36 protein-coding genes and 1 tRNA gene (2 of these 37 only partly in view) are annotated in these 57,671 nt (G+C 28.5%); 23 read left to right on the top strand and 14 right to left on the bottom strand.

From position 1 onward, the window contains the following. The 6 genes from QJQ40_RS03485 to QJQ40_RS03460 all read right to left on the bottom strand — a co-directional run. On the bottom strand, positions 1-699 hold the start of the coding sequence (locus QJQ40_RS03485; RefSeq protein WP_282861236.1) for a type I restriction endonuclease subunit R. It extends 2,214 nt beyond the left edge of the window; 699 of the gene's 2,913 nt are visible here — the first part of the coding sequence; its start codon is at positions 697-699; its stop codon lies off the left edge, out of view. Continuing rightward, the gene (locus QJQ40_RS03480) at positions 689-1,975 is read right to left on the bottom strand and encodes a restriction endonuclease subunit S (protein ID WP_282861235.1); all 1,287 of its coding nucleotides are present in this window, start codon (positions 1,973-1,975) and stop codon (positions 689-691) included. The genes QJQ40_RS03485 and QJQ40_RS03480 overlap by 11 nt, the downstream gene beginning before the upstream one ends. Continuing rightward, positions 1,968-4,142 (bottom strand): type I restriction-modification system subunit M, encoded by a 2,175-nt coding sequence (locus QJQ40_RS03475; protein WP_282861234.1) that lies wholly within the window; start codon positions 4,140-4,142, stop codon positions 1,968-1,970. The genes QJQ40_RS03480 and QJQ40_RS03475 overlap by 8 nt, the downstream gene beginning before the upstream one ends. 21 nt (positions 4,143-4,163) lie before the next feature. Further along, positions 4,164-4,361 carry a helix-turn-helix domain-containing protein gene (locus QJQ40_RS03470; protein WP_282861233.1) on the bottom strand — a complete coding sequence of 66 codons (198 nt, stop codon included), beginning with the start codon at positions 4,359-4,361 and terminating at the stop codon, positions 4,164-4,166. A 1,230-nt stretch (positions 4,362-5,591) separates the two neighbouring features. Beyond that, the gene (locus QJQ40_RS03465; RefSeq protein WP_282861232.1) at positions 5,592-10,118 is read right to left on the bottom strand and encodes an MGA_1079 family surface serine endopeptidase; all 4,527 of its coding nucleotides are present in this window, start codon (positions 10,116-10,118) and stop codon (positions 5,592-5,594) included. Positions 10,119-11,352: 1,234 nt separating this feature from the next. After that, positions 11,353-12,648, bottom strand: a complete 1,296-nt coding sequence (locus tag QJQ40_RS03460) for an ATP-binding protein (protein WP_282861231.1) — start codon at positions 12,646-12,648, stop codon at positions 11,353-11,355. A 75-nt stretch (positions 12,649-12,723) separates the two neighbouring features. Between QJQ40_RS03460 and QJQ40_RS03595 the strand changes: the two genes are divergently transcribed. The 4 genes from QJQ40_RS03595 to QJQ40_RS03445 all read left to right on the top strand — a co-directional run bounded on the left by QJQ40_RS03595 (position 12,724) and on the right by QJQ40_RS03445 (position 16,880). Continuing rightward, positions 12,724-13,134, top strand: coding sequence for a helix-turn-helix domain-containing protein (locus QJQ40_RS03595; protein WP_334305354.1), 411 nt, complete (start codon positions 12,724-12,726; stop codon positions 13,132-13,134). After that, on the top strand, positions 13,055-14,083 hold the full coding sequence (locus QJQ40_RS03455) for a DNA cytosine methyltransferase (RefSeq protein WP_282861230.1): 1,029 nt from the start codon (positions 13,055-13,057) through the stop codon (positions 14,081-14,083). Before QJQ40_RS03595 ends, QJQ40_RS03455 begins: the two co-directional genes overlap by 80 nt. Next, positions 14,070-14,831, top strand: coding sequence for an Eco47II family restriction endonuclease (locus QJQ40_RS03450; protein ID WP_282861229.1), 762 nt, complete (start codon positions 14,070-14,072; stop codon positions 14,829-14,831). Before QJQ40_RS03455 ends, QJQ40_RS03450 begins: the two co-directional genes overlap by 14 nt. Positions 14,832-15,401: 570 nt before the next feature. Further along, positions 15,402-16,880, top strand: coding sequence for a hypothetical protein (locus QJQ40_RS03445; protein ID WP_282861228.1), 1,479 nt, complete (start codon positions 15,402-15,404; stop codon positions 16,878-16,880). A gap of 203 nt (positions 16,881-17,083) precedes the next feature. On the opposite strand, the gene QJQ40_RS03440 is transcribed toward QJQ40_RS03445, so the two are convergent. The 3 genes from QJQ40_RS03440 to dcm_N are packed head-to-tail and all read right to left on the bottom strand — an operon-like array spanning position 17,084 to position 19,530. Then, positions 17,084-18,307: an MAG4270 family putative restriction endonuclease gene (locus QJQ40_RS03440; RefSeq protein WP_282861227.1), complete on the bottom strand. Its 1,224-nt coding sequence runs from the start codon at positions 18,305-18,307 to the stop codon at positions 17,084-17,086. Between the two features lie 3 nt (positions 18,308-18,310). After that, positions 18,311-19,090 carry a DNA (cytosine-5-)-methyltransferase gene (dcm, locus tag QJQ40_RS03435; RefSeq protein WP_282861643.1) on the bottom strand — a complete coding sequence of 260 codons (780 nt, stop codon included), beginning with the start codon at positions 19,088-19,090 and terminating at the stop codon, positions 18,311-18,313. Positions 19,091-19,092: 2 nt separating this feature from the next. Then, entirely contained in the window at positions 19,093-19,530 is a 438-nt protein-coding gene (gene dcm_N, locus QJQ40_RS03430) for a DNA (cytosine-5-)-methyltransferase N-terminal subunit (protein ID WP_282861226.1), read from the bottom strand. Between the two features lie 592 nt (positions 19,531-20,122). Between dcm_N and QJQ40_RS03425 the strand changes: the two genes are divergently transcribed. The 4 genes from QJQ40_RS03425 to QJQ40_RS03410 all read left to right on the top strand — a co-directional run bounded on the left by QJQ40_RS03425 (position 20,123) and on the right by QJQ40_RS03410 (position 26,433). Further along, a complete protein-coding gene (locus QJQ40_RS03425) occupies positions 20,123-22,006 on the top strand; it encodes an AAA family ATPase (protein ID WP_282861225.1) in 1,884 nt (627 codons plus the stop codon). Next, positions 21,993-22,898 (top strand): hypothetical protein, encoded by a 906-nt coding sequence (locus tag QJQ40_RS03420; protein WP_282861224.1) that lies wholly within the window; start codon positions 21,993-21,995, stop codon positions 22,896-22,898. The genes QJQ40_RS03425 and QJQ40_RS03420 overlap by 14 nt, the downstream gene beginning before the upstream one ends. 543 nt (positions 22,899-23,441) lie before the next feature. Beyond that, the gene (locus QJQ40_RS03415) at positions 23,442-24,947 is read left to right on the top strand and encodes a hypothetical protein (RefSeq protein ID WP_282861223.1); all 1,506 of its coding nucleotides are present in this window, start codon (positions 23,442-23,444) and stop codon (positions 24,945-24,947) included. A 1-nt stretch (position 24,948) separates the two neighbouring features. Then, a complete protein-coding gene (locus QJQ40_RS03410) occupies positions 24,949-26,433 on the top strand; it encodes a hypothetical protein (protein ID WP_282861222.1) in 1,485 nt (494 codons plus the stop codon). Between the two features lie 334 nt (positions 26,434-26,767). Here QJQ40_RS03410 and QJQ40_RS03405 read toward each other — a convergent pair whose 3' ends face one another. Continuing rightward, the gene (locus QJQ40_RS03405) at positions 26,768-27,589 is read right to left on the bottom strand and encodes a hypothetical protein (RefSeq protein WP_282861221.1); all 822 of its coding nucleotides are present in this window, start codon (positions 27,587-27,589) and stop codon (positions 26,768-26,770) included. A 287-nt stretch (positions 27,590-27,876) separates the two neighbouring features. Between QJQ40_RS03405 and QJQ40_RS03400 the strand changes: the two genes are divergently transcribed. The 6 genes from QJQ40_RS03400 to tsaE all read left to right on the top strand — a co-directional run bounded on the left by QJQ40_RS03400 (position 27,877) and on the right by tsaE (position 38,076). Further along, entirely contained in the window at positions 27,877-28,323 is a 447-nt protein-coding gene (locus QJQ40_RS03400) for a hypothetical protein (RefSeq protein WP_282861220.1), read from the top strand. Between the two features lie 290 nt (positions 28,324-28,613). After that, on the top strand, positions 28,614-29,111 hold the full coding sequence (gene rplJ, locus QJQ40_RS03395; protein WP_258825327.1) for a 50S ribosomal protein L10: 498 nt from the start codon (positions 28,614-28,616) through the stop codon (positions 29,109-29,111). Positions 29,112-29,123: 12 nt separating this feature from the next. Next, positions 29,124-29,489, top strand: a complete 366-nt coding sequence (gene rplL / locus QJQ40_RS03390) for a 50S ribosomal protein L7/L12 (protein ID WP_010320971.1) — start codon at positions 29,124-29,126, stop codon at positions 29,487-29,489. Between the two features lie 195 nt (positions 29,490-29,684). Continuing rightward, positions 29,685-33,347 (top strand): DNA-directed RNA polymerase subunit beta, encoded by a 3,663-nt coding sequence (locus QJQ40_RS03385; RefSeq protein WP_282861219.1) that lies wholly within the window; start codon positions 29,685-29,687, stop codon positions 33,345-33,347. Positions 33,348-33,414: 67 nt separating this feature from the next. Continuing rightward, on the top strand, positions 33,415-37,650 hold the full coding sequence (locus tag QJQ40_RS03380) for a DNA-directed RNA polymerase subunit beta' (protein ID WP_282861218.1): 4,236 nt from the start codon (positions 33,415-33,417) through the stop codon (positions 37,648-37,650). A 6-nt stretch (positions 37,651-37,656) separates the two neighbouring features. Beyond that, a complete protein-coding gene (gene tsaE, locus QJQ40_RS03375; RefSeq protein ID WP_282861217.1) occupies positions 37,657-38,076 on the top strand; it encodes a tRNA (adenosine(37)-N6)-threonylcarbamoyltransferase complex ATPase subunit type 1 TsaE in 420 nt (139 codons plus the stop codon). Positions 38,077-38,680: 604 nt separating this feature from the next. On the opposite strand, the gene QJQ40_RS03370 is transcribed toward tsaE, so the two are convergent. Next, positions 38,681-39,718, bottom strand: coding sequence for a YwaF family protein (locus QJQ40_RS03370; RefSeq protein ID WP_282861216.1), 1,038 nt, complete (start codon positions 39,716-39,718; stop codon positions 38,681-38,683). Positions 39,719-39,859: 141 nt separating this feature from the next. Between QJQ40_RS03370 and QJQ40_RS03365 the strand changes: the two genes are divergently transcribed. Genes QJQ40_RS03365 through QJQ40_RS03350 form a run of 4 tightly spaced genes read left to right on the top strand, consistent with a single transcriptional unit; the run spans position 39,860 to position 44,752 of the window. Continuing rightward, complete coding sequence (locus QJQ40_RS03365) at positions 39,860-40,597, top strand: 1-acyl-sn-glycerol-3-phosphate acyltransferase (protein WP_282861214.1); 738 nt, start codon at positions 39,860-39,862, stop codon at positions 40,595-40,597. Next, positions 40,597-41,334: a segregation/condensation protein A gene (locus tag QJQ40_RS03360; RefSeq protein ID WP_282861213.1), complete on the top strand. Its 738-nt coding sequence runs from the start codon at positions 40,597-40,599 to the stop codon at positions 41,332-41,334. Before QJQ40_RS03365 ends, QJQ40_RS03360 begins: the two co-directional genes overlap by 1 nt. Further along, positions 41,324-41,908, top strand: coding sequence for an SMC-Scp complex subunit ScpB (gene scpB, locus QJQ40_RS03355; protein WP_010320964.1), 585 nt, complete (start codon positions 41,324-41,326; stop codon positions 41,906-41,908). The genes QJQ40_RS03360 and scpB overlap by 11 nt, the downstream gene beginning before the upstream one ends. A 6-nt stretch (positions 41,909-41,914) precedes the next feature. Further along, positions 41,915-44,752: a lysylphosphatidylglycerol synthase transmembrane domain-containing protein gene (locus tag QJQ40_RS03350; protein ID WP_282861210.1), complete on the top strand. Its 2,838-nt coding sequence runs from the start codon at positions 41,915-41,917 to the stop codon at positions 44,750-44,752. On the opposite strand, the gene tsaD is transcribed toward QJQ40_RS03350, so the two are convergent. Further along, positions 44,718-45,704 carry a tRNA (adenosine(37)-N6)-threonylcarbamoyltransferase complex transferase subunit TsaD gene (gene tsaD / locus QJQ40_RS03345; RefSeq protein WP_282861209.1) on the bottom strand — a complete coding sequence of 329 codons (987 nt, stop codon included), beginning with the start codon at positions 45,702-45,704 and terminating at the stop codon, positions 44,718-44,720. The genes QJQ40_RS03350 and tsaD overlap by 35 nt on opposite strands. A gap of 63 nt (positions 45,705-45,767) precedes the next feature. Between tsaD and QJQ40_RS03340 the strand changes: the two genes are divergently transcribed. Next, positions 45,768-45,858 (top strand) — tRNA-Ser (locus QJQ40_RS03340). Between the two features lie 1,286 nt (positions 45,859-47,144). Here the strand turns inward: QJQ40_RS03340 and gap are convergent. Continuing rightward, the gene (gene gap, locus QJQ40_RS03335) at positions 47,145-48,155 is read right to left on the bottom strand and encodes a type I glyceraldehyde-3-phosphate dehydrogenase (RefSeq protein WP_044285706.1); all 1,011 of its coding nucleotides are present in this window, start codon (positions 48,153-48,155) and stop codon (positions 47,145-47,147) included. A 155-nt stretch (positions 48,156-48,310) separates the two neighbouring features. Between gap and QJQ40_RS03330 the strand changes: the two genes are divergently transcribed. Genes QJQ40_RS03330 through QJQ40_RS03315 form a run of 4 tightly spaced genes read left to right on the top strand, consistent with a single transcriptional unit; the run spans position 48,311 to position 55,974 of the window. Next, positions 48,311-50,239, top strand: a complete 1,929-nt coding sequence (locus QJQ40_RS03330; protein WP_282861208.1) for a DNA gyrase/topoisomerase IV subunit B — start codon at positions 48,311-48,313, stop codon at positions 50,237-50,239. Further along, positions 50,232-52,736, top strand: a complete 2,505-nt coding sequence (locus QJQ40_RS03325; RefSeq protein WP_282861207.1) for a DNA topoisomerase (ATP-hydrolyzing) — start codon at positions 50,232-50,234, stop codon at positions 52,734-52,736. Before QJQ40_RS03330 ends, QJQ40_RS03325 begins: the two co-directional genes overlap by 8 nt. A gap of 3 nt (positions 52,737-52,739) precedes the next feature. Next, complete coding sequence (gene ileS / locus QJQ40_RS03320) at positions 52,740-55,388, top strand: isoleucine--tRNA ligase (RefSeq protein ID WP_282861206.1); 2,649 nt, start codon at positions 52,740-52,742, stop codon at positions 55,386-55,388. After that, positions 55,372-55,974 (top strand): signal peptidase II, encoded by a 603-nt coding sequence (locus QJQ40_RS03315; protein WP_282861204.1) that lies wholly within the window; start codon positions 55,372-55,374, stop codon positions 55,972-55,974. The genes ileS and QJQ40_RS03315 overlap by 17 nt, the downstream gene beginning before the upstream one ends. A gap of 661 nt (positions 55,975-56,635) precedes the next feature. Here QJQ40_RS03315 and rnr read toward each other — a convergent pair. Continuing rightward, positions 56,636-57,671, bottom strand: partial view of a ribonuclease R gene (gene rnr / locus QJQ40_RS03310; RefSeq protein WP_282861202.1) — the end only. It continues 1,055 nt past the right edge of the window; only the last 1,036 of its 2,091 coding nucleotides appear in the window; its start codon lies beyond the right edge, outside the window; its stop codon occupies positions 56,636-56,638.

Below are 57,671 nucleotides of genomic sequence, written 5' to 3'. Positions count from 1 at the left end.
AGGATTACCTGAGCCGCCAAGGGTAGTACCTTTATTAAATGGCATAAACCTTGTGTTTTTTCCATCTAATTTTGTTGCAAAAGTAATAAAGTTTTCATCAACTGCAAAATGTGCAATGCACCTTTTAAAACTAAATAAGGTTTCTTTTGGATCTCTATCATTTATATATTGATCTTCAGCATCTTTATATGCTCAACCTGAGCTAGAAGCTCTACTCTTAAGTTCCATTGTTATAATCGGAAGCCCATTTACAAAAATAGCCAAGTCGAGTTCTAAGCCTTTATTTTTATCAGAATATCTCAGCTGGTTAGTAACTGAAAAAATATTCGTTTTAAATTCATTATAAGAACTTGGTCTTTTAGGATCTATGGCATGATAAAAAATGATAGTCCCTGAGGATGGATAGCACTTAATACCATTCTTTAAAACAGAAACAATCCCATTTTGCCTAATTCGAGCATCCAGTTGCTTATAGAACTCTTCTTTTCCGCTGTCTGTATCAAGCCTTAAGATATCGAATTCCTTGGGCTGAGATGTCTTAATAAATTCTAAAAGTCTCTTTTCGTCAAAAGCATATTTCTTATCAAAAGAAAGCTTCATTTCATCAGGTTTTATATATACATAACCCTGATTCGAAACAAGATACTCGATGATATTATTTTCAAGTTCTGCTTCCATCTTTGTATCTCTAATTCCCATCTTCTATCCCCTCCATTTCATCAAATTCTTCTATTTCATCATATAAAAGAGTTACTTTTTCATATTCAGGTATAACAACATTTCTTACATCAATTTTTCCTGTTACCACTTCTGAAATTAGTGATTGTTTTAGTGATTCTAATTCTTTGATTTTCTTTGAAATTATTACTTTACATTTTTCAATAGTATTAATTATTTTTCTTAGATGTTGAATGATATTTTTCTGTTCTATTTTATCAACAAAAGGTATTTGTAAATTCGCATATTTTTCAGCACTTATATTTTGGATAGTAGATTGTATGGAAATACTTTCTTTCCATTTTTCATAGTCTGCAGATTGTGTATATAAATATACAAATTCAGAAATCACAATTTCTGTATCCACCCTTGCTCTAATTAAATATCCAGCAAAACACATTTTCATATTTTCCGATTTATGGATATATGATTTACCTACAGTTCCGCTCCTTGCAAATAGTATATCTCCCTTTTTCAATAAAAATTTATTTTCACAATTGTCAAAATATTGACAATTGTTTTCTTTTAATTCGCCATCTTTGTTGATGTCAGTAATCCTAATAAATCTTATACTTCCATTCGTTTCACCTGTACCATTAATTCCATACAGTAAAGGTTCTGAAAGTAACATTTTTAAACGTATTTTTTTACTTATTTTTTTATATTCAAATGATATAGATAACTGTTTTTTATGATTCAATTCTTTTATCTTTTCTTTTTCTATTTGAATTAATCTATCTATTTCACTTATTTTCCAGTCAAGGAAGCTTGCAATTTGGATTTGTTCATGTAATGGTGGTAATAAAATAGTATTCTTTTCCATTTCATTGTTCATTATTTTATAACCATTAGTATCTTTTCTTCTTGAATGTTGGTTACCTAGTCCAATAATATAATTGCAATATGCTAAATTTATATCTTTAATTTTATCTATTTTAGGTAATAAAATCCCACATATATTTGTGCAATTATATTTACCACTTCTTAAAAATGTAGTTCCTGCTTTTTCACCGTCTGTTGTCCATGTTATGCAATCAACTTCATCAAAATCATAAGTATTTAAATAACCCATTATTCCATAATTTTCAGTTTGAGAGGAATATACTGGGTATTTACCATTACTGTCCAATTCTTCTTTAGGAATTACTCTTCCTCTTGTTATTTCAAAATATCTTTTTACCTTATTAATCTCCCAATGACTAGGTATTTCTTTTAGTCAAGGTAAATTTACTTCCTTATAACTCTTATATCTATTCATAAAGCTCCAATATAGAAGTCATCAGACCATCAGATTGTCTTTCTAACTCTTTAATGCGTCTTACAATGTCTTCTACTCGTTCCAGTTCTTTCGCTTTATAGAAATATTTAGTGAAATTTATTTCGTAGCCAATTTGTGTTTTACTCTCATCTACAAAAGCATCCGCATGATATGGTAAGACTTCCTTTTTAATAAACTCTTCTATTCCACCTTCAAAAGTCATAGGAATACTTTCTGTGTCTCTAAGATTTGGATCTACAATCACATTTCCTTTCGAGTCCTTTTGAATAGCAGCATTCTCATCTCGAATTATCATATTGTCAAGCAATCCTGTTGAAACAAACTTACTTAAACTTGTGCCTTTTATATTTTTCTTTTTTAAATGCTTGTTAAACTCTTTTTCAAAAGCTGCATAATCTAGATATCTTTCATCACTTTTCATTAATTTCAAGACTTCCAAATATGCTTTAAGATTTTCACTCTTTTCAAGTTCTTTGATAGAGGCGGTTGTTCCTTTAATAAAACTATCCTCAAGTATTTTCTTGTTTATCTTTTCCGAAAAAGCTCCTATCTTCTTCAGCTCTTCCTCTATTTCTTTTAGATTTTCAGCATTGCATAATACAGTTTGTCTTAAAGGTCTTTCTACTACAACCTTATAGTATCCAAACTCATCGTTTAAAAAGATTTTTGAGTACTCATTTTCTTCAAAATTCAGATATTGATTCAATATGAATTCTCTATCAGCTTTTGAAAACTCGCAATTTTTCTTACCCATATTCTTTCGAAGTGTAGTCTTGATGCTATTTGCATTAATAAGCTGAATTTTACCTTTTCTTCTTTCTTCTTTTCTATTCGACAGAATCCAGATATATGTTGTTATCCCTGTGTTATAAAACATATTTTCAGGTAGTTGAATAATAGCTTCAATCAAATCTTCCTCAATCATAAATCTTCTTGCATTACTTGCTCCATTTCCTGCATCACCCGTAAATAGAGCCGAACCGTTATGAACCTCAACAATGCGAGATCCCATTTCGGTTTCTTTCATCTTAGAAATATTATTAAGCAAGAAAAGTAACTGCCCATCACTTACATCAGGTATCATTCTGAAATCATCTTGTTCTTTATAATTTCTAACAAAACGTCTATCTATTATATTTTTCTTAGGGTCTTTATCATTTCCACTTCCTAAAATAGCCAAATCTGTTTTCCATGTTTTACCATATGGAGGATTAGATAACATAAAATCAAAATGTTTCCCTGAAGTTCTATCGTCAGAAAGTGTAGAGCCATAGTAAACATTATTAGACACTGTGTCTCCGCCTTTGATAAGCAAATCCGCTTTAGCAATTGCATATGTTTCTGCATTTACTTCTTGTCCAATCAAGTGAATAGATACTTCCTTACCATTCTCTTTTGCAAATGCTTTTAGTCTTTCTTCTGCAACAGTTCCCATGCCAAGAGTTCCGCAGGCTCCATCATAGATTGAATAAGTAGCATCTTTTATTTTATCGATAATTGGATACATAGCAATATCGGCCATTAGCTCAATTACATCACGAGGTGTAAAGTGTTCCCCTGCTTCTTCGTTATTTTCTTCATTAAATTTTCTAATGATTTCTTCAAACAAGGTACCCATGGCATGATTATCTAATCCTTTTTTGATAACATCTCCACTAGAGTTTTTCTCATCATATGGACTCAAATTTAGTTCACTTGATGTAAATTTTTCAATAACAGAGCCTAAAATCCCAGCATCAGTCATTTTTGTTAACTGGTTATTAAAATCAAATTTTTGAAGAATTTCTTTTACATTTTCTGAAAAGCCATTTAAATATTCTTCGAAATTTTTCTTTAAGTTTTGCCTATTAGTTTCATGCTTTAAGTCTTTTAGGCAAAAATTAGAAATATTATAAAATGGTAGCTGAACAGCTGTATTCAATGTTTGTATAACATCCCAATTGTTTTTTTCCGCCATTTCTTTAAGCTTCATTATGTTAGCTTTTTCTGGTTCTATAATAGAATCAAATCTTTTGATTAAGGTCATAGGAAGAATTACATCTCTATATTTTCCTCTTACGTAAACGTCTCTTAGGCAATCATCTGCCACAGACCAAATAAAACTAATTAATTTATTATATTCAAATGAGCTGTACGTACTTTCCATTACTTATTCCTCCTTAAAATCCTAATCTATACAAATTAAATCCCCAATATCTGTTCTAAGTTCTTCACAAATTTTTCCGATGATCGTAAGAGACACCGCATCTCCTCTAACCATTTTTGATATTTTAGTTGGAGAAATCCCTGTTTTATCCATTAAATCTTTCTTTTTCATATTTTTATCTATTAACACTTTCCATAATCCATTGTAATTAAATTTCATATTTATCTCTCCTTATTCCATTATTGTGGATTTTTTATAGATATTATTATAGCATATTAAGAATAATATTTCTATTGTGAACAAGCTTTTAAGTTTATTATTATCAAATAAGTTATAGCCATTATATATAAACTTATATTTCAACGTATCCAATATATTTAATTTAAATTTGTGAAAAATACTTAAAACATTATCTATTTATAAATGCTTGTATATCACTTTTTGTTATATAGTCATATTTTTTAATGCTATAATTAATATTAAGTTCCTGTCTAATCCTGAGTTTTCCAGTTTGATGAGAAAATTTCAAAAAAGCGTCGGGATTTTCGAGCTTTTTTTAATTTTTTTGACAAAATTTAATAACAATTTTTTTACTAATTCACTAAAATATCAAAGTAAAAATCACACCCCTGAGTTTCCCAGTTTGATGGAAAATTCACTTTTTAGTGAATATAAATATACAAAAATGCGGGTAAATTCGTGTTTTTTGACCTAAAACCTTAATTTTTATAGTTTTGAAATTAACCTTTTGCAAAAAAAAAAAAAAAATGTTTGTTCAAAAATAAAGTTATGTTATAATTAACCTCACTTAAGAATAATTAATAAATTTTGATATTGAATTAAGGAGGAATTAGTTATGTTTTTTGTCTAATGCGCTCTGATAGCGCGAATTTTCTATCATATTTTTAAATATGATTGGATGCCTTAAATTTGACCGTTTAGAAATCTACAAATTTATAGCTTTTAATTATGGCTCTTTCAAAACTTCACATATTTTTTTAGGCTCAATGTAAGTAAAAATGAGTTTTCTTTTTACATTGAGTTTGAATAGTAGTTGTATTTTTTTATGATTTTTGTTGTTTTATCCGTAAATTGATTTTTGCCAGTGTTTTAAAATAGGTAATTACTTTTGCCAAAAAAGTTAAAAAAGTCCCAAAACTAAACTTGGACAAAAAAGCCAACACCTTAGTGTTAATTTCTTTTGTCCTGGTTTAAAGTACAGCACTTAAAATCTTGACAAAAACTAGTTGCCTGATTTTTTTCTACTAACTTACAATTTTAATGTATTTAAATTTGTCTTCAATTGTGAATTTGTATTGTTTCATTTTTGCACACCTTTTTTCGAATACGTCTGAAATTGGTGTACTAACTTATGCAGATTGAACTGCATTTTTATATTAAATAGTTTAAAAAAGTATATAAATTTATACACTTTTTTGACATTTTGATTTATTTTGTGTTTGTTTTAAATGGATTAAAAAATCATGGTGAATTTGCACTGGCGGGTGCAAGTAGATGCCATCGTAAAATTTGAGCAGCAAATGATTTAGTATTTTTTAAATCCAATGGATGTTCACCATTGAAGTTCACACCAAAATAGTTAAAACCGCGAGTTGCATAATTTCAAGCTTGCAAACTGTTGTGAGGTGTTCCGGAGTTAATTAGCGAAATGTAATTGTTATCAGCGCTTAAAATTCCAGTTCCTGAATTTCCAGCATCAAAATATGTAGGCACATAGCCATTTTGATGTCTTAACATTACATTATAATTACTTAGGGCTGGTCGGTGAATAACATATGCAGATTGTTTTCCATAAGGAAAACCAACAATTGAAAAGTCATAAATTAATGACTGGTGGTTTATATTATAATCCATACCATTGAAATTAAATTTCATATTTTCAAGCGCTAGTCATGATTTTAATCAGTTGGCATACTCATATTTTCCTTGTGCAAGCGCTTCATCATAAAGTGGCTTAACATCGACCACAAAAATAGTAGCATCGATATTGTGGCCTTTATGTTCCTTTCCATCCCGACTTTGTTGATCTGATCCAGATCAAATTTGAGAAAGTAGAAATCCAGAATTTGGGTCTTCTTTTTTGTCGCTAGGTTTTGATGAAGAATTTGGACCTTTCAATAGACCACCTCAGTAACTAAATCCAGCATTAACATTATTTTCAAAATTAAGTGAAGGTTTTACAATGTAACTATATCTTCGATAAGTGTTTGGTAAGCCAGTTGTTGAGTTATTTAGCTGGTCAAAATTTTTGACATTTTCTACGTGATTATTAGTTATAAAGTAGAATTTTCAGTCATTTTCATCATTATTTACTTTTCCAATCATCGTTGCAGAACCAAAACTAAAAGCAAGTGCGTGTTGGAAATTATTTTCAAATTGAGGATTTGATTTGATAGTGGAATAATTTATATAATCATTGTTTTGTAAATAACCATTATGAATTTCATAGGGAACGTTTTGGTTTGGAAAATAAACATTTTTTCGAACATTAGGATCGGTATAAAAAGGAATTGGCGCATTTTCTTGAGTGTATGAAATCTGTTTATAATCGAATAAATTAGTTCGTCTAGTATGCTCTTCATATTGTTCATAATTCTCATAAATAACATTTACACCAGCACCTCTATCTCACAAGATAAAAGCTTTATTTTTGTCAAATTTATCATTATTTGTAAAAGGATTGTAACCTTGAGTGGTATTTACATAATTCACAGGATTACCAACAATAATGCTATATTCTTCACCTTTCAAACTTAATTTAAAGTGCAATCCATCTAGTTTTTTTGTAACATTTAATAATAATGTTAATTTGGGAAGTGGTGTAGAGGAAGTGCTAGTATTATTATATCTTTGTGGTAGTTCAAGTTCAATATTTAGTTCTGACTTTCTTTTCAGATCTGAATAGTCTATAGTAAATGAAGGAAACTTATATTTAGCTTCATTGCCATGAATGGTAGGATCTCCTGGTTTAGTGAATCTATTATAGCGATTATCATCTTGAATTAAAACATTTCCATAAATTGTTAAATCTAGTTTTACATCTCGAGCATTTTCTAACATTTTTTCAAGGTACTTTTCTTTTAAAACTCAGGACGCACCTTTTCCATCTTGTGATCAAATTGCATCTTTAGCATTAAATTCAATTTGTCGATTTCGAATAACTTGATAATTTTCTACTATTAAAGTATTAAGACCTGAATGTCTTCATTTGAAACTTGAATTTTTGATATCATCAAGCGAAACAGAATTTGAACCAGCAACCTTGTATCAATTATTACCAACAACTATTTTTTCTGTTTCTTTTTTTTGGTTAGGGTAAGTATATTTTAAATTAATATAAGTATTGTTATTATACTGAACTTTTTCATGAATTGTAATATCTTTAGTGTCAATTGAATAGTTATTTAGTGTCAAAGTTTGTTTATTTCAAGTTAATTGTTGATTATTATATTGAAAATCTTGTAGACTCACTTTGTTCATAAGCAATTCTGGATATATATTATTTTGAAAATCATTTGATAAATTCACAAGTGTAATTTCTTCTGATTTTGAATAAACTTTGCTAGGATCACTTTTATTAATAAAGCCAATTTTGAATTTTAGCTCGCCTGTTCTTTCTGATTTTACATCATAATATACAATAAAATAGTCATTAATAATATCAGAAATATTATTTGGATTAGTTGTTACTCCACTAGGAATTATGCTATTTGTATTTACTATGAAAACATTTGCTGAATTATCTATTTTAGCTTGAATACTTTGTTTATCAAATTCATCTCCTCCAGTAGCATCTTTTGATTCATCTAATGTTCTTTTAAACTCTGATGAATCATTTTGAGTGTTGTTATTATGATTATTTTTAAGTTTTAATAAATATTGTAGGACACTACCAGCATCTTGTTTTCGAAATTGGCTAACTAATTGTTGAGGGTTTAAAACACTAAAAAGTGTTTCTTTTCCGTTCACTTTAGCACCTGGAGTTTTTCTTAAATCGAAATTAGAGGCGTTAATTTCATCAATTAATTTTTTATGACTATTATCAAAATTACTACTTACTCAATTAGAAGGTAATTCAATATCACTAGCATGAAGTGGTCGAAAATATCACATATTTTTAGCATATTTAGTTCTATAATCACTTTCAGTTATCTTTAAATCTCAATCTTGAAAAGGTAGTTCTTCATTATTTTTTTTGATTCCAAAAATTAATTTTGCTGTCCCACCGCGATTAGAATCATAAATATTTGAATGATCAAGTACTTCTTTAACAAAAAGTGAGTACTTACCAATTTGTGGTCACTTATAGATTTCATTCAATTTTTGTAGTGCTAACATTGAAGGAATTCCATGATGATCAACACCTTGTTTGATAGGTTGTAGATCTTTTAAAATTGGTTGGCTAGCGTCTAGACTATGGTAAGATCAATCTTTATTTGTAAGGTAACTAGAAATTAAAAGTTCTAGATCAGCTCGATCCTTTTCACTTCCTATTAAATCTTTTGTTCGCAGTTCAATCTCGACATTGGATTTTAGCTCTAAAGTTTTAACAACTTTGTTGAACATTAAAAAATGTACTTGTGCACTAAAGTGTCTATTTTTATAGCTTATTTGGCCTAAATTATGTTTAAAAATTTGATCAATTCTATTACCTTTAGATCTAAAATTTTCTTTAATAAAATCTTGTAAATTATCAACATACGTCTCTTGAATTTGTGATAATTTAATTTTATCAAATTCATATAAATCATCAAGTGAGTTAAATTTTTTGTCTAATTCTTTAATTTTGGTTTCTATATTAAATTTGCCTTTGTTGTGAAAATCAAGAGTTTTTGTAACACGAGCTCGATGATTATTTTTATCTTTAACTTGATATGTGATTTCTAATTTGTTATTGTCTAATTTACTAATATTAGTATCTTTTATTTCAAAAGTGTAGCCATCTTTTTCAATTTTAGTTAATAATTTTGTAGTTTCAACATCAAAAGCTGCAGGATTTAATTTGTCCTGTAGTTCATAAGTGCTTATTTTTTCATCATCAAAAGAGGGATTTACATCATTAATTGCTTGCTCAATATTTTTAATATTTTCTTCTGATGTGTTGCCATTCAATTCATTTTGAAGTCTTATTATTTCATTTTGTGTACCATTAATTTGCACTTCTAAATTATCTATATTATCAGAAAAAGCTAGTTGGTTATTGTGAAAAAATGATTGTGCTTTTAAAAGTGTTATATCTAATAATTTATCAACATTATTTGTGGTAGAAGTGTATTTCGAAGTTGTTTTTACAAAGTTTGCTGATTCAATTATTTCCTTTAATTTTGCTGATAAATTTGAAATTTTGTTAAATTTTTCTTCTAGTTTTTTAAGATCCTGAGCACTTTTTTGCTCACTTACTTGTTCTGCAAAAAAGTGTTTAAAACTAGAAGAAATTGTACTAAGTTTATTAATTTTTTCAATACTGTCTTGTTGTTGCTGTTCAAATAAAGTTAGTGGAGTTTTTTTAGATGTTTTAGAATTTGTATTATTTTCTAAAGAAGAGGTGTTATTAGTTTGGTTGGCATTATTTTCGGTAGCACTTGTAGTATTTTTTAGAGAATCTGAATCAATATTACTATCAATTTTGGAAGATTCATCTGTTCTTTTAGCAGAATTTGATGTATTTTTTATATCTTCTTCTAATTCTTGATTTTCCACTTCTGTTTTATCTTCTGTCTTTGTTTTGATTTGTTCATTATCTCTTCTTGAGGTTGAATTGTTTTGCTCTTCTTTTTTGTCTGAAGATAAATTATTTTGGTTATCTGAATTTGGTGTTTTAGGTAGTGGTTTTGCATTTTCATTTTGTTTAGCTGGTGTTTTAATTTCAGGGGTAGTTCCACAAGCAATTGCAACACCAAAAACTGTTACAAAAGAAGATAAAAGTAAGCTAAATTTAGTAATTTTAGATTTCATAATTAACTCTTTTATTGAATTCAATATTTTTTTATTATATAACACATTTTACTTTTTTGTAAAAAGGTGAAAAATAAACTTTAGGTTTCTTGGTAATAAAACTAAAATTGTTCATGGTTTTGCAACACAGTTTAGTTTTTAGCACTTTTTTAATTTTTTTGGCAAAAGCTAATTACAATTTTTTACTGATTTACTAAAATATCAAAACTGATTTACTTAGAACACAAAATTATGAACACTCCCCATTTGTATTTTCAATCCATCTTTGTGGCGATAATGTAAAGGCATTGTACCTTTTTTCTTTTTAAAGGTGTCGAATTCGACCCCTTTAAAATTAGGGTTGTTGATAGCCTGTCATAGACCAGGGAATTCAATTGTATCTTTTAGCCTTAGTCGGTTTTTAACAACATCTTTAAGTTCATGAATATTTTTATACCTTGCAATATCTGTAAGACTTTTATAATCATTTTATTATAGTTAAGTTATTAATTTATGCTTGCATAATTAGACCTGAGTTTGATAGTTTCATGGCTAAAATTCACTTTTTATTGAATACAAATACGCAAAAATACGTAAATCCGTGTTTTTTGACCTAAAGTCTTAATTTGTATAGTTTTGAAATTAACCTTTTGCAAAAAAATGTTTGTTCTAAAATAAAATTATGTTATAATTAGCATCACTTAAGAATAATTAATAAATTTTGTATTGAATTAAGGGGGACTTTGTTATGTTTTTTGCTATAAAAAAATAAGAAAATGCGAATTTTCCGTTATGTTTTTAAATATAACGGAATGCCTTAAATTTGACCGTTTAGAAATCTTTAAATTTAGGGCTTTTGGTTATTGTTCTTTCAAAACTTCATATGTTTTTTTAGGCTCAATTTAAATAAAAACGAGTTTTCTATTTGTATTGAGTTTAAATAGTAGTTGTTTTTTTTATGATTTTTGTTGTTTTATCCATAAATTGATTTTTACCAGAGTTTTAAAATATGTAATTAACTTTTGCCAAAAAAGTTAAAAAATCGCCTAAAACCAGACACTGTTTTAAGATTATCTCATCAAACTGGGAAACTCTGGATATAATCATTTTATTATAGTTAAGTTATTAATTTATGCCTGCATAATTAGAGAATTAAAGTTTATATTTAGTAAATTAAAAATCAAAATGCCACTAAGTATCAAAGCATTTTGATTGTGCTAAGAAATTTATTAAATAATAAGTTGTTATTTAAAAATTATAAGTCTATTATTGATTCATTAAGTAAAAAATCTTCTAAACCAATGTATAAAATACCATTTTCATCGTGTTTTGGAATTATTTTGTTTCTTACTATAACTATTTTTTTAAATGAATCATTTATTTTTTTAAGCGAGGTTATTTCTTGTTCTTTTTTTTCTAAATTGTCAATATTAAGTGCTGATTGAATATAGTATCTTTTGTGGCCTTTATTTATAACAAAATCTATTTCAAGCTGAATTTTTTTTCTTGTTGAGTCATTTTTAAATTCATGTTCTACAACACCAATGTCAATATTGTATCCTCTTCGAAGTAAATCGTTGTAGATTATATTTTCCATTATATGACTGTTTTCTATTTGGCGAAAATTCAATCTTGCATTTCTTAAACCAATATCTGAAAAATAATATTTAAGTGGGGTTGAAAAATATTTAGAACCCTTTACATCATAGCGATAAGCGCAATGAATAATATAAGATTCTTCAAAAAATTTAAGATACTTAAAAATTGTATTTGATGATATGTGTATTTGTTTTTCTGACAAAAAACGATTTGCAAGCTTAGAGGGATTAGTTAAAGAACCAATATTTGAAGATGTAAAGTCAAGCAGGATTTCAAGTATTTGTTGCTCATTATATACTTGGTTGCGCTCAAGAATGTCTTTAATATATGTTTGCTTGAATAACTGCTTTAAATAATGACTTTTTTGTTCATCATTTTGCAATTTATAAATATGTGGCATACCACCATATACAAAATAATGTTCAAAGGCTTCTGATTTGTCATCAAATAATTCATAAACTTCAGCAAAAGATAAAGGATTTACATGCACTTGGTCTCCACGGTCTCTGAATTGGGTTAATAAATCTGATGAAAGCATTTTAGAGTTGCTGCCAGTGATATAAATGTCTAAGTTACTACGTTTCATAAGACTTAAAAGCACATCTACAAAGGTTATATTTTTTTCATTACTTTCAATATAGGGATTTGATACATTTTCAGATAATTGAATTTCGTCAATGAAAATGTAGTACATTTTGTTTATATTTTTTGTTTTTTTCTTAATATATTCATTTAATCTAAATGGATTTCGGTATTCAATATTATCGATTTGGTCAAGAGCAATTGTTATAATTTGATTTTCTTTAATTCCACTGCTAAGTAGGTAATCGCGATATAAATTGAATAATAAATATGATTTTCCGCATCTTCTTATGCCAGTAATAATCTTGATTCTGTCATTCTCTTTTTTATCAATTATTTGGTTAAGATAAAAATCGCGCTTTATAACCATTTTGCTACCTCACTTGAAGAATTTAAGTGGATTTCCACTTTTTTATTTCAAAATAATTTTAACATAAATAAACTTATGCTTAGTAATAGTTTGAAGAATTTAAGTGGATTTCCACCTTTTTATTTCAATGTATCCAATATATTTAATTTAAATTTGTGAAAATACTTAAAACATTATCTATATAAAAGCTTGTCTATCACTTTTTGTTATATAGTTATATTTTTTAATGCTATAATTAATATTAAGAAAAAAGATTTATTAGAAAAAGCAAATTTAACAACAAATTGCATAGCGAATATGTCAAAGAATGAGTATATATCACTTAGAAATATCGAAAAGATATATAAAGCACTTCAACGGGATATTGGAGAAGTTGTTTGTTATTGTAAACCAGGGGGATCTATTAATGAAGAGCGCATATACAAGTATTGAACTTTTTGCAGGTGCAGGAGGATTGGCCTTAGGCTTAGAGCAGGCGGGATTTAAGCACATCGGATTAGTTGAATATGACAAATATGCTGCCAGTACACTAAAAGTTAACAGACCAAAATGGAATGTTATTTGTGAAGATATAGAGATTGTGGCTAAGAAAGATTTAGAAAAAGAATTTAACATAAAAAAAGGAGAATTAGATTTATTATCTGGTGGAGCACCTTGCCAAAGTTTTAGTTATGCTGGTAAAAGATTAGGACTTGATGATGTTAGGGGCACAATGTTTTATCACTATGCAGTTTTTTTAAATAAATTGCAACCTAAAATGTTGTTGTTTGAAAATGTAAAGGGGCTTTTATCTCACGATAAGGGGAGAACATTTAAGACAATTATCAATATTTTTGAGCAAGAGGGATATAAAATATTCTATGAGGTATTAAATGCTTGAGATTATGGTGTTGCTCAGAAAAGAGAACGATTAATTGTCGTTGGTATAAGAAATGATTTAGTTAATGATAAAGAATTTGTCTATCCTTTGAAATATAAATATAAACCAGTATTGTCGGATATTTTACAAGATGTTCCTAGTAGTCTTGGCGCTAAGTATTCAAAAACAAAAGAAGATATTTTTTCATTAGTTCCTCCAGGTGGGTATTGAAGAGATATTCCTGAAGACATAGCTAAAGACTATATGAAGTCTTGTTGGTATATGGCTGGTGGAAGAACAGGAATACTAAGGAGATTGAGTTTAGATGAGCCGTCATTGACAGTTTTAACCACACCTCAAATGAAACAAACCGATAGATGTCATCCAACAGAGACTAGACCATTTACTGTTAGAGAAAATGCTAGAATACAATCTTTTCCGGACGAATGGATATTTACAGGGCCGATGTCTTCACAATACAAGCAAGTAGGAAATGCAGTTCCTTGTAATTTAGCCAAAGAAGTAGGTTTAAAAATATTGGAGAAGTTAGAGGAAATTAGATATGGAAATCTATAAGTTAGATTTTATTTCACAAGAAGATTTTGAAAAGCTTATAACTAATACTTTGAAGCAGTATAATGAAACGCTTGAGAGTATAAATTTAAAAAAATTCAATAGTAATTTAATTGATCCAATAAAATTACTTTTTGATAAAAATGTTTTTGATAAAAGTTTTGAAGACATAATAAAATTGGAAATTCACAGACAAAGAGATAAAACTAACAATAATATAATTGGATATTTTCATCAAAATATGTTTAAGAATATAAAAAAATGTGAAGTTCCAGATCAAGGATGGGACGTAATTTTTACTGATGATGATATAACATATTATGTTGAACTGAAAAATAAACATAATACAATGAATAGTTCATCATCGGCCAAAACATTTATGAAGATGCAAAATCATTTATTAAATGCAAAAGATAGACATAGAAGCATTTGTGCATTAGTAGAAGTTATTGCTGAAAAATCTCAAAATATTCCGTGGGTTATTAGTCTTGATAAAGTGAAACAATCTTCTAATGAAAAATTAAGAAGAATATCAATCGATAAGTTTTATGAAATTGTTACTGGAGATAAAAATACTTTTAAATTAATATGTGAGCAGCTACCAATAACAATTGAAAAAATCATTTCTAATAATAAATCACTTAAAGTTCAAAAAGACACAGTTTTTGAAGAGTTAAAAAATATAGATAATGATACACTTATAGCACTATATAAACTAGCATTTAGTACTTATGAGGGGTTTAGCTGATAGAAATTTTATGACAACTAGAAATATAAATCTAGTCGTCTTTTTTCCTGAGTTTCCCAGTTTGATAAGGTAATCTTAAAAAAGTATCCGGTTTTAAACAATTTTTTAATTTTTTTGCCAAAAGTTAATTACAATTTTTTTACTAATTCATTAAAATATCAGAGTAAAAATCATACCTATTTTAAATATTTAGATCACAAAATTATGAACAGTCCTGTAAAAAATTAACAAAAGCACTGCAATCAAATCACTGATAAAAAACTAGTTGGTTAATTTTTTTCTATTAATTTTTATTTAGTTTTTATAACAACTTTTATTGAATCACAACTATTTTTTGATATAATTAATTATGAATAAAAAGATGAATTACAAATTTGCTAAGTTGATATAAGTTAGATAGAAGGCAAAATTGAATTAATAACAAATAGTATTGATATTATGCAAACTTTAGTAATAAAACCCATTTTAGATCAAACGAATCTGCCTATTATCGGATTTATGCTAGAAATCATAGATCTTCCGTTTTTGAAAATTCGGTGGATGACAAATTAGCACTTTCTTATTTGGTACACAATGAAAACTAAACTAATTCTTACTAAATTTTTGGGAACAACCCTTTTAATTCCGGCATTTTTTTTAACTTCCTGCGGAAATTTAATTCATTTTATTACTAAACAAATTTTTAACATAGATGAGGAAATTAACAATCCGAAAAATTATAATTCTAACTATTTTTTAAATTTACTAGCGAAACATTATGAAGAATTTAATGCAAAAAATGGTACTTTTTCAGCCTTAAATCTGTTTTATAATCAACCCGAAAGAAAACGGGACAAATATTTATTCCTTGGCGAACAAGATATACTAACAATCGAAAACTTAGACCAATTTCAAAAAAATATTGTTAATAGAACAGAAGAAATTATAAAAAATAATCCTAATTTTGCCAATGTTAATACTTCTGAACTCAAGTCAGAATTTGAAGACAAATTTCTAAAGGGAGAGTCTCTTGAAAAAGTATTAGAAAAAAACAATATTATAATAGACGAAAATGTCAGAAATTGAATGCAAACCCGTGTTAGCCACTATTATTTTGAAGAAAATGGTTCTTCAAACATTATAGCCACAAGACTTGTACCAGATTATGTTATAGAAGGAGAATTAGTTCAACCCCATGTAGTTTTTGATGATTCGCCTTTTTTTAATGTTATAGTTTACCCTAAAAATAAAACAATCACCTTTAGGGACATTGACGAAGGAATTTACATTAAAGATAATGATACAATTAAAGATTCTAGAAATAGGGAAAAGATAATTGAAAGAGAAGCTAGAAAAATTTATAATAAACTCGCAAAAAAGTACAATTTGTCAAAAAACAAGATTAGTACTTATTCATCATCTTTTATATTTGATATTATCGATTTTAGCCATAAAATTAATAATATTAAAACTTTAAAACCAAAAATTCTTGATTTAATTACGGATAAAATTAACCCTTGATCGAATAGTTTTTTACCAAAAAAACATGCAATTATTAAAAATATTGATGAATTTAAGACAACAATTATTGACCGAATTTTAAAATTAGATCCTGAATTAAAAATTGACCAAAATGATTTAATTTCTGATTTTGAACAGAAATTTTTAAAAGGCGAAAAACTTGGTGAATTTCTAAAAAATAATAATATTTTTATTTACGAAACTTGGGAGCGAATTGGTTATGAATCATTTTGAAGGTTGACTCCCGACCCTATACCGGATCCTGCTGATGTTCCAAGAAGAGTGGAATGAGAAAAATTACTTCTTAGAAAAACGGAAAATAATAATATTTTTTTGACAACAATTTTTAAAACGGATTTAACACTAAATTTTGTTAGAAGTCCTGAATCTAGTTTTGAGAAAGTTGCTTTTCAAATCTTGACTTTTCCTAAAGATAAGAATATTGTTTTTGATAAAAACGTTAGCCGGCTTGAACTAATCGAGGATTTAAAAAACAATTATTTAGATAAATATGAAGAAAAAGACAAACAAACAGTAAATAACGACGTATAAGTTTAAGTTAGTAAAAAAATCAGACAAATAGTTTTTCATTTATAGTTTTGATTGTACACTTTTGTTAATTTTTTCTATCATCTTCATTTTAAAAGATTTGGAGAAATTAATTTAGGTTGTGTGGAACTTGAGCCTTTATATACAAATAACATAAATTCCTAAATTATGCGAGTTTCCCAGTTTGCTATGATGTTAAAATAATATTAAAGTGTTAATTTTTTTTGTCCTGCTTTATTCTTTACTATAGAATTTCTTAAATAGAGATTACATAAAATATCATCAGTAATTTTTTCTTTTGGAAGATCGGTAATTTTATTAGATATATGCCCGCATGTTTGTGGTGAGTTGCAACAGTTAATCACCAATTTTCCATTGTTGGAATCTCATGTAAATTTATTTGTATCAAACTGACTATGTGACGTTTTATCTAAAGCTATTAAATTATGAGTTTCTGTGATTTTTTTAAGAAAGTATTTTACTTGATTACTGGTGGTAAGATTATTGTTTTCCATATTTACTAGTTTTACTATTTTATCTTTAATTCTTTCAACTGGGAAAATATGTGCCCTGTCTAAAGGAATTTGTTTATCCAAATCAAGAATATTAATAGAATCTATCTTAATATTTTTCATTTTTGTTCTTTCTTTTTCTACTAAAGAATTAATTTCATCTAATGATAGATACTCTTTAATTTTTGCTAAAACTTTCTTGCCACTTTCTATACTTAATTTATTGCTAGTGAGTTCTACTAATAATTGATAAACTTTATAAAGTTTTGAATTTTTAGGAGCATCTTTAAATCTATCAAAATAATTTTTATCATCTAATAAACCATTATCCTTATAAATATTCTTATAAATGCCATCATATTCATAATTATTATTTTTAAAATCAGAATAATGTGTGAAAAAGAGTGCAAAATAACTGATATTTTTATCAAAATTTCCCTCATAATCTAAAATAATAGGAGCATTTTTAGGCATATATAATTCTCCACTTGGGTTGGAACCATAGATAAATTTATAAAAATTTTTAATTGAGGTTAAAAAATTTGGTTCTCGTAATAGTTTATTTAATTGTACAATTTCATCATCATTTAAGATTTGTAAATCATCTTGATTGTAAGTTTTAGATCTAAATTTTCTATCTTTTTGAACAACTTTTTGCTTAAGACTATCAAAAAACTCTTCCCTTTTTTTATAATAGCAACATCTTGTTTTATTAATATGCTTTTGTTCATGGTCTTCTCTATGACTTTTAGTTACTAATTTAGACATGACACAACTATTAACTTGAATATAAAAATGATGAATTACTAAACTTTCAATATCATAAACAAAAAATATTTCCCCTTTAAATTGTGGTTTATCTTTGTTTTCTGATTTGCTTTTAATTTTTAATTTACTCCATCTCAAAGTTGCACTCACCTATTACTCCTTTTCTAAAAGTAAAACAATTTTTTCAAATAGTGCTTTTAGAACTTCGATAGATATTGAATTACCAGCTAAAAATATTATAGATTTTGGTGGAACTAAATTTGTTTTATAAATTTTATGAGCATCACGTTCTGTAAAACCCATATATTTAAAGGACTCATAAAAATTTATTTCTCTTATGTAGTTTTCTTTAATCAAAAATTTAAGTCTAGAGTTAGCCCCTGATGCTGTAAGTGTTGGCCCGAAAAAGTCAGGATAATAAATATAGTTTTCAGAATTAAATTTAGTAAAATTAATAATTTGACTTTTCTTAATACTTGAGTTTGTTATTCTAGGGCTTGTTAGTTGATATTTAAAAATTTTGCTAGCTAGATTTTCTTCATTTGGTCGATGAGTAAAATCTAAAATCTTCTTTAAATTATTGTTATGTTTTATTTTGTTTGGTCATTCAAATTTTTTATTAGTCAACCAAGAAACCATGAAAACTCTTTGTCTATTTTGAGATGACCCAAAATCAGTAGAGTTTAAAATTTTTCACTTACTTTTGTAGCCTAAAGTTTTTAAAAAATTAATTCAATTATTAAATTCAGCACGAAATTTTTGACTAGCTAAATTTTTTACATTTTCCATCAACAAAACTTTAGGTAAATTATCTAAATTATTTTCTAAAATTCTTTTAATTTGCCAAAGTAGTCCGCTTCTTGTTGAAGGATTAAGGCCTTTTTGTAATCCTTGTGTCGATAAGTCTTGGCAAGGGAAAGAATAAGTAAAAATATCTATATTTTTAGGTATTTGATTAACTTGATTAATATCTGAATATCAAGAATAATAATTATTTTTATTATTCTTGGAGAGAGAGAGAGAGAGAGAGAGAGAGGACGGGCGGGGTTATTGAGCATTTTTAAAAAATAAGGATAAATTTTACGCAATTTATCTTCCTTCATTTTTTGAAAATAATTTTTAGACACTAATTTTTTGCTATCTATTGAAACCCTTAATGAAGAAAGTTGATCAATAATTACTTCTATTGGTGTTTTTGTATCTGCTGGTAAGACTTTATAATTAATAATTTGATAAGAAATAATAGCGTGAATATATCACTCAATAATTCCTAATGATTCAACTTCGAAATTTAGAGTTTTTCCTACCAATTTGAGCGCACGCAATTGTGATCCTAGACCAGCAAAAGCTTCAAAAATAGTTATTTTTTTCATAAATAATCTTTCTTCAAAAATTACTTTATATTATAACGCGTAATAAAAACTTAAAGTAAATTCAAAGACTATAGAAATCGTAAATTTTACAAAAAGTGTATAAATTTATAGCAAATTTTTAAAAAAACCAGGTCAAAATAAACCAGGACAAAAAAAGTTAACAGCAAGGTGTTGGCTTTTTTGTCAGAGTTTAAAGGTTATTATGGGGCTTATAATTTACCAAAATATGACCTAATTTATGGATCAAAACACTAACAAAAATCATATTTTCAAGCAATGCAAGAACTTTATAAAGGTAAAGGAATTAAAACTTATCTTTTCCCAAACGGCTTTGATGAGTTATAAAAAGTTGATGTTTTTGGTGACTGAAACAGTTAAAAATAATATAAAAATCATTTATTCACAGCTTTAATTGTTAAAAATTTATGCTATAATTTACTTAGGATAATTTTTCCAAACACCCTAAAATTTATAGGGTGCCTAGAATGAAAAACAATAGAAAAATCTAGACAAGGTTTTTTCTATTGTTTTAATCTATAAAAAAAACTTAAATTGATATTATTTATAATTAGACTTAATAACCAAGGGAATTATGGCTAGAAAAATAAAAGAAAAACAAAAAACTGAAAATATTGCAGAAAAACTTACAGAAGAGCAACAAAATGTTGTTAATTTAGCATTAAAAGGAGAAAATATCCTAGTTGATGCTTGTATTGGAAGTGGAAAAACATCAGTGATTCAGGTTCTCTGCGACAAATTTCCTATTGATAAAAAAATTTTGTACTTAACTTACAATAAACTATTAAAAGTTGAAGCTAAAAGCAAGATTAAAAACAAAAATGTTCTAGTACAAAATTATCACGGATTTGCATACCGATTTTTGTGAGAAAAAGGCATTAATTCTTCCGCTGCAGATTCAATTAAAATATTTTTAAGAAATAATATTTCTGCTGGCACTTATGATGTTCTGTTAATTGATGAATACCAAGATATTACTGAAGAAATATCTCAGTTATTGGAAAAAATAAAGAAAAAAAATCCTAATATACAAATTGTTGCTGTTGGAGATATTAATCAGAAAATTTACGATAAAACAAAATTAAATGTCACTGATTTTATTGATAAATTTCTAGGATCATATAAAAAAATTAGCTTAACATTTTCCTTTAGAATGCCAAAAGAACATGCTAATATGTTGGGTCGAATTTGAGATAAAACAATTAACGGAGTAAACGAAAATTGTCAAATCCAATATATGGAAATGGAAGAAATTCAAGAATTTTTGGCTACACAAAAACCTGCTGATATCTTATGTTTGGGTTACCGTTCAGGCAAAATGACAGAACTATTGAATTATCTTGAAGAAAATCATAGTGATATTTTTAATAAAAAAACCGTTTATGCTTCTATAAGAGAAAAAGATGCAAATTTGTCGCCCAAAAAAAATTCAGCTATTTTTACAACATATGACAGCTCAAAAGGATTGGAAAAACCTATTTGTGTTGTTTTTGATTTTGACTTACTATATTGAAAAATCCGCTTACAACAAATTACAACAAATTATGAAACTTTAAAAAACATATTTTGTGTAGCGGCAAGTAGAGGAAAAGAAAAAATTATCTTTTTTAAGCCAGAATTTCCAAACCTACTATTAAATGAGGCAATTATCAAACAATCTAAATATTTAGAGAAATGATCCGAAGATTCATTTGCAATGTCTACAATGTTTGATCACAAGTATGAGGAAGATATTGAGTATATGTTGCAAATGCTTGATATAAAAAAAATTAATACTGAAGATAAAAGCGAAATAAAAGTAAAAACAAAAGATGCATTAATTGATCTTACACCATGTGTTGGTATTTTTCTTGAAGCATCTTATTTTAACGATTGACAAATAGATAAAGAAATTAGGCATTTTATTGAAGTCAAATATGACCATTCAGAAAAACAACAAAAACAACAGTTTAAAGAGTATGAAAATTACATCAAAGTAAGAAATTCAATAAAAGATTTAACACTCTATCTTGTTTATTTGCAAACAGATCAAGAAAGATATATTAAACAAACGCAGCCCGATTTTGTCGATGATAATGCTGTTGATCAAATGCATAAAAGATTATCAAAAGTGCTTAAAAAAGACGAGATAATTCAACAAAAATGCTGGTTGGAATTTAGTGATGATGATCTTACAATAAGGGCTGAGGGAATTGCTGATGTTATCAAGGATGATATAGTTTATGAACTTAAATTTGTTAGCGATTTAACAACTGCTCATTTTTTACAGACTGCTTCATATACGCTAGCCTTAAAAAAGGAAAAAGGCATATTGTGGAATATTCGAAATAACGAAACGCATGAAATTAGAATCAAAAATCGTGAAGAATTTAGCGAAAAACTTGCACAAACAATTTCAAAAGGAGTTTATAAACCTAAAAGTCAAAGAGAATTTGAGGAATCGGATGGAAGTAATTAAAAAACAAAAAAATACTAACGTGAATAAAAATATTGCTGTAATTGATGTAGAAACAAACTATGAAAATGAAGTTTTTTCCGTTGGAGTTGTAATTGCTGATAGTGCTGATTTTCAATGATTTGATAAAGAATATTGAATAATAGAAAACAATTTAAAAGTAGGTGGAATGTATGCCCGTAATATTTGAGCTCCTCTTCCCCTTGAATTTAGAGAAGAAATTAATGTTGTTAAAACACGCCAAGAAATGATAACTCAACTAATTCATTTTTTGAAATCTTATGAAGTAAAAAATTGGTTTTCATATACAAAATTTGATTTTAGACATTTGCCTGAATTGCACAAATCATTCGAGCATAACGATATTTCTATATTCGCTAAAAGCAAGCAATTCAACAAACATATCCCATTAGACGCAGAAAAAACTAAAAAAGTCGATTTCAAGCAATTTAACAAACATATCCCATTAAACGTAGAACTAACTAAAAACGGTGATTTAAAAAGAGGATGAAATGCAGAAAATATATACAGAATGTTAACCAAAGATCAAAGTTATGTTGAAACACATAATGCCTTACTTGATGCAATGGACGAATTACGAATTATGGAATTATTAGACTTAGATATTGAAACATTTCTAAATCCAGATATAAATAAAGAAAAAACAACTAGTCCAAAAAGAATTAATTTGACAAAAGCAAGTTTGAACAAAAAAAATACTCTTAAAAGTGCAAAAACTGCAAAAAGTGCAAAAAGTGCAAAAAGTACAAAAAGTAAAAAAACTACAAAAAGTGGAGCAACTGCAAAAACTAGCAAAAGTACAAAAACTACAAAAACTGCAAAAACTAGCAAAAGCATAAAAACTAGAAAAAATAAGAATTTAACTTTAAATTAATAGGGTGGATTTACCGGTATTTTTGTGTATTTATATTCACTAAAAAGTGAATTTTTGCTTCAAACTGGGAAACTCAAGATATAAATAAAACACTTTTGCAAAAATTTTTGTTGTAAAAGTGTTTTTATATTTATTTATCATAAATCTAAGTTTTTCTATTAAAATTATAATTTTGTATTTTAATTTTAGTTTTTCTGCTAAATGCCATTTAAAATTGTTATAATTTATATTGTAGATAATTTATTCCCCATTCATAGTTCAGTTTTTAGTGAAAATATAGATATTTATTCTCAACCGGTTTATTCTTTTGCTTCTTTGCACCTTAAGAAAAAAATACATTATTTAGTCATTAAAATTTAATTTTACAAAGAAAAGAGGGAGAAATTTGGCAAGACATTAAATTAAACTCTGGAAATTCAAAAAAATCAAATGTAGAATTAATAAGATATACAGCTGAAAAAACAGGAATTTATCGGTTAGTTGTTAAAAAAAATAAATCCTCTTTGTTTGAAAATTCGATAGATGATGATTTGGCGGTTTCACATGTCATTCAATAAGAAAAAATATTTATTTTTAGCACCTTTAATTGTTTTACCGTGGATTTTTCCAGCTATAATTCTTGCACTTCAAAATAAAAATAACAATTTTGAAGCAAAAATTTCACCCCCTAAAAAAAATAATTTATTCACTATAAACATAAACGATAGTGAAAATTTAAAATCTAAAATTTCTCCCAATAATAATTTGTTCACTATAAGCTTAAAGGATATTGAAGCTTTAAAATCTAACATTTTTTCCTATAGTGATTTAGTACGTATGGATAAAAAAAAGACTATTTGGCTTAAAAATAGTAACTGAATGCCGATTTTTTTGAACGACCATGAAAGAATTCAAGAAATAATCAAAAAATATCTATATTTTGAAAGTGACAATTTTAAAACTTACAACGACAAAGAATTCGATAAATTGTCTGCCTTTTTCTCCAAAGAGTATGACAAAGCTACTACTGAAGGTGATAACTTCCAAAAATTAATAGCAAATTGACGTTTTGTTGATTACGAAAAAATATTTACTAAAAAATTTTTTATTATCGATGGTCTTAATCAGTATAAGGAATTTTTCAAAGAATCCGATCTCAAAGAACCCTTTTTAAAATACGAAAACGATAATGAATTTTTTGCTAAAAATTTATTTTTTACATACATTGCCGGGAAAAGATTAGCTAACCCATTACTTATAAATCAAAACTATTTGCCCACTAATTTGTTCCCCATTAAATTTTTGACTTATAAAAATCATAATTTTATTATTTCACTACCAGAAAAACTTTTTAATTATAAAGATGTAAGTAAAAATAGGAGGGGAATTCCAGAATCAGATGATTGATTTGAGGTTTATTTTAAATTTTATCCAAAAGACAAATTTCAAAAAACAAACGAATTATCAGCTATAAAATTAAATAAAATTCAGGATTTATATTTGTATAACTCGCTAGATAAAACATCGCCAGAATTTGAGACTTTTTTAGATGTAATGAACAAAAAAGAGAAAATTTTAGCCCATAATAATTTGAAGATAACCACATTATACGGGTCCAAAAATGAACAATATTCAAAAAATGAACCCAAAACAGAAATTTTTTCAAATTTTGGCGATGTAAAACAATTTATTTATAATAAAAATTTATCTAAAAACCTTGAATGAGAAGAAGCATTTCACCTCTCCAATTTATTTATTCCTGGCAAAAATATTCATGAACCTGAAAAATTTAATAAATTCATTCTCAAGTCTCAAAATGTAGATGAAATTTTTCTTGATGAAGTTTTTTATTCAGAAGTTGACAAAAACTCAGGCAAAATTACGCTGTATTCTTTAAACTACAAATCAATTTTTCCAAAAATCTTAAAAAACATTGAAAAATTAAATTATAAAAATTTACTAATGTTTGAAAAAATTGATTTTGGCGATATAAATATTAAAAATGTTGAGTTAAAAACAGTAAATTCACTCGAAGAATTTAATAATATATATAAAAAAACACAAGGCTAGCATGGATTTAAAAAAATATAAAAAAATTTTTCTATTAGGATTTATATTAACTAACTTAGGTGCTGCTGCCGCGGTTTCTGTTGCTTTGGTTCTTAATAATAATAATAATAATAATAATAATAATAATAATAATAATAATAATAATTTTTTTAGTATCTCAGGCACTAAAAAAATAACTGACCTTAATAAACTTTTATGACTAAACAACCCATATTGACATAACATTTTGAAAAAACAACCCCAAAAATTGGATTTATTAATTCAAAAATACCCCCTATTTGAAGACTATTTATTTGATGATTCAGATGACAATATCGCTTTAATACAATTGTCAAGGTTCTTTTCTTCTGAGACCTTCAAAAACGAAGACACAATGGAATTTAATGTTATTTGGGATCAACGACAACTAAAAGACAAGAAAATTGCCGACAATTTCGTTGTCTTAGATAATAAAAATGATTTCTTATCTTTTATTTCTAAGTTAAAAATTGAAAAACTAAGTAAAAGAATTTTGTCAACACCTGATTTTTTTGAGAAAAAATCAGTTATTATTTTTATACGTCCTGATGATATTGTTGATGACTCATGGTTTAATTCAAAATCAAAAATAGTATCATTAAATCCTAATCATATTTTCCAAAATAACCAAAATGATGGAAAAACAGGCATTATTTCTTTTGATTCAAAATTTAAAAATTTTTTTCACTCAAGAATAGAGTACAGATACACCGGTCCACAAAGAGCAAGGACACCAAAAGTAATAACAGGAATAAAGAAACCAAGAGTAATTGTTCCTAGACGCACTCTGCGTCCAAATACCACAATTACAGATTTTGATATTTTTTACAAAATTATAGATAAGTCAAACAAACATGTTTTTGACCGTAGTTTAGATATTCATATTAGTAATATTGAAGATCTTGTACTTTACAATAAAATTATTCGCCATAAAGAATCAAGTGAGTTTAAAAAATTTCTTTTAAAAAAGCAAGAAATTTTTAAGAGAAACCCTTTTCAACTCACTCGTTTATATGCTATGCAGGAGTTAAATCCACCAAGTCCAAATACTGAAGAAGACCAAATTTTTTCTACATTAGAACAGACAAAAAAATTCATTAGTGATCATACGCAATTAAAAAACTGGCATTGGGGCGAGGCTTTTCACCCTTCAAATTTGTTCATTAGTAAGGATAATAATTCTGAAGAATTTAATAAATTCATACTTAAAAAACAGGATCCAAAAATTATTTTTGACGATCAGATTTTATATTGAAAGATAGACAAAGATATAATTAAAATTTATACCTTTAATTATAAAGATTTGTTTCCTAATTTTGCCGTTGAACCAGATAAATTTATAATAAAAGATCTCCAAAAATTTGAAAAAATAGATATTGGAAATACTGATATTAAAAAGATAGAGTACATAAAAATCAAGACATTAGAGGAATTTAACTCATTCCATAATCAAATAACAGCAGCTTAATTTGAGTTTTGGCAAAATCATTAAAAAAACTGTCAATTTTTATCATATTATGGCGATTTTTTATTGAGTGAGATTCTGTGAACTGCCAGGACAAGAATAAAATTTGGATATTTTCATTAAATTAAACAGATATCTTGTTGGTCAAATCGGTAGTTGTAATTATAAATTTCTGGAATAAATTGGGGCTATCAAGGCGAAGCATAAAACAGCAAAATATCTCAACTAAGCAATACCAAAAGTTAAATCTAATGAAGCAAAGTTGCAAATATTAGACCTTTTTTGACCAAAATCTCCAAGTTAAAAAGATGAAGATTTAAAAAAATTATCTAAAATTTTAAGAAAAGGTAGATGTAAACTTTATGCTATCAAGATTATCAATTTTATTTTTATCAATTAGAAGAACATAACTTTTAAACCAATCATAGTAACCAATTGCTTGAGCAAATGCTGATTTTTTGCGGTAGTCTTCGAATTTCCACTTTAATTCTATTGTTTTTGTATTTTCATTAAAATTAAAATCAACAAGATTTAGCCCTTTTGCTCTTCGATCACCTCAAGAACCAAAAAGTTGACTAACATAATTATTCAAAATGATTACATCTTTGTTTGATAAATCAATTGTTTTACCTAGTTCATCAATCTCTTTTTCATCAAGATATCCCATAAGAGGTCTATGAGTTGTTGAGAATAATTTTTGCTTATTAGGTTTATTGGGTATAATTAGGTTAACAAGATCTTGCTTATTTTTAATTAAATGAGTGTTATGTAATTGATTATTTTTTTCACTTTCCTGTTTTTCCTTTTTAAATGAAAGTTGATTTTTATTATGATGATTTTCATAAACAAACACATACTCATCTCTAAAATCGTGGAAACTCAATGATTCTTTAGAGCCTGTTTTTGTTTTTAATTCTTCATCAGTTAATTTATGGATGTTATCTATAAAAAAACGAGGATATTCACCTTCAAATGTTAAGACATTATTTTTATCATTTCAAAATTGAAATGTACTTATTTTTGACAACTGTTGTTGACTTTGAACATCATAAACATAAGCCAAATACCCACCGACAGCAACTAAAATTGAGCTTTGAATTCAAAGCCAGGTTCCAAGGGAGAAAAAAGTTCAAAAATTTCTTTTACTATTTTTTGACATAAGCTATACCACCTCAGGAAATTGTTTTTATTTTGCGGATTACACAATTAATTATAGCATTACTTATAAAATAAAGGGAAATTTACTAAAAAAATGTACTTTTATATCAAAAAATTTAAAAAGTTAGATTTTTTAAATTTTTATCTTATGTTTTATTTGGACCATCAAACATTTGTGGCTCAAAATTTACAATGTTTTTAAAGTCTAAATTACAGAAGGCCAGCAACTTAAAATTTAAAAATAAATTTGTAGATTTTAAACAGGAATAGGCTATAATTTATTATATTATGACAATTAGTAAAACAAGAAAACCTGTGGACAATTTGAAAAATTTAGTTTATTTGTCACTAGCAACACGTCTTATTAAATTTATATTTGGCGTTACTTTATTTTTCTTATTTGTCATCCCTGCCTTTAGCAAATTAATTACAAATCGCGAATCAGTTGTTGTTGATTCTGGTGTTTTAGCAACTATGTTTATTTGAATTTTTGTTACTTTTGTAAACCGAGTTTTAACGATTGTTTATATCGTAAAAGTAAGTTTTCCTAACAAAATTTTTGTGAATATAGAGCAAAATTCAGCAAAATCACAAAAACTTACAGTAATTAGAATTACAGCGATTATTGGCTTTTTCGTACCATTTTTCGATGTATTTTCAATGGTAATGTTTTTGGTTCTTGCCCACAACGACAAAAAGGAATCACTAGACAATGCCACTCCAAAAATAGCATAAGTCAAATTAAAAGTTTTAAAAAATTAGAAATTACACTTCGTTAAGAAATCAATACCAAACATTAAAACGTTTTTATGGCGGCTTTAGTGTTTGGTATTAGTTTGAAATAGTGACTGTTTTAAAGTCAAAAAACACATTGTTAATTTTTTTTACTAATTTATTTTGAATTTTTTTTCTTTCTGGTATAATTTTGAAGGCAATACATAGAGATAATAACTGTCAGAATGACTTAATTTGTTGTTTGAATGTATTTTCAAAGTATTGCTCCTAAAACAGAAAGGAGTCTAGATTTGAACGCTTTTCGCCAAAAAAAGGCAGAAATAATTACTGAAATTAGAGATTTGCTCGAGAAATCTTCTTCTTTAGCAATTGCTGAATATCGCGGACTTTCAGTCGCTGAATTAGAAAGTTTACGTCAGGAACTAAAGAAATCAGGTGTTTTTACTAGAATTTATAAAAATCGACTTTTCAAAATTGCAGCAGATGAACTCGGTTTTTCTAATCTAAAATCAGAATTAGTGGGTCCAAATTTATTTGCTTTTGGTCTACAAGATCCAATTGCACCCGCTAAAATTATTACAAAAGTCGCAAAAGATCAACCTTTATTAATATTAAAAGGTGGGATTTACGAAAAAAGTGTTGTTACACCGCAAGAAAATACCGCTATTGCTTCACTTCCAAATTACACTGAAGCAATTACAATGCTTGCTTCTTCTCTTCAAGCCCCACTGAAACAATTGGCTTTTGGACTTAAATTATTAATAGATGAACAAAAAATAACTGCATAAAAAAGGAAAAAAATGGCTAAAATTACTAAAGAACAATTCATTGAGTCATTGAAAGAAATGACAATTAAAGAAGTAATGGAATTTGTTGACGCTCTTAAAGAAGAATTTGGGGTAGATCCTTCTGCTGTTGCTGTTGCAGCTGCTCCAGAAGCTGCCGCTGAAGTAAAATCTGAAGTTAAATTAACTCTAAAAGCAGCCGGACAACAAAAAGTTGCTGTTATAAAAGTTATTAAAGATATGCTTGGATTAAGTTTGATGGATGCTAAAAAACTTGTTGATGCAGCACCTTCTGTCATAAAAGAAGCAATAAAACCTGAAGAAGCTGAGGAATACAAAGCTAAATTAGTAGAAGCCGGAGCTGAAGTTTCTATTGATTAATATTTCAAAAAATTAATTTTAAAAAGCAAAAATGGTGTTCTAAACGCCTTTTTTGTTATTTTTACTTTACTAAAATAAAATATTTTTTTAATATTTTATTAATTTTTTTGAAATTTTGTATAAAAACGCTTTGATTTTTTTGCTTTTTAAATATAATATATAACCTAAACAAAAAAGGGGAAAAAGGGGTGAGTCATGAACCAATTATTTAAATTAAAATCTTATGGCATAGGAACCCAGCGCCGTTTTTACGGAAAGACAAATAATACACTAGAAACGCCAGATTTCTTAGATTCCTTGCGTGAATCTTTTGACTGGTTCTTAAGCACTGGAATTGCACAAGCATTTGATAAAATTTTTCCAATTGTTTCTTCAAACGGTAAATTGGAAATTAAATTTCGTCCTGATTCAATTAGAGTTGAAAAACCTGAAAATGAATATTTAGCAATTCGTGAAGCTAAAATCAAAGGTAAAACTTATGCTGCTAGAGTTTATGTTACTTTAGTTAAAATTCAAGTTGAAGATGGGGAAATGGAAGAACAAGAAATTCTACTCTCTGAGTTTCCATTTATGACCCAAGGCGGAACTTTTATTATAAATGGCTTTGAAAAAGTTATTGTTTCACAATTAATTCGTTCTCCAGGTGTTTGTTTCCGTGAAAATGTTCGAAATCGTCAAGCTGATGACCTTTTTAATAAGGTCGAAATTATCCCGCAACTTGGTTCATGAATGGAAATTTTCCACAAAGTTACTGGAAACCAAGTTGACACAGTTAAGTTTCGTGTTGATAAACATAAAAACATCCCTTTAATGGCGTTTTTAAAAAGTCTTGGTTTTACAAACGAAACAATTCGTAAGTATTTTGGAAATTCACCAGAATTACAAGAGTCAATTCGCCGTCACAAAATTGACTCAATTGATGAAAATCTTGAGTCAATTTATCGCATAATTCGTAAAGATGACCGTGTTACTGAAGATGGTCTAAAAAACCTAATTCCGTCAATTATTTTCAATGAAAGACGTTATAATCTTTCAGCAACAGGTCGTTACATGTTAAATTCAAAGTTGAATTTAATTGACCGAATCTCCCAGACTTATCTTGCTGAAGATTTAGTAAATAAAGAAGGCGAAATTTTATACCAAAAAGGACTATACATTAGTCGCTCAATTGCTATTGAAATTCAGGAAAAATTCAATAACTCTGAGTTTGAACTCTCCACAATTGAAGGTGTGGATTCAACTATTTATGCTCGTCAATTACAAATTAGCCGTAATGAACGTCTTGGTGAAAGAATTTATGTTGCTATTGTAAAAGTTTGACCAAACAAAAAAGCGATGATTCAAGAAACTGAACCTGTAAGCGTAATTGCAACAGACCCAAGTTTGACCGAAACTACTTTGGTTTTATCAGATATAATCGCGATTGTTTCATATTACTTTAATTTACTGCACAATTTAGGGAAAAATGACGATCCTGATTCATTAATTAATAAAAGAATCGTTAGTGTTGGTGAACTTTTACAAAATCAGTTTTTAATTGCCCTTACTAAAATTGAAAAAAACAGTAAGGAGAGAATTTCTTCAAAATCTGATTTATCACAGCTAACTGTAAAATCAATTATCAATAACAAACCAATTTATAATCAGTTTAAAAATTTCTTTAACTCCTCAAAATTATCACAATTTATGGATCAAATTAATCCTTTAGGAGAAACTGCCAATAAAAGACGGGTAACTTCACTTGGTCCAGGTGGTTTAAATCGTGATACTGCTCAGTTTGAGGTTCGGGATGTTCATGCAACTCATTATGGTCGTATTTGTCCTGTTGAGACTCCTGAAGGGCAAAATATCGGTCTAATTCTTAACTTTTCAGTTTTTTCACGCACAAATAAATACGGTTTTATAATGACTCCTTATTATAAAGTCACAAATCGTGTTGTTGATTTTAGTAAAGTTCACTGACTAACTGCCGCCGAAGAATTTGGACTTAGTTTTGCTCAGTCTTCAATCGAAATTGATGAAAACAACAAAATTATTGCTGACAAATTAACCGTTCGTAAAAATCAGACATATCTTGTTCTTGATGCAAATCAAGTCGATTATATCGACGTTTCTTCAATGCAAATGACATCAATTTCGGCTTCAGCAATTCCTTTCTTGGAAAATAATGATGCTAACCGTGCACTTATGGGTTCAAACATGCAACGTCAAGCCGTTCCACTAATTAAACCAGAAGCCCCACTAGTTGCAACAGGAATTGAAGCAGATATTGCCCGTTTTTCAGCAACAAATATTCGCGCCCTTGAAGATGGAAAAGTCATTTTTGTTGATGCAAAAAAAATCGTTGTTAACTCCGAAAATTCAACAAAAACCTATTTTTTACGGGCTTTTGAAAAATCAAACCAAGAAACACTAATTTTACAAAAACCAACTGTAAAAGTCGGTGACTTTGTTAAAAAAGGTCAACTAATTTGTGATGGTCCGTCCACCGAAAATGGTGAACTTGCCCTTGGTAAAAATGTCCTTGTCGCTTTTAGTACTTGATATGGCTACAACTACGAAGATGCCATCATTATTAGTGAAAAGCTCGTAAAAGACGACGTTTTTACCTCAATTCACATTCAAGAACAGACAATAAAATTCCGTTCATCTAAGGCAGGAAATGACATTCTAACCGCTGAAGTGCCAAATGCTTCAGCCAGATCACGTGCTCATCTTGATGCAAATGGGATTGTAATTGTTGGTTCAGAGGTTGATACTGGTGACATTTTAGTCGGAAGAACTTCGCCAAAAGGGGAAGACAACCCAACAGCCGAAGAAAAATTAATGGCCGCAATTTGAGGTAAAAAAGCCTTGGCACAAAAAGATACCTCACTCCGGGTAAAAAATGGTGAAGGTGGAACTGTAATTGATGTCCAAATTCTCTCTCGAGATCAAGGTGATAATCTCGAAGAAGGTGTTGGAATGCTGGTCAAAATTTTGATCGCCCAAAAAAGAAAAATCAAAGTGGGCGACAAAATGGCTGGACGCCACGGAAATAAAGGTGTTGTTTCTGTTGTTCTTCCAGTTGAAGACATGCCATTTTTAGAAGACGGAACACCTATTGACATTGTTTTAAATCCCCAAGGTGTGCCATCACGTATGAATATCGGTCAAGTTTTAGAACTTCATCTTGGTATGGCAGCAAAAAAACTTGATACAAAATTTGTTACCCCTGTTTTTGATGGTATCAAAATTGACACCATTCAAGATTTATTCAAAGAAGCTAATATTCCGCAGTCAGGAAAATTTAAATTAATTGACGGAATTACAGGTCAACCTTTTGAAAATCCAGTTTCAGTTGGCTACATGTACATGCTTAAATTGCAACACATGGTCGACGATAAAATGCATGCAAGATCAATTGGTCCTTATTCTTTAACAACCCAACAGCCCTTAGGTGGAAAATCACAAAACGGTGGACAAAGATTCGGGGAAATGGAAACTTGAGCGCTCGAGTCTTTTGGGGCTGCCTCTGTTTTATCAGAACTCTTAACCTATAAATCTGATAATATTCAAGGTCGAAATTTACTTTATAATAATATAATTTCCGGTGGACAAATTCCGCGGCCAGGAACACCTGAGTCATTCAATGTTTTGGCCTACGAACTTCGTGGACTTTTAATTAAATTAGAAGTTCACAAAAAACATCTATTTGATGAACCAGAAGTTGAGACAACAAATAATCTTGAATTTGCCGAAATTCCATCTGAAATTATTGACGAATATAACGATGAATTTCCCGGTGAAGGACGTCGTCAAATTGACTATAATGACGATCAGTATGACTTTGATGAAGAAAACATCGATTTTGACTAATTGAGGGAATAATTCACTTTTTTAACTAAAAGCAAATTATGCCTATTTTTAAAGGAGAATTTAAAAAATGAACACAAAGGTTTCTCGCCAGTATGCAAAAATTTACGAAAATTCAATCGAAAAAATTTCCCTTGCACTTGCAACCCCTCAAGATGTCCTTGACTGATCTCGTGGTGAAGTAACCCGTCCTGAGACAATTAATTATAAAACCTTCAAACCAGAAAGAGGCGGACTTTTTGATGAGTTAATTTTTGGTCCACTTGTTGATTTTAAATGTTCAATTTGTGGACGAAAATACCGTAAAGCAAACGAAAATCAACTCTGTATTGCCACAAAAGAGTGTCAAATTTCAAAATCACAAATAATGTCAAAATTGTCCCGTCGTTATGCGATGGGTCATATTGCGCTTAATACACCGATTTTGCACTTTTGATTTTTCAAAATCGATCACTCGATTGTTGCAAAACTTTTAGGTCTAAAAGTTTATGAAGGTGATAAATTAACTTCCAATATTTCAAAAACAGCCCTAGAACAGCTTATTTATTATAAATCTCACATCGTTCTTGAAACTGGTGGTCTAAAATCACTGCAAAAAAATAAAATAATCGACATTTCTGAAGCGGGACTAATTTACAAAAATGCACTTGTCGAAATTCTTGAAACTTACGAGCCCGAAACTGATGAATATGAAGCAGTTGCTGAGGCTCTTTCAGAATTAACCGATCTTGCCTCAAGTAAAATAGGCCGTGAATACGGGATAGATTATTACGAGCTTAATGAAGTAATTCAAGAATTTTCCGATGCCCGAATTGCAACTGGAACTGAAGCAATTGAGTATTTGCTTGATAAATTAGACTTACATGCTGAAAAAAAACAAGTAGAAGCTGAACTTGCAGTTTTACAAAAACAATCTCACCAAAACAAAAAAGTTGTCATAAAAAACCAAAAACGCGACAAACTCTATAAAAGATTGCAGGTAATTAACGCTTTTATTAATTCAGGCCAAGACCCTAAATCAATGATTATTAAAAATCTTCCGGTAATTCCGGCCGATTTAAGACCACTGGTTCAACTTGATGGTTCTCGTCATTCAACAAGTGATTGTAATGAACTTTATCGTCGAATTATAATTCGAAATAACCGTCTAAAAAGATGAAAAGAATCCGAAGCACCTGTAATTATCATCCAAAATGAGATGAGAATGCTTCAAGAAGCAATTGATGCTCTGATTGACAATCAGAAAAAAACAACCAACCAAGTAACAACAAAAGAAAACCGTCCTTTGAAGTCAATTTCTGACTCACTTACCGGAAAAAAAGGAAGATTTCGTCAAAACTTACTTGGAAAACGTGTTGACTATTCAGGTCGTTCTGTTATTGTTGTTGGTCCAAAACTAAAAATGCACCAAGCTGGGCTACCTCGTAAAATGGCCGCTGTTCTTTTTGAACCTTGAATTATCCGTAATTTAATTCAAGAAAAAAAAGTTGGCTCAATTAAGTCAGCCCGTAAAATGATTGAAGAAGAAAATCCAATTATTTGACCTCATGTTGCAAAAGTTATTAAAACTAGACCGATAATTCTTAACCGTGCCCCAACCTTGCACCGACTTTCAATTCAAGCTTTTGAACCAGTTTTAGTTCGAGCAAAGGCAATCCAACTTCATCCACTTGTTACTGCCGGGTTTAACGCTGACTTTGACGGTGACCAAATGGCCGTACACATTCCAATTTCACCTGAAGCTGTTCGTGAAACTAGAGAATTAATGTTTGCTGATAAAAACATTTTAGGTCCAAAAGATGGTGAGCCAATCGTTAATCCTTCGCAGGACATGGTGCTTGGACTTTATTATTTATCCCAAGAAAAAGCTGGTGCAAAAGGTGAAGGATCATTCTTTTCATCTTATGATGAAATGCTAAAAGCCTATGAATTTCGATCTGTAGAACTTCATGCAAGAGTCGTTTTACCTTTTGAGTCAGTCAAACCTTTGGTTGGAAAAAATTCACGTGGACACATAATTTCAACAGTTGGTAAATTTATTTTAAATAACATTTTCCCTGAGAATTTCCCATTTATTTTTGACCACAATGTTGATGAATTAGAACTAAATTATTCCCGTCAAATCAAAAAATATGTCTTACCGTACGGTACAAATTTCCGCCAGTACATTCAAAATCTACAAATTAATGAACCTTTAAACAAAAAAGCAATTGCAAAAATTGTAAGACAAATTTTTGACACCTATGACGGAGTTCTTGCAAAAGAAGATATTGCCAATGTTATTGACCAGTTGGACTTTGAAAATTATCAAGACTGTATTTTAATTTACGAAAAACTTCGTGATTACAAAGGTGAAAAATTACCAATTTCTCACCTTGCAAAACTCTCTGAATTTACAATTTTTGAGTTTGACCAGTTATTTAAACGCCAACAACAAGCCGGAAGAGCCGAAATTTACCGTGTTTTTGAAGATCACGAAAAAGTTGACCTTTTAGAAAAAATTTGGTTCAAATACAACAACATGGTTTCTTCAATTCTTGACAAAATTAAAGATCTTGGATTTCACTACTCAACAATTTCAGGAACCTCAATTGCAATTAGTGACATTAAAGTTGCACCTAAAAAACACGAATTTATCGCCGAAGGTGAAAAATATATTAGCCAACTTAATAACTTTTTCAACCAAGGTCTAATCACTGATGATGAAAGATATGTTCTGGCGATTGCAAAATGAACTCAAATTAAGAACGAAATTCAAGACGACCTTAATGAGTCAATCGTAAATGAAGCCCACAACTCGCTGGTAATGATGATGAAATCTGGAGCTAGAGGTAATATTTCTAACTTCGTCCAACTTGCCGGAATGCGTGGTTTGATGGCCAACAACGTTAAGGCCTTGAAGGTCGATGCCGAAAACGAACGTGTTGTTCGTTCAATTGTTGAAGTTCCAGTTAAGTCATCGTTTGTTGAAGGTCTAACTTCATTTGAATTTTACTCTTCAACTCACGGAGCTAGAAAAGGTCTAACCGATACAGCGCTTAACACTGCAAAATCAGGATATCTAACTCGAAGACTAGTTGATGTTGCCCAAAACATTGTTGTTGCAGCGGATGACTGTTTTTCAGATTTTGGCTTTGTTGTTAAAGATATAATTGACACTAAAACTAATACAATAATAGTTCCTTTAATTGAAAGAATCGAAGGTCGCTTTTTAAATAAAGATGTCTATGATTCAAAAGGAAATAAAATTGCTAGCGGCGGACAACTTGTTAATCTCCAAATTGCAAAACAAATCGCAAATGCTGGTGTTAAAAAAGTGGAAATTCGTTCAATTTTGTCCTGTCATATCAAAAATAGTGTCTGCAAAAAATGCTACGGAAAAGATTTGGCAACAAACCGTTTAGTTTCAATTGGTGAGGCTGTCGGAATTATTGCCGCCCAGTCAATCGGTGAACCAGGAACTCAGCTAACCATGAGAACTTTCCACACCGGAGGGGTTGCCAACGTTGAAGATATTACAGGTGGATTTACCCGCCTAATTGAACTAATTGACTCTCACGAACACCCTTGAGGACGGCCAGCAAAAATTTCACCTTATTATGGAACAATCACCAAAATTTCTGATCTGTCCGAAAAAAATGCGACAAGCAAAGGACTTTTAATTACAATTGACTATAAAAATGCTCAAGGTGAAAAAGCTGAACATATGGTCCGTGTTGAGCAAAATCAGAAACTTCGAGTTCAAGTTGGCGACAAAGTTATTCCAGGTCAAAAACTAGTTGAAGGACCAATCATTCTAAAAGAATTATTGGCAATTTCTGATGCTAGAACACTGCAAAACTACCTACTAAAAGAAATTCAAAGAATTTACCGTATGCAAGGAATAACAATTTCTGATAAATATATTGAAATTATTATTCGCCAAATGTTGTCAAAAATTCAAATTACTGAAAGCGGAGACTCTAATTTCTTCATTGGATCAATTGTTGACATTAGCGACTATCAAGAAGTCAATGGTCAGCTGATTTCTGAAGGAAAAAATCCTGCTTTTGGAAACATAATTGTCAAAGGAGCTAAACAAATTCCGCTACTTTCAAACTCATTTTTGGCCGCTGCAAGTTATCAAGAAACATCCAAAATTCTTGTTCATTCAGTTATCTCATCACAAGCTGACAAATTAGAAGGACTTAAAGAAAACATAATTGTAGGTCACAAAATTCCTGCTGGTACAAATTCAAATTATGAACCTAAGTCCAAATTTGACATCCGTGATCCGTTCAGTTTTTTCATGAAAACTTCACGCTAAAAGTTTATGAACTTTGAAGATATAGCTAAAAATTACCGTTTTTGCCAGCAAATAATCTCCAAAACTTGCTCTGATTTGGAGATTATTTTTAATTTAATTATTAGTAAAAAAATTCAATTTATTTATTTAGTTGGCCCGTATGGTTCAGGAAAAACTGATTTTACCAAAAAATTTGCACGAAAAATCGGAATAAAAGACAAAATTATTTCCCCGTCATTTAATTTTATGTTTGCCTACGAGAATTTAGTTCATATTGACCTTGACAATTTTCCATCAAAATTGGACGAATTTCAGGACTATTTTGACCAAAATTATGTTGTAATTGAATGGGCAAACAAACTTGAGGAATTTTCGCAAAATTCAATTTTAATTAATTTTGAAATAATTGACCCAGAGTCAAGAAAAATTAAATTTTGCTGAAACTAAAACAAAAAAGCCTATGAATTCATAGGTTTTTTTAGTTTTTTTGACACTAATTTAATTCACTTTTGCTGGGTATCCCGAATTGATGGCAAAAATTCACTTTTTAGTGAATCTAAATATGCAAAAATACCCGTAAATCCGGGTTTTTTGTTGCTAAAATCTTAATTTTTATTATTTTAAAATTAAGCCTTTGCAAAAAAAAAAAAAAATGCTTGGTCAAAAATAAAAATGTGTTATAATAGCTCTCACTTAAGAATAATTAATAAAATTGGATTTTAGAATTAAGGGGGAATTAAGAATGTTTTTGTAATAAAAAAATCAGAAAATGCGAATTTTCCGTCATATTTTTAAATATGATGCGATGCCTTAAATTTAACCGTTTAGAAATCTTCAAATTTAGGGCTTTTAGTTATTGTTCTTTCAAAACTTCATGTGTTTTTTTAGGCTCGCTGCAAATAAAAACGAGTTTTCTATTTGCATTGAGTTTAAATAGTAGTTGTATTTTTTTATGGTTTTTGTTGTTTTATCCATAAATTGATTTTTGCCAGTGTTTTAACTAAAAAAGGTAGTTTAGACATTTTATAATTTTGCTTTTTTAGTTAAGATTTTAGCTTTTTGTTAATAATTTAATTCACTTTTGGCTAAGGTTATTTTGGCTTAAAACTTGTTTTCAACTTTTAGGTTTGTGCTTAATTTCAATTTTTGAATTAACAATTAAAAGATAAAAATTTAATTTTTCAAGGAACATTTTTGTGAAAAAGACAATAAAGAATGCAAAAAGGAAAATAATTGTTAAAACTGGGAAATTTCAGGGTCATTTTCCTAGTTCACCAATGGTTGGTTGTCCATCTTTTCCCATGTAAAATCAGTTTCCGTTTCAGGCTACTTTGAGTCGATTATCACCTTGGTTTTCAATTATTTTTTCAATTATTCAACTTAGAAAAAAAGTAAAAGATGCCATTAAAAAAGTGAATAATACCGATTTTCAGAAACTTTTTATATCCAATTTTGAGTTTTTACCATTAATAAATGTTAAAAAAAATGGTAAAACCAAACTTAAAAGATGACTAAAAATAAACTCTCAAAAAAAGTAATTATCAGGCGCTCAATTTATACCTAAATTCTTAGTTTTTGCCAAGTTTATTAGTTCAGATTCAGTAACATTTTGGTCAAGTTTTATTCCTTGAAATTCAATGTCATCCATAACAATTCCTGCATCAAAGCCAATTTGTGGAAAAGATAGTGCTAAAATTGACCCCAAAAAACCGGGAATTACTATGTATTTTGCCCAATTTGTCCTATTAAAAATCATTAAAGAGGCACAAATTAAAACAATAAGTCGACACAAATGTAGCGGCAGATATTCTCATTTATAGATATAATCATTAATTTCTAGTATAATTGTTCGACTAATATATGAAAAAAATCAAATCAAAACACCAATGAAAACAAACCAATTTTTTACTCTATAAAATAAACTAACCTTAAATTGAATTTGGTTCTTGTGAACGTACCATGTTTCCAAATTTTTACGGAAAAAATACAACACAAGAACGCTTAGAAGACCTAAAATTAGCCCAATATAAACTATAAAAAAATATGAATTTGCATCTAGATCACTTTTTCTTCAATCAAAATAAAACATTTTATTTTTTTAATTTCCATTAAAATAGATTTTAGCTGTTTTTAATTAAAATTTTAGTTTTTTTGGTATAATTATATAATTATAATTAAATTTCTATAAATTTTAATTAACTAAATTTAAAAAGAAAAAGCAAAAAATGAAATGATAATAAAATTGCGAATTGCTATTTTTTCAATAATCTGACTATTTAAAATACGTAAAATACGCTCTGTTTGGAAAAAATATTATAAAAAAAAAGTCGAACTTTCTCCTCAATATAGAAGTGATTTGGTTTTAAGTTACTCAAAGTTTATTTTAAAATTATTTCGCATAAAAATTAAAGTTTTTGGTTATGAAAATTTGCCCAAAAATGCCTCAATCTTAATTTCCAATCAAAATCAGTTTTCCGACCATTTTGCATTATTTTCAGCACTCGAAAACCCATCAAAAGCTGAAGAAGATTTTAATCCAATTGTTAGTTTTTTTCTTGAAAAAAAGCGTTATTCCCGTAAAAATAAATGAATTTTTGGCTCTCTTGATTCACAGTTTTTAGCTGAAAATGAGCAAGAAAATTTAAAAAAGTTTCAAAATTTTTTAAAATCAGTCCGTGAAAAACGTGCTTATGGAGTTATTTTTGCAAAAGAGAACTTTCATGACACAGAGTTAAATTTTCCAATTGAAATTTTTGAAACTATAAAAGAATCAGGTCTTGCAATTGTCCCTGTTTCAATTAAAGTAGTTAAGAAAAATACAGACAAAAATCAGACTAAAAAATTTAAAAATATCGAAATTTTCATTCATAAGCCAATAAAACCGGGTGCTGTTATTTCGCAAACAAGTAAATCCTTGAGTTTAGCCACAAAAAGAACTATTATTGATTTTTACAAAGGTGAAAAATAATGGATTACGATATAAAATTAGCTAATTTTTCAGGACCTTTAGAATTACTTTTAGATTTAGTAAAATCAAAAAACATTAATATTTTAGATATCGACCTTGTTGATTTAGCAACTCAATATGTCAAAATAATTCAAATTTTAAAAGAAAAAAATATCCAAATTGCCGGCGAATATTTAGTTATTGCTTCTACTTTAGTTCATTTAAAGTCAAAAATTTTACTTTTGCCAAGTAAAGAAGAAAAATTAAAACCTGAAGATGAAAAAGATCGACTTGAATTTTTAGCATTATTATACGACTATCAACAAATCAAAAATATTGCAAATATGTTAAAAGAACAACAAGAGCACCGTAACGATTATTTTGAAAAAAATACCTCAGATTATAGTGATTTTCGCAGACCACCGGATCCAAGTCAGCTCGATGGACATTCGTCAGTCCATAATTTATATAAAGTGTTAAAATTAATGTTTGACAGAACAAAAGCCAAAAATCTTATCAAAATTAAAACCCAACAAGTCCAAGTGACAGCTGACGAGCAAAGTTTATGATTGAAAAATCTGTTAAAAAGTGAAAATGAAATTGATTTTGAGTACTTATTTTCACTTCCAACAATGAAACATTTTGTTATCACGATGATTTCAATGCTCGAAATGGCAAAAAAACAACTTCTACATTTAAAACAGGAAAAACAGTTCTCAAAAATATCAATTTTCCGTGGGGGTTATGATGAAAACTAGAATTATTGAGGCAATTTTGTATCTTCAAGGTGAAAAAGGAGTTTCTTCCCAGCAACTTCAGAGTGCACTTAAATTATCAAAAATTAATGAAGCTCGCAAACTTTTAAAAGATTTTTCAGTCGAATTTAACCGTCAAAAAAGAGGTATAATTGTTGTTGAATTTGCTGATATTTTCAAATTTGTTACCGCAAAAGATTTGAAACCTTTTATTATTGACTTTGTCGGAAATGAAAAAAAATACCGTCTAAGCAATGCAGCAATCGAGGTTGCCGCTATAATTGCCTATAAACAACCTGTAACCAGAAGTGTTATTGCTCAAATTCGTGGCGGAATTAATTCTGATTATATCGTAGGTTCGCTGTTAGCAAAAGGGATAATTGAGGAGTTAGGAACTGCTCCAAGCCCTGGAAATCCTACACTTTATGGTGTAACTTCGAGGTTTTTTGACTATTTCAAACTAAGATCGGCCAAGGATTTGCCTAAATTTAAAGAATTTGATTTATTAGACATTATTGAAGATCCTGGCCAAAGCGAAAATTTTGATCTTTTTTCTTCTCAACGAGAAACCGAATAAAATTTTATGAAATATTTAGCAATTAATCGCGATGTTAATTTAGAAGACCAAAAGTTGATTTTTTTTAATTATGATTCTCCACTTGAATTAAGTAATTCTAAAATTATCGGCTTTGTTGGTAATCAACCTAATTCAATAAACGAAAACTATATTTTTAGTTTAGCATCAAATATTTCTGATCTTGTTAAAGAAAAAAACTATCAGAAAATTCTAATTAATAGTAGTTCCAACAATTTTGGAATAGCTTTTGCATCAATTTTTTACAATGCTTTAGCCTCTGATCCTAACAAAGAAATCTTAATTTTTGAAGAAAAATTTGGATATTCCCAAAGTTTAGCGCGTCATTATTTTATAAATAATGACTTTGATTTTTTTATAAATATTGAAGTTAATTTGTCAAATAAAAACTTAAATTTAACAGTTTTAACCTTTTATAAAAAAAACTTGACACTTTTGACAGCTGAAGAAGAGAAAAAAATAAACAAAACCGAGCAAAAACCGTTTTTTTATAGAAGTTCGCAAATTTATTTAACGCCAAAATTTCATATTAATTCAGACCATATTTCGAAATTTTACAGTTATTTTGACTTAGATTTCTACAAATTAGAAAATTTTTACCAGTTTTATGATTCAGAGTCGACTTTTTTAACTAATTTTTTAAAAGATCATTTTGATACTGAAAAAAGTAAATTTTTACCAATAAAAAAGAGTTTCCCGATTGAAAAAATTACAAGACAAGTTAGCGATAATTCAATAATTTGAAAAAAAATCACAACAAGCGCTAAATTTATGACAAATGTAATTTTCTGAGTCAAAAAAAACAAAATTATAGCCGCAGTTCGCAAAAAATTTAACTTTAATATTATAAAAGATAATGATTTTCAGTTGTTAATACTTGATTATCTTGAAAGAAATTGAAAAAATGGCAAATATTTTTTGATAAGTCATCAAGCTAATAACTACATTTCTGAGTTTATTGAGCAGAAATTTGCCGCTAAAATCACAAAATTTTGCGAATATAACGAGAATTCAGAGACTGAATTACTTAAAATTCGAGAAAAAACTGACGATGAAGTTGTTGTTATAACATCAAAAAGCGTTCATTTTGTCCCTAAAGTTTCCGAAAATTCAATAAAATACGGAATTAGCAATAAATTTTCCATTCTTTGGTATGTAAAAATTTTTGAATTTTACACCCAAAATAATTTAAATATATTTGAAATTATCCAAAAGATGAAAAATGAGTTGAATTTTGTTTTCCAACATAAGTACCGAATGAAAGCAACTCCATCAACTTTTGATAAAATTGTAAACTTGCTTGTAAATGAAAGTGATGCTGAATTTCGTCCACAAGGATACAACATTTCAAATTCAGATTCAGGAAAATATTCGATAAAATTAAAAGTTAATTTAAAAAATAACGATTTTTACACACTAATTTACTTTAAACCAAAACAAGAATTAACACTCTACACAAATTTTTTATCAAAAAATCACACCGAAAAAGAAGCCGTTTTTTTGGAAAACCTTCTTATTGATAAAGTTAAACTTGCAAATAAAAATCTAGCATCATCAAAAAACAACAGAACGAAGAATTTTCTTAAATTCGGGATTTTTATAACAACTATTGTTGTAATTTTAATTATTTTATTTTATAATTTCTACAACTCTAGTTTTGCAGACGGCTCGCCTACACAAATTTTTGTTAAATTTTATGAGTTTTTTTTCAAATCTCGGGTAAATAGATTAGTTCTTCTTGGCGCAATTGCTCATTTTTTATTTTGAAATTTAACCTCAACCTTACAATTACGGCGGATTTTTAAATATCAGAAGGTAAAAACGAGATTTAGACACCTTTTTATCGCCACTTTTATCGCCACTTTTATGCAATTTTCTACACCTTTTTCATTTGGTGGCGAAATAAGTTATTATTGATATTTGCAAAAAAAGAAATATCCCTTAAAAAATATCAGCGCAACCTTGACATATAATGCCCTAATTCATCAGGTTTTTAATTTATTTGTCAGTTTGATTTTAATTCCAGTTGGTTTTATTTACTATCGTGACCTTTTTATTTTAGACTCTTGGGAAAAAATCATTTTCTTTGCTTGACTTGTTGTCAATATTTTTTTAAATGTTTTAGTTTTATTAATAATTATAATTATTTCTGTTTGAAAAAAATTGCAATACTTGCTGATTAAATTATTTGTTTCACTTTTAAATCTCAATTTTTTAAAAAAAATTGAGGATAGACAACGATTAGAATACCGTTTTCAATTTCTAATTGACAATTTCAAAAATCATTTTATGGAAGTTTTGTCTAATAAAAAACTGTTGGCAAAAATACTTTTACTTTACAAATTACCAGTTTTTTTCATAAATTTCTCTTTTGTAATTTTAATTATCACTTTAAAAGAACAAGGTTTAGATCTAAGTAACATCAATTTTCACGATTATCTCAAATTTATATCAGGATTTACGCTCTTACAAATTTCAAACAACCTCTCGCCTTCTCCAGGTGGGGTTGGTTCGGCTGATTTAATAACAAAATTAATTTTCAAAAGCTTTTTTGATGAAGCAAACTCTTTAAATTTAGATATTTTTAACTTTACTAATAGAATTTATACTTGATTTTTACCTTATTTATTATCAGCCATTGGAATTTTGACTGTTTGAGTAGGTGAAAAAAGAGTTGATCGCTACAAAGAAATCCAAAACACGATGCAAGAAAACTTAATTTTGAATTACAAACTAAAAAAACAAGACAGTCATATCTTTTTTTATGCTTTATTTTTTTGAGCAATTGTAGCTACCGGGATTCTAATTTTTGTTTTTGCGATTTAAGTTTTAGCTCAATTTGTGCAGCTTTTGCTATCATAGCGCCATTATCAGTACAAAATTCCCTTTTTGGAATAACAATTTTATAATTTTTTTCATATTCTTTAAATAATGCTCTAATTCCAGAATTTGCTGCAACACCGCCAACTAAAGTTAGAGTTTTTATATTTTCATTGTCATTTAAAACAGAATCAAGTTGCCTTTTTAAATATTTTATTATTGTTTCTTGAAAGGAAACAGCGATTTTTTGGACATTATTTAAATCAAGTTTATTTTTTTGCTTCATTTGGTTAGTAAAATTTATGACTTGAGTTTTTAGTCCGCTAAAAGAAAAATCCAAAGGATTTGCAAGCCTTTTTGGCAAACTGAAATTGATGAACTCGCCAATATTTTGTCGATTTTGTTGTCAAATTTGGTCAATTTTAGGTCCACCTGGCAACACTAAGCCTAAATTTCTGCCAATTTTATCATAAATTTCGCCCAGAGCATCATCAACTGTTGAGCCGATAATTTCAAGTTCACTCTCATTTTTAGCCAAAATTCACTGACTATGACCTCCAGAAATTAAGAGTGAAAGTGCTGGAAAAACAATTTCATCATCAATATTTGCCGACCAAAAATGACCTAAAAGGTGGTTAATTGGAATCAAAGGCTTATTAAAATAAAGACTTAATGCGCTTGCAAATAAAAATCCTATTTTCAAAGCGCCCAATAATCCGGGATTATTTGTGTATGCAATAGCATCAATCGAGGAAAAATCAACACGTTTTTGCAATAATTTTTCTAAAATTATTGCTAAATTTCGCGAATGTTCGCGAGCAGCAAGTTCTGGAATTGTTCCACCAAATTTTTGGTGGAATTCAATTTGGCTAATTGTTAAAATTATTTCAACTTTTTCATCACTTAAAAGAGCAACAGATGCATCATCATGGGAGGTTTCAATACCTAAAATTTTCATTTTTCTGCCTTTTATTTTTTTTATTTTATTATATAATATTTTATGGTATAATTAAAAAAATATGGGCCAGTACTCAAGAGGCTGAAGAGGACGCACTGCTAACGCGTTAGGGGAGTGAAATCCCGCGCAGGTTCAAATCCTGTCTGGCCCGCCAAAACCCTTTCGTTTTCGTTTTCTATTTCTTTTAAAGCATGATACATTAAAAAATAGTTTATTTCTTTATTGCCTCCTTATTTTTGTTTTTTATTTATAAATTGCGTGTCTAACATTTATTTATTAAATTATTTTTTTATGTTTTCATCCGTGTTTAGTAAACTCCTTTCTTAATTTTTATTTATTTTTTTTGTAAAATCATTTTTAGAACGTCCTTTCTATTTATATTTATAATTTCTTCTTTTTTGGTTTTTTGTAAAAGTATTTTTAGTAAACTCCTTTCTAAATTTTTTTATACGTTAAATTTTACTTTTTTCTAAAATCATGTTTAATAACCTCCTTTCTAAATTTTTATTTATATGCTAAATTTTATTTTTGTGTAAAACCAAAATTTATTATGTGTGTTTACATGCGTTTTCAATTTTTCCTTTTTGTATTTTTATTTGTAAAATAAATTTTATTTTTGTCAATAATAAAATTCGTTATGTATGTGTTCATGCATGTGTAAAATCTCCTTTCATTATTATTAATTTATAAGTTATATTTTATTTTTGTGAATAACAAAATTCATTTAGTCTCTCGTCGTTCTCAATAAAAAAATCTATAAAAAACTTCTAATCTCTAAAATATCTATAATAAAACTCTATTAAAAAAGGCAAATTTTCATTTGCCTTTTTTAATAGCTTGAAATAAAATAATTATCTATTTTCCTGAGTTTGACAGTTTGATGGCAAAAATTCACTTTTTATTGAATATAAATATTCAAAAATATCGGTAAATCAGTGTTTTTTGACCTAGAATCTCAATTTTCATTATTTTAAAATCAACCTTTTGTATATAAAAAAAAAAAAAAATGCTTGGTCTAAAATAAAATTGTGTTATAATAACTCTCACTTAAGAATAATTAATAAATTTGGATTTTAGAATTAAGGGGGAATTCATTATGTTTTTTGTCTAAAAAATCAGAAAATGCGAATTATCCATTATATTTTTAAAAATGATGGAATGCCTTAAATTTGACCGTTTAGAAATCTACAAATTTATGGCTTTTGATTATGGCTCTTTCAAAACTTCACATATTTTTTTAGGCTCGCTGCAAATAAAAACGAGTTTTCTATTTGCATTGAGTTTAAATAGTAGTTGTATTTTTTATGATTTTTGTTGTTGTACCATAAATTGATTTTGCCAGTGTTTTAAAATAGGCAATTAACTTTTGCCAAAAAAAATAAAAAAGTGCCCAAAACTAAATCAGGACACTTTTTTAATTGATTTAAGTAAAATAATTATCTATTTTTGAACAAAGTATCTAATAACTCTAACGAATTGTGCAACAAATGAAGATTCATTATCGTATCAAGTGTATAGTTTGTATAATCTTTTACCGTCAACTTCAACAAATTTTGTTAAGGTTGCATCAAAAACTGAACCATGCCTGTCCCCGATAATGTCGCTAGAAACAATAGGTTCGTCACAATAAAGAAAGGATTCGCTTTCGTATTTTTTAATTCCTTTGTTAAGTTCTTCAATAGAAGGAGATGATTTTAATTCAACGCTTAAGTCAACAAAAGAACCTGTAATTACCGGCACTCTTATTGCAATTCCGTCTAATTTTCCAGTTAAGGATGGCACAACAAGACCAATTGCTTTTGCAGCACCAGTTGAAGAAGGCACTAAGTTAACAGCGGCAGCACGTGCTCTTCTTAGATCTTTATGTGGTGCATCTTGAATTCTTTGATCGGCAGTATAAGCATGAACTGTTGTCATAAATCCATGGCTTATTCCAAATTCTTTTTCAAGCGCATTTACAAGAGGAGCAAGCGCATTTGTTGTACATGATGCGGAAGATAAAATTTTATCGTTTTCATCAATAGTGTGGCAGTTTACATTGTGAACGATAGTTTTTACATCACTTCCAGCAGGCGCAGAAACTAAAACTTTTTTTGCACCAGCATCAAGGTGTAAAGTAGCCCCTGCTTTTGATGCAAAACGCCCTGTACATTCAAGAACTAAATCAATTTCTAGTTGTCCTCAAGGCAACATTACAGGGTCTTTTTCTGCAAAAACGCGAATTTTTTTGTCATTAATTACAAGATAATTCTTGTCTTCTTCTTTTAAAACGCTAACAGTTCCAGAAAATCTTCCTTGGGCGGAGTCGTATTTAAAAAGGTGAGCTAAAACAGATGCATCAGTCAGATCATTAATTGCAACAACCTCTAAATTTTCATCTTTAAGATCTAGAAGTTGGCGAAGTGCTAATCTACCGATTCTTCCAAAGCCATTAATTGCAATTTTTTTCATTTTATTCCTCATTTCATTAGTCATATTTTTTAAAAAAATTGACTAAAATTTTTTTTATAGTAAATTTTACCACTTTCTTAGCAGTTTACTTTAAAATTTCAAATATTATTTTATTTTTGTATAAAATTCTTAGTATAAAACCCAGAAAGGCTTATATGACTTATTCAGTTGAGAAACTTAAACTTTTAAAAGGGCTTGAAGCTGTAAAAAAACGACCCGGAATGTATATAGGTTCCACAGACATTAACGGACTTCATCAATTAATCTGAGAAATTTTTGACAATGCAGTTGATGAAGTAATTGCTGGTTTTGCAAATGAAATTAAAGTGGTAATAAATGCTGATAATTCAGTTGAAATTAGCGACAATGGTCGCGGAATTCCAACTGAAATTCACAAAAAGACCGGTAAAACTGGTGTTGAATTAGTTTTTACAGAACTTCATTCAGGAGCTAAATTTTCTGATGAAATTTATAAAACCGCCGGCGGACTCCACGGAGTTGGCTCATCAGTCGTGAATGCATTATCGAAAAAAATGGAAGTTTTTGTTTCTCGCAACCATAAATTGTTTTATACATCTTTTATTAACGGTGGGAAAATTGAAAATAGAACCCAAGAATTAGGACCTAGCAAAATTAGTGGCACAAAAATAGTATTTTTGCCTGATTTTTCATTTTTTTCTCACAAGGAATATGATCCTGACATGATAATTTCAAGGTTGCAGGAAACTTGCTTTTTAGTTAAAAATTTAAAAATCGAGTTTGTTGATCTAAAAAACGGTATTGAAAAAACTTTTCAATTTAGCAAAGGAATTGAAAATTTTGTTGAATTTTTAAACAAAGATAGCCAGAAAATTCATGACAAAATTATCGCTTTTAAAGAAAAAAGTCAAGAAATCATAGTAGAATTTGCATTTCAGTATGTTGATTCTCAACAAGAAAATATTATTTCATTTGTTAATAACGTAAAAACAAATTTAGGCGGAAGTCATGAAAATGGCCTAAAAGCTGGAATTGTAAAAGCAATTAATACTTATGGCCAACAAAATAATTTGCTGAAAAATAAGCAAATTTTTGACTTTAATGATGTAAAAGTTGGCCTTTCCTTAATTTTATCGCTGCGAATTCCTGAACCAATTTTGGAATTTGTCGGGCAAACTAAAAATAAATTAGCAACAGTCTTGGCAAAAACAGTCACTGAAGAGGTCGTTTTTAGAAATTTAATGTCCTTTTTTATTCAAAATAAAGAAACTGCTCAAAAAATTATTACTTTTTTACTAAATGTTTATCAGCAAAAAGAAAAGTTAAAATTAAGTCTAACAGAAACAAAAATTTCTAAGTCAGTGGCCAAAGAAAAAAGGATTTTATCAGGAAAATTAACACCTGCTAATTCAAAAAAAGCTATGAATCGCGAGCTTTTTTTAGTTGAAGGTGAATCAGCTGGAGGTTCAGCAAAACTTGCGCGAAATCGAGAATTTCAAGCAATTTTACCACTCAAAGGTAAAATTGTAAATTCACAAAAAACTCGATTGATCGAAGTTTTAAAAAATGAAGAAATTATCGCCATTATTAGTGCTTTAGGTACTGGAATTGGCCAGAATTTTAACCTTAAAAACTTAAATTATGGCAAAATCATCATTATGACCGATGCTGACAACGACGGCGCTCACATTCAAATTTTAATTTTGACTTTCTTGTTTTATCATATGCGCCCTTTAATTGAAAATGGTTTTGTTTATATCGCCCAACCGCCTTTGTACCGAATTAGTGAAAAAAATAAGAAAGACATTTATATTTGAGATGAAAAAGAATTCCATGAATATGTAAAAAAACACCCTAATGCTCAAATTCAGCGTTATAAAGGTCTTGGTGAAATGAATGCATCCCAACTTTGACAGACAACAATGGATCCTGAAAAACGAACTTTAGAAAAAGTTTTTATCGAAGACCTTGAAAAAGTTGAGGAAAATTTCCGCATTTTAATGGGAGAAAGAGCCGATTTGCGTAAAAATTGAATCCAAGAAAATGTTGACTTTTCACTTGAAGATAGTTTTATTGACAATTTAAAGGAGCCAGTCTATGAGTAAAAATTTAGATTTAATCATTAACTCCAAGTTAGATCAAATTTTGGCTGAAAAATTTACGCGCTACTCAAAATATATAATTCAAAACAGAGCAATTCCTGATGTTCGCGATGGACTAAAACCTGTTCAGAGAAGAATTCTTTATTCAATGTGGCAGCTAGGCCTAAAAAATACTAAAAATTACAAAAAATCAGCCAGAGTTGTCGGAGATGTAATTGGTAAATTTCACCCACACGGAGATTTATCGATTTATGATGCACTAGTTCGGCTGTCTCAAGAGTGAAAAATTAACATTCCACTTGTAGAAATGCACGGAAATAAAGGCTCAATTGATGATGACCCCCCTGCTGCAATGAGGTATACCGAAGTTAGACTAGCCCAAATTAGTGAACATTTGCTTGAATTATTGTCAAAAAATGTCGTAAATTTCTATCCTAATTTTGATGACAGCGAAAAAGAGCCCACAGTTTTACCAGCAATTTTTCCTAACTTGTTAATTAACGGGGCAATCGGAATTGCAAGTGGTTTTGCTACCGAAATACCTCCACATAATTTAGTTGAAGTAATCCAAGCCGTAATTTTAATGATCAAAAATCCTTTAATTACAAACGCACAAATTTCGAAAGTTATTTTAGGTCCTGATTTTCCCACAGGCGGAATAGTTTATGGAAAAGCCGGAATTTTAGATGCTTTTGAAACCGGAAAAGGAAAAATTCAAATTTCATCATCATACAAAATTTCTGAAAAAAACAAGCAAAAAGTGATCGAAATTTCTTCTATTCCTTTTGGAATTTCAAAAGCTAACCTGATTCAGCAAATTGATACAATTCGATTTGAAGAAAAAATTAGCGGAATTAAAGAGGTTATTGACCAATCTGATCAAAATGGTGTGCTAATTTTTGTAGAACTTGAAAAAGATGCAAACGCCGAGTTAATTCTTAATTATTTACTGCAAAAAACAGATATGCAAATTTATTATTCCTATAATTCGGTAGCAATTTGTAATAATTCACCAAAATTACTGTCAATTAAAGAAATGATTGCTTATTTCCTTGAGCATTTAAGAAAAGTTAAACTAGGTGAATTTAATTATGAACTTTTTAAAAGCAAAAAAAGGCTTGAAATCATAGAAGGTTTTTTAAAAGTTGCCGATATAACTAATGAAGTAATTGAAATTATTCGTAAATCTGATAATTCAAAAGCGGGTGTAATTGCTGATTTAGTTAAATATTTAAATTTTACCGAAGTTCAAGCTGAGGCAATTGCTTCGATGCGTTTGTATAGATTGTCTAAAATTGAACAGCAGTCATTTTTAAATGAATCAAAAACCTTAGCCCAAAATATTGAAGAATTTCAAAAACTTATTGAAAATAAAGAAGAATTTGATCTTCATTTAATTTCAATGCTTGAAAATTTTGCTCAGATTTATGGTTCTCCACGAAAAACTAAAATAGTTGACAAAGAATTGCAAGTAAAAATCAACCATCAAGATTTAATTAAGGACGAGCAGTTTTATTTTTGAGTTTCTAAGAGTGGCCTTTTTAAAAAAATGAACATAAAAAATCATGCAGTCGAGGAAATTGAAAAAATTCAGTTACCTTCAGAAGATTTTTTTGTTTTTCAAGGTAAAATAAATCAACGTCAAAAAGGACTTTTTTTAACAAATAAAGGTGATGTTGGGATGTTGTTAGCTCATCAACTCGAAGAATTAACGCTAAAAAATAACCCAAATAACTTAAAAATTTCTCTTGGTCTTAAAAATGACCACGAATTAATTAATTCTTTTTTTGTTGATGACCTAGATTCTAATCATTTTTTGCTTTTTATAACTAAATTTGGTTATGCAAAAAGAATGCAACTAAAAGAAATAGTAAAAATTAGACCAAATAATATGATAAATTGCTTTAAACCCAAAGAAGGTGATGAATTAATTAGCATTTTTTTAGAAAATAAATTAAAAAACATCGTTTTAATCACGTCACAAAATCGTGCACTAAAAATAAGTGCTTCAGATGTTCCAATTTATGGGCGTATTTCTTCAGGTGTAAAAATTTTAAAACTTCAAAAAAATGAAAAAATTGTTGCATCTGTTTTAATTGACTCTTCTGAGGAAATCGCGGTTATTGATAATTATTCGCGTTTTGAAAAAATTGCGTCAGAAAAACTTCATTTTGGTAATAGAACAATCGCTCCTAAAAGCTTTGATTCAAAACTTGATTTTTCTATAATTCCAAAAAGTGTCGAAATTTATAGTGAAAATTTGCAAGTTTTCGATTTTGACACCACTTTAAAAGTCGTTCCAGTCCAAAAATTTATCAATTTTGACCCTAATCCTAAAAAAAATTATAAATTATTTTTAACAACTGATAAAAATAACGAAAATTTACCAAATTTTATTGAACAAAATCAAGCAAATTCTAGTAAGATTTTAAAGACTAAACTTCAAGAAATAAGTGAAATTGACATAAATTTAATTCTTGAAAAGATTGAAAAGGAATAAACAATGGATAAAAATTTCTATAAAAATTCGCTCAATATATTTTCCACAGATTTCTCAATGAAAGCTAATTTGCCTCAAAAGGACAAATTTTTTACTGAATTTTGAAAAAATGAAGACATTTATCAAAAACTTTTAAAAAAAAATATTAATAATCCAAGATTTATTCTTCATGACGGACCTCCTTATGCAAATGGTGACATTCATATTGGTCATGCTCTTAATAAAGTTTTAAAAGATATAATAGTTCGATATAAATCAATGTCTGGTTTTTATTCACCTTTTGTGCCAGGTTGAGATACTCACGGTCTTCCAATTGAAAATAAAATTATTAACCAAATTGACACAAAATCGACATTAGAAATTCGCCAAAAAGCAAATGATTTTGCTAATTCACAAATTTTAGTTCAAAAAAAACAGTTTGAAAAATTAAATTTATTAACAGATTTTAGCCAAATTTATCAAACAAATGACCCGCATTATGAAGCAAAGCAACTAAAATTATTTAAAAAAATCGCTGAAAAAGGTCTAATTTATCGTGCTTTAAAGCCAATTTATTGATCTCCTTCAAGTCAAAGTGCCCTAGCCGAAGCCGAAATTGAGTATCTAAATCACCGTTCTCCTTCCATTTTTGTTGCTTTTGAAGTTAAAAATGGCAACAATTTTGTAAAAAGTGGCGATAAAATCATTATTTGAACAACAACCCCTTGAACACTAATCGCAAATGCAGGAGTAGCTGTTGGTCTAAATTTTGACTATGTTAGAGTAAAAGTTGGATCAAATTTTTACATTTTAGCCGAAAAATTATTACAAACATTAGCCTCAAGTTTTGGCTGAAATTCTTATGAAATTATTGACACATTTTTAGGAAAAAATCTTGTAAATATCGAGTATTTTCACCCTATTTTTGACAAAGTTTGCCCTATAGTTTCAGGTCACCATGTTACTTTGGATGCTGGTTCGGGTCTTGTTCATCTTGCGCCACTTTTTGGTGAAGATGACTACTGGATTGGTCGAGAAAATGATCTTGAAATGGTTATGCACGTTGAAGATGATGGAAAATTTAATGAAAAAGCAGGTCAATTTTCTGGTCAATTTTATGATTCAGCAAATAAATCAATAAGCGAATATCTCAAGGAAAAACAATCACTTTTAAAATTAAATTTTATCACCCACTCATTCCCGCATGATTGGCGAACATTAAAACCCGTAATTTATCGCGGCACACCGCAGTGATTTGTTTCTGTTGAGAAAATTAAAAAAGAACTTGAAACAGCAATAAATCAAATTGAATTTCCTGAAAAATGACTCAAAAACCGCTTAACAAAAATGATAATTGACAGAAAAGACTGACTAATTTCGCGCCAGAGAAGTTGAGGAATTCCGTTAATTATTTTTTATGACAAAAATAAAAATCCTGTTTTAGATAAGCCAGAAATTTTTGACCATATAATTTCACAAGTTCAAGAATTTGGCTCTTCAATCTGATATCAAAAAACAGCTGACGAACTTTTGCCTCCTAAATACCAAAATTTAGGTTGAACGAAAGAAAACGATATTTTGGATGTCTGATTTGATTCAGGTGTTAGTTTTTTGGCCGCAAATATTAACAACGAAAAACCTCCTTTTGATATTTATTTAGAAGGATCTGACCAATATCGCGGTTGATTTAATTCATCATTAATAAATTCGGTGATATATTTTGGTTTTTCACCTTATAAAAAATTACTGTCTCATGGTTTTGTTGTTGATTCAAAAGGTAACAAAATGTCAAAATCAAGAGGAAATGGAGTTGATCCGCTTGTAATTTTGAATAAGTACGGTTGTGATATTTTTCGACTTTGAGTTGCAAATAGTGAATATTATAATGACATTGTTTATTCAGAGTCAATTTTTGAGCAAAATGTTGAAATTTATCGTAAAATTCGCAACACAGTTCGATTTTTAATCACAAATTTAGCAGATTTTGAACCAAAACAATATGAATTACAAGAAGTTGACCTGTTTATATATAATAAAATTCAAAAGCTAAAAAACGAAATAATTCAGTATTATGATGAATATCGCTTTGTTCGTGTTGTAAAAATAATTAATAATTTTATAATTGAATTTTCTAATTTTTATCTGTCAATTGTTAAGGATATTTTGTATGCTGATTCAAAAAATTCAGTAAAAAGACGCTCAATTCAATACGTTTTTTATGAACTTTTATTAGTTTTAAATATTGCAATTGCGCCAATTATGCCAACAACAGCCGAAGAAATTTACCAATTTGTTCAAAAAAGTGAAAAACAAACATCAATACACTTGGAAAATTTCTTTAAAAAGTCTAATTTTGATCCAAAATTAGACGAAAAATGAACTGAATTTTTCGATGTTAAAGATTCAGTTTATCAACTAATTGAGCAAAAAATTCAATCAAAAGAAATAAATCGTTCAAATGAAATTGCGGTTGTTTTAGATTCTAATTCCTCAAATTTTCTAAAATCACTTGATCTTGTGAAATTATTAATGGTTGCAAAAGTCGAATTTAAGGATGAAATAAGCATTTATAATCTTAATTGACCTAAATGTCCAAGATGTTGAAACCATTTTGAAAAAATTCAGGATGTTTGTGGTCGTTGTTTTGAGGTTTTGAATGAAAACAAAAATTAACCCTATTATTAAATATATTAATTCAAAATATACTAAAATCGGCAAAAAACGCTTATTAATAAACATTTTGATTGCTTTTTTGGTTATTTTAGTTGCTTTATTAATCGATCAACTAACAAAAAATTTAATTTTTACCCCAGAAGAGTATAGGGAATCAACCGATAAAGGCTTTGTCAAAATTATTTCATGAGGTTTTATTGGTTTTCGTCCACTTTTGCATCAAGGTGTAACTTCGGGAATTAATAAATTTATTGGTTTTACAGGCATTCATATTTTTGCCTTTTTATTAAGTTTGATACTTTTGATTTTGATTCCTTTTTCAAAAAAATATTCGCTTACAGTTTTTATGGCCATATTATTAGGTGGGAATTGAGGTAACGAAATTGACCGAATTTTGGATGATAATCAAGTAAAAGATTTACTTTTTTTGCCATTTGTAAGGTCAAGTGGGACATTTAATTTTGCAGATATTTTTATTTTTGTTGGACCTATTGGAATTTTTATTGTCTCTCTTTATGATCATGCTCAACCTTGAATTTCAAAAAAACTTAAAAATAAAATCTTTAAGAAAAGAAATAAAAATTAAAAAAACGCTGTAATTTACAGCATTTTTTTGCAAATAAGACTAATAATTTGTTAAAACACCTGAGTTTGACAGTTAGGTGGTAAAAATTCACTTTTTAGTGAATATAAATATGCAAAAATACCCGTAAATCCGGGTTTTTTGATGCTAAAACCTTAATTTTTATAGTTTTGAAATCAACCTTTTTCAAAAAAAAAAAAAAAATGCTTGGTCTAAGAAAAAAATTATGTTATAATATTAATCACATGAGAATAATTAATAAATTTTTATATTGAATTAAGGGGGAATTAATTATGTTTTTTGTCTAAAAAATCAGAAAATGCGAATTTTCCGTCATATTTTTAAATATGATGGAATGCCATAAATTTAACCGTTTAGAAATCTATAAATTTAGGGCTTTTGGTTATTGTTCTTTCAAAACTTCATATGTTTTTTTAGGCTCGCTGCAAATAAAAACGAGTTTTCTATTTGCATTGAGTTTAAATAGTAGTTGTATTTTTTTTATATTTTTGTTATTTTATCCATAAATGATTTTTGTGAGTGTTTTAGCTAAAGATGTAGTTTAAATATTTAGTAATTTTACTTTTTTAAAATTAACTCATCAAACTTGGAAACTCGTGAAATCAAAAAACGCTGTAATTTATAGCATTTTTTACAAATAAGACTAATAGTTTGTTAAAACAGCACTAATTTTTCCGTCTCAAATATTGGCGCTTTCAATTTTAACATCGATAAATTCGCCTAATTTAAATCTATGTTTTTTATTATATAAACAAAAATTATCCTCTGCTAATACATAAGGATCATTTTCGCTATCAGGAAGAGTTTTATTTACTATTAAGGCATCAAACATTCCATCAATTTCAACGAAAAATCCGGATTTAATAATAGAAGTTATTTGTGCTCTAAAGGATTTTCCAATCAAATTTTGGACATACTCAGCTTTTTTTATATTTACAATTTTTCTCTCTAAATTAAATGCTTTTTGTTCTAACTCGGTTGTGGTATAGGAATTTTTTTCCAAAATTTCCTTATAAGTTTCAATGTCATCATTTTTTTGGAACAAAAAGTTGCGAATAATTCTATGCAATAATAAATCAGGATAACGACGGATAGGGCTGGTAAAATGACTATAAAAACTAGCTGCAAGACCAAAATGTCCTTCGTTTTCAGTGCTATAAATTGCTTTTTGCATCGTTCTTAAAATTGAATATTTAAGAAAATTGTCGTTATTTTCTAGTTTTATTTGATTAATTTTATGTGCAAACTCTTTAGAAGTAGGATTTAATTTTAAGCTGTGTTGTATGCCTAAAGATTTAATAACTTGATTAAAAATTGTTATTTTTTCAGGATCAGGGGTTGCATGAATCCGGTATAAAATCGGAATTTTTTTCTTAGTTAAAAATTCTGAAACATTTTCATTTGCCCTAATCATAAAATTTTCAATTAATTCTTCAGAAGTTCCTCTTCTTTTTAGTTTTAGGGATTGTGTATATCCTTCTTGGTCTAAAATAATTTTAACTTCATCAAGCGCAAGGTCAATATACCCTTGCTTTTTCTTGAAATTTGACAAAATAGTGTTTAAATTTAAACACTTTTTTAACATATTTTCTAGATCTGTATCGCCAAATGAAAATGAACCAGCAAAAAAATTATTTACTTTTTCATAAGTTAGACGCCATTTTGAATTAATTACAGAA

The sequence above is a fragment of the Mesomycoplasma ovipneumoniae genome (genome assembly GCF_030012565.1).
Lineage (GTDB): Bacteria > Bacillota_I > Bacilli_A > Mycoplasmatales > Metamycoplasmataceae > Mesomycoplasma > Mesomycoplasma ovipneumoniae_D.
Note: the sequence above shows the minus strand (reverse complement) of the source record. Positions and strands in the feature narration are given on the sequence as shown.